Below are 53,777 nucleotides of genomic sequence, written 5' to 3' on the forward strand. Positions count from 1 at the left end.
CTGGCGACGGGGGCGGAGAGCGTGGTGCGGCCCTGGGCGGCGGAGTGGATCGCGGCGAACAGCTCCTCCGGGCGTTCCGCCTTCAGGAGGTAGCCCGTGGCGCCCGCGCCGATGGCCCGGGTGATGTCCGCGTCGGTGTCGTACGTGGTCAGGACCAGGACGTGCGGGGGGTTCTCGGAGGCGGTCGTGATGCGGCGGGTGGCTTCCACGCCGTCGATGCCCTCGCCGAGCTGGAGGTCCATCAGGACCACGTCGGGGCGGAGTTTGGCCGCGAGCGCGACCGCCTCCTCGCCGCTGCCCGCCTCGCCGAGCACCTCGATGTCCGGCTCGCTGCCGAGCAGGGCGAGCAGGCCGGCGCGGACCACGACGTGGTCGTCGCAGAGGAGGATCGTGGTCATGGGGTGTTCTCCAAGGGGATCGACAGGGGGATCGACGCCGACAGGACCGTGCCCTCGCCCGCGGTGGATTCGATGGTCAGGGTGCCGCCGAGCTGGCGGACGCGGGCGCGCATCGCGGGCAGGCCGTGGCCGCGTTCCCCGGCGGCGGCGCGGAGCTGGGTGAAGCCGTGGCCGTCGTCGGCTATGTCCAGGACGACCTGGTCTCCCAGGAAGCTGAGGGTGAGGGCCGCCGTACGGGCCCCCGCGTGCTCCCGTACGTTCGCCAGCGCGCCCTGCGCGATGCGCAGCAGCGCCTGCTCCGCGCGGTCGGGGAGGGGGACCGGCGCGCCCTCCAGGTGGAAGCGGACCTCGATGTCCGGGCCCGCGTCCAGCGCGCGCAGGGCGTCCGGGAGGCCGGCGCCGCCGGCGAGCTCGCGCGGCGCGAGGTCGTGCACCAGGCGGCGGGCCTCGGCGAGGCCGCGCGCGGTGATGTCGGTGGCGGTACGGACGTGCGCGCGGGCGGTGCCAGGGTCCGTGTCCCAGGTGCGTTCGGCGGCCTGGAGGAGCATCTGCTGGCTGGACAGGTGCTGGGCCAGGGTGTCGTGGATCTCCATCGAGAGGCGCTGGCGTTCGGCGAGGGTGCCGGCGCGGCGTTCGGTGGCGGCCAGTTCCCGGCGGGTGCGGATCAGGTCGTCGATCAGGGTGCGCTGGGCCGCCGCCTGGCGCTCCATGTGGATGAACACGGCGGTGGCGAGGGCGGCGACGGCGGGCGGGGCGAGGAGGAGGTTGGGGTCGAAGGGCTCGCCCGGGTCCGAGGCCTGGGCGAGGCGGAGCTGCGCCGCCACGACGAACACGGTGAGCAGGGCGACGAGGACGACGGCCGCACGGGGCGGGAGGGTGCGCAGGGCCGTGTAGAAGAGCGGTACGGCGCACCAGGCGAAGCTCGGGGCGAGGACGACGAGGACCACCCAGACGGCGACGACCAGGCCGAGCCAGAGGAGGCGGCGCACGGTGGGGGCGGCGCCGAGGGCGGGGCCGAGCACGTAGAGCAGGGCCAGGGTGATGCCGAGGGCGATGATCCACGGGGTGCGGGGTTCGTCGGGGTGGCGGAGGAGGAAGCGGGCCACGGAGGCGCCGAGGAGGAGGAAGAACGCGGTGTGCATGACCGTGGCGAGGGCGCGGGTGTCTTGGGGGGGTGGGGTGGTCGGCGGGGTCGCCGGGGGCGGCGGGGCCGATGGGGGCGGTGGGGGCGCGCTGGTCACGGGGTGCTCCTGGGGTGGTGCCGGTCGTTCCATGGTGCCGGGTCGTCTTGTGGTGCGGGTGGGTGCGGCTGCGCGGGGCGTGTCCCCTACCCGCCCTTCGCCCGTTCCCCGGGCTCTGCCCGGACCCGGTCCTCAAGCGCCGGACGGGCTGGGAAGGGGTACCGGGCTGCGCCCGGACCCCTCGGGGCTCCGCCCCGGACCCCGGTCCTCAAGCGCCGGACGGCTGGGACGCCCCCCGGGACGGCGGGGAAGCCCCCCGGGGCGGTTGGGAAGGGCCCCCGGGGGGTGGGAAGGGGCGGGTCGGAGGTTTAGGTAAGCCGCCGTCGGGACCGTCGCGCATCAGCCGATCGGTTGACCCCGGGGTCAACCGGTGGGGGTCGGCTTCGGAGCCGGTACGGGGACGGGGTGGCGGGGGTGGCGGGGAGAGGCTTGGAGCAACGGCAGGACAGCCCGCCGTGCCGACGTTCACAGGAGCAGCAGACATGAAGACCCGCACCCGCGTTCTCACCGGTACCGCCGTCGCCGTCGCCCTCGGCGCGGGAGCCCTCGGCGCGGTCAGCGCCAACGCCGCCCCGGCTTCCGCTCCGGCCGCCGCCCCCGCCGCCGTCGCGAAGAAGGACGGCGACAAGAAGAACTTCACCACCACCACGCACCTCACCATCGACGCCGCCACCCGCGCCGCCCAGGCCGCGCTGGACGCCGCCGAGCAGGAGAACCAGAAGGTGACCGTCGCCGTCGTCGACCGCAACGGCAACACCATCGTCACGCTCCGCGGCGACGGCGCGGGCCCGCAGTCCTACGAGTCGGCGCAGCGCAAGGCCTACACCGCCGTGTCCTGGAACGCCCCGACCTCGGTGCTGGCCGGCCGCCTCGCGCAGGCCCCGAACCTGAAGGACATCCCCGGCACCCTCTTCCTCGGCGGCGGCACCCCCGTCCAGGCCGACGGCGCCCCGGTCGCGGGTGTCGGCGTGGCCGGCGCCCCGAGCGGTGACCTGGACGAGAAGTTCGCCAAGGCCGGCGTGGACGCCCTCGCCAAGTAACTCGCCGGGCAACCTCGCCGGGCAACCTCGCCGGGCGACCTCGCCACGGAGCGAGGACCAGCGCCGCGGGACGTAGTCTCGAACGCGTGGATCACCGCGTTCTCTCCCGCCTGGCCGCCCCTGCCGTCGCCGCCCTGCTCGCCCTCACCACGGGCTGTACGGGGGAGACCGTGCAGGGGCGGCCGGGTGCGTCGGGGGTGCGCGACCCGTTCTTCCCCAAGGCCGGCAACGGCGGTTACCAGGTCGAGCACTACTCCCTGGACCTCGACTACGACCCGGCGGACGGGCAGCTGCACGCCACCGCCGTGATCACCGCCCGTGCCGAGCAGGGGCTCAGCTCCTTCAACCTCGATCTCAGCGGTCTCGAGGTGGAGGGCGTGAGCGTGCAGGGCGAGGGGGCCCGCTTCAACCGCACCGGCAACGAGCTGACGGTGCGCCCCGCCGAGGACCTGGAGCGGGGGGAGGTCTTCCGTACGGAGGTCGACTACTCCGGCCGGCCCAAGGCCGTCACCGACCCCGACGGGTCCGAGGAGGGGTGGATCGTCACCCCCGGCGGCAAGGGCGCGGTGGGCGTCGGCGAACCCGTCGGGTCGATGGCCTGGTTCCCGGGGAACCACCACCCGAGCGACAAGGCCACGTACGACATCACGGTGACCGTCCCCCGGGGGTACGAGGCCGTGTCCAACGGTGAGCTGCGCTCCCGTACGGAGGAGGGCGACGGGCGGACCGCGTTCGCCTGGCACTCCGCGGAGCCGATGGCGAGCTACCTGGCGACCGTGGCCGTCGGGAAGTTCGAGGTGACGACCGGGCGGACCGCCTCCGGGATCCCCGTCTACACGGCGGTCTCGCCCGGGGAGGCGGCGGCGAGCGAGCCGGTGCTCGCGCGGCTGCCCGAGATGGTGGAGTGGGGCATCGGGCGGTTCGGCCCGTACCCCTTCTCCGCGACGGGCGCGATCGTGCTGCCCGCGCACAGCCTCGGCTACGCGCTGGAGACGCAGACCCGGCCGGTGTTCCCCGGGGCGCCGGGCAGCGAGGAGCTGGTGCTGCACGAGCTGGCGCACCAGTGGTTCGGGGACTCGGTGTCGCCGAAGTCCTGGAAGGACATGTGGCTCAACGAGGGCTTCGCCACCTACGCCGAGTGGCTGTGGTCCGAGGACCACGGCGGCCCGAGCGCGCAGCAGCACTTCGACGCCTACGTCGCCGGGGACACCCGCGTCGACGGCGAGGCGGGCTCGGACTGGGGCGCCTTCCCGCCGGCCGCCCCGCGCAACCCGAAGGAGATCTCCGCTTCCCCGGTGTACGGGCGCGGGGCGATGGTCCTGCAACGGGTCCGGCAGGAGGTCGGCGACGCGAAGTTCTTCGCCCTGGTACGCGGCTGGGCGGCCGACCACCGGCACGGGAACGCGAGCACGGCCGACTTCACCGCCTACGCGGAGGAGAAGACGGGCCGTGACCTCACGGAGGTCTGGGACGTGTGGCTGTACGGGAAGGACCGCCCCAAGGCCCCGAAGGCCCCCAAGGACGCGAAGGCGTCGGCGGCGCCGTAGCCCCGCCTACAGCGCCTTGCGCAGGACCGTGCAGGGGCGGCCCATCTCGCGGTCGGCGGCCCCCCGGCGCAGGGTGACGTAGCCCTGGGACTGCCAGAAGGCGAGGGCCTTCTCGTTGGCGTCGAGCACGGCGATCCGTACGCCCGACCGTCCCGCGGCGCGGAAGCGGTCCTCGACCAGGGCGGCCACGGTGCGGCCGTATCCCTCGCGGTGCGCGGTGGCGTCGATGAGCAGCAGGCCGATCCACGGATCGGGGTCCTCGGACGCCGGATCCGGGTGTCGGGCGAGGGTGGCGGCCAGGCCTACGAGGCGTCCGGCGGAGCGGGCGAGGAGGACCTCGGCGCCCTCGTGGGAGAGCTCGTCGGCGAGGGCGGCGGCGACCTGCTCGACCGTGATGCGGCCGGGGTCGGGGAAATCGCCGCTGAGTTCGAAGAACGCGTGGTTGGTCGCGTAGAGCGTGGCGATTTCGGTGAGGACCGGGCCCGGCAGGGCACCGTCCTCGACGGGGGCGAGCGGCAGGAGGATCACGTACCGAACGGTAGCGAAGCCCCCTCCCCGGACGGCCGGGAGGGGGCTCCAGCTGAGACGCGTCCTGGGACGCGGGCGCTCAGGGTCAGACGTTGACGCCGAAGTCCTGGGCGATGCCGGTCAGGCCGGAGGCGTAACCCTGGCCCACGGCGCGGAACTTCCACTCGGCGCCGTTGCGGTAGAGCTCGCCGAAGACCATGGCGGTCTCGGTCGCCGCGTCCTCGGAGAGGTCGTAGCGGGCGATCTCGGTGCCGCCGGCCTGGTTCACGACGCGGATGTACGCGTTGCGGACCTGGCCGAAGTTCTGGCTGCGGGTCTCGGCGTCGTAGATGGAGACCGGGAAGACGATCTTGTCCACGTCGGCGGGCAGGCCGGCGAGGTTGACGTTGATGGCCTCGTCGTCGCCCGCGCCCTCGCCGGTGCGGTTGTCACCGGTGTGGACGATGGTCTGGTCCGGGGTGGACTTGTTGTTGAAGAAGACGAAGTGGCCGTCGGAGACGACCTTGCCCTGCGCGTTGACCGCGATGGCCGAGGCGTCCAGGTCGAAGTCGACACCGGTGGTCGTGCGGGTGTCCCAGCCGAGGCCGACCGTGACGGCCGCGAGGCCCGGGGCCTCCTTGCTGAGCGAGACGTTTCCGCCCTTGGAGAGGCTTACTGCCATGGTGACTGGTGTCCCTTCCTAGTCTCACTTGGTCTCACTTGTCGTATCGACCGTGAGGCTGCCCAAGTTACCGCTGACCTCCATAACGCGGGGAGGGGGGCGCGAGGTTCCGCATTCGGGGAAATGTCCGTGGTCCGGTCCGTGGTCCGGTCCCAGTACCGGTCGGCGTACCGGTCCGGGAAATGCGGGTGACGGGGTCCCGGCGGGCACGGATCATAGGGGGCATGCCTGGTCCCTATGTCATCCGCGGTTCGGTCGTGCTCCCCGAGGGCGAGCTCGCCTGGCGCTTTTCGCGGTCTTCGGGGCCGGGCGGCCAGCACGTGAACACCTCGGACTCGCGCGTGGAGCTGCTCTTCGACGTCGCGGCGACGAAGTCGCTGCCCGACGTGTGGAAGGAGCGGGCGCTGGAGCGCCTCGCGTCCCGGCTGGTCGACGGGGTGGTGACGGTACGGGCCTCCGAGCACCGCTCGCAGTTCCGCAACCGGGAGATGGCGCTGGTCCGGCTGGCCGCGCTGCTGGCCGAGGCCACGGCGCCGCCGCCGAAGGCGCGCCGGGCGACGAAGATCCCCCGGGGGATCAACGAGCGGCGACTGCGCGAGAAGAAGGCCCGCGGCGAGACCAAGCGGGGCCGCAACGCGCGGGACTGGTAGCGCAGGGCCGGGTGGCCGACCGGGACCGGGCCGGGGATCGGGGGACTGCCCCCGGCTCAGGGCGCCAGGTGCCGGTAGCGCCCCCGGAAGTACGTCAGCGGCGGGGAGTCCGGCGCAGGCTGGGCGGCGGTGAGGACGTGGCCGACGACCAGGGTGTGGTCGCCCGCCTCGACGCGGTTCTCAGTACGGCACTCCAGGGTGGCCAGCGCCCCCGACAGCAGCGGGGCGCCGGAGACGCCGCCGCGGGTGTGGGGCAGGTCCGCGAAGAGCAGCCGGTCGCTGATGCGGTTCTTCATCGAGAACCGGCTCGCGATCTGGAGCTGGTGGTCGGCGAGCACCGATACCGCCCACAGCGGCTGCTCGGCCAGCAGGTCGTCCATCCGGGAGCCCTCGCGCACGCTGACGAGGACCAGCGGTGGTTCCAGGGACACGGACATGAAGGCGGTCGCCGTCATGCCGACGTCCTCGCCGCGCGGACCGCCGGCCGACAGGGGCGGCTCCTGCGCGGTGATCAGGCACACGCCCGCCGCCAGTCGGGACATCGCGGCCCGGAACTCGTCGTTGCTCACCCCCTCAGCATGGGGTGCGGGTACGGAAAGTGGTGTCACGGGGGTCGTAGGGGGCACGGTCGGGACGCTACTGTCACCCCTCGCGCGGCGCATCGGGCGGAAGTCCGAGCAGCGCCCCCGCCCGTCGGCCTAGGCCGCCCCGGACCGCCGCGGATCCCGGCATATCGTTTGCTACCGGGAACAGATCGGACGAACTGGCTGGAATGAACCCGAGTGGGGCGGGGCGGCGGCCACTCTTATTCATCTCATGTGACTTGAGTCACAGAGAGCAAGATTTGTTGACCCTGTGTACCTGCCGCACAGCTCACTGTGATTCAGTGGACGGGACACCGCAACGAAGCGCCGATGACAAACCTGGAGTTGCTGTCGAGGTCTCGGGGAGAGCGAGCAATGGAGACCGAGTCGGAGCCGTACGTCCGTCTTGCGACCCTGCGGCAGCTGCACCGGGTGGTGGCCGAGCTCAATACGGCCCGGAGCCTGGCGGACACCCTGCAGACCGTCGTCGACGGCATCGTCCTCGGCCTCGGCTACGAACTCGCCTGCGTCAACCTCGTTCGCCCCGACGGTGATCTGGTCGTCGCCGCCTTCGCCGGAGACCCCGCCGCAGAAGCCCTGATCACCGGCCGCGTCGGCTCACGCGCCTCCTGGGAACGCCGCCTGACGATGGGCGAGAACTGGGACGGCCTGCGCTTCATCCCGCACACCGAGGGCTGGGTCCTCGTCGAGGACGACGTCCCGCAGTGGCACACCGAGGGCCCCGACCCGCGGTTCGAGGACGAGTGGCACCCCGAGGACCGGCTCTACGCCCCCATGTACGCCTCCGGCGGCGAACTGCTCGGCGTGGTCTCCGTCGACCGCCCGCGCAACGGACGCCGGCCCGGCGCCTGGGGCCGCGAAGCCCTCCAGATGTACGCCTTCCAGGCCGCGATTGCCATCAGCAACGCACGGCTCCGCGCCAACATGCAGCGGGCCCTGGTCCGCCTGGAGCGCGAACAGCAGGCCCTGCGCGCCAGTGAAGAGTCGTTCCGCCAGGCCTTCGAGTACGCGCCGAGCGGCATGGCCATCGCCGAGATGGGCGGCGACCAGCACGGCCGCCTGCTGCGCACCAACGACGCGCTGTGCCGGCTGCTGGGACGGCCCGCCTCCGTGCTGCGCCGGTACTCCTTCTCCGACCTCGTGCACCCCGAGGACATCGGCACCCTGCTGCGCACCTCCGCCGAGGGCGGCCGCGCCGAGCTGAGGCTGGGGCGGCGCGACGGTACGTACGTCTGGGTCTCGCTGCGCAACTCCGTCGTGGCCGACGCCGCCGACGGGCCGCGCTTCCTGCTCACCCACGTCGAGGACATCGAGGAGCGCAAGCGGCACGAGCTGCAGCTCGCCCACCGGGCCAGCCACGACTCGCTGACCGGCCTGCCCAACAGCGCCGAGCTCCGCTCCCGGCTCGGGGCCCGGCTCTGCCGCCGCCCGCAGTCCGTGCGCGCCACCGCCGTGGAGGCGCTGGACGCCGCCTTCGAGACGCGGCCCTCGGTGGAGGGGCCCGGCGGGCACGGGTCGCACGGCGAGCACGCAGCGCACGGCGAGCACGGGTTCCGGCCCGACGGCTTTCCGGAGCCCTTCGAGTTCCCCGGCGGCGCTGGCGGCGGCTCGGCCGCGGTGGGCCCGTACGACCACCACGTGCACACGGTCGCGCCGGCGACGGACATCGACGACGGTACGAAGGGGCTCGCGGTGCTCTTCTGCGACCTCGACGGGTTCAAGTCGATCAACGACCGGTTCGGTCACCACACCGGCGACGCGGTCCTGATCGAGGTGGCCCGGCGGCTGACGACCGGTGTCCGCGACGGGGACACGGTGGCCCGGCTGGGTGGTGACGAGTTCGTCGTCCTCGCCGACGGGCTGGGCGCCGCCGACGCCGCCGACCTCGCCGTGCGGCTGCGCAACGCCATCATCCCGCCGATCCGGGTCGACGGCCGCGCGGTCCGCGTGGGAGCCAGTTTCGGCATCGGCTGGGCGAGCTGCGGCATGTCGGCCGACGAGGTGCTGCGCTCCGCCGACCAGCGCATGTACATCGAGAAGCGTTCCCGTTCGAAGGCGCACCGCAGGGCCGGGTAAACTCTCGGGCCGCCCGTGGGCGCACCTGTTCGGGGTAGGCTCCCCGGGGTCGAAAGGAGTGACCTGCGATGACGACGCCCGCGAACCACGGCCCGAACAACGGGGCGAACCAGCCCGAGGATGACGACCCGTTCGGCTACCTCTACGAGGACGGCCAGGCCGCGGGGGCCACCCCGCCCGGGCAGGGCGGCGGGTACGGCTACCCGGGACCGGCCGGCGGCCAGCCGGGCGTGCCCCGGACCTCGTACAACCAGGTCCGCACCGTCGGTGACCGGCCCCAGCGCGGTCAGCGCGGGCCCGTTCCCTATCAGCAGGGCCCGCAGCAGCCCCCGGCCTACCAGGCGCAGTACCAGGCCCCCGAGGCGCTCCAGGCGGGCGGCTACGGCGTTCCGCCGCAGCAGCAGCCCCCGCAGTACACCCAGTCCGTCCCACTGCCGGGCTCCGGCGGCGGCCACGGTGGCGGCGGCTCCAGCCGCAAGGGCATGCTCATCGCGGCCGTCGCGGTGGTCGCCGCGGTGGCGATCGGCATCGGCGCGGCGGTGATCTTCGGCAAGAAGGACGACGCCGACAAGAACAAGAACACGGCGAACACGGGCCAGAGCCCGTCGGCCCCCGCCCCGAACACCCCGTCGGGCCAGCCGAGCGGCTCCGCCCCGGTGGACGCCCCGCTCCCCAAGGGCGACGCGGGCGGCTCGGGCATGGTGATCAGCGGGGGCGCTGCGCTGGAGAGCGCGGTGCCGGGCGCCAAGAGCGCGGGCGGCCAGTACGTCGGCGGCTTCACCCAGCAGGGTGCCGCCGTCACCTGGACGCTGGAGGTCCCCAAGGCAGCCGAGTACACGTTCCGGATGTACTACGGCGTGCCCGGCAAGGACGCCAGCATGACGCTGACGATCAACGGCCAACCGCAGAGCCGTGCGATCAACATGAAGAACTTCGCGAAGGCCGGCGAGGGTGACTGGGCCAAGGGCTGGACCAACACCTACTCGTACGTGAACCTCAAGCAGGGCACGAACACCATCAAGATCTCCTGCGAGTCGGGCAACTCCTGCGAGGCGGTCATCGACCAGTTCATCCTCGAGAAGCGCTGAGTCCCCACACGGTCGGGGCCCGTCCGGGCCTGCGGGAGCGGCCGGAGCTACGCGTCCTCCGTGACCTTGACCGACCCCCGTACCTCCTCGTAGGTGCGGGGGTCGAAGTCTCCCGCCGTGGGGGACGTGACCGTGGCTGCCGAGAGGGCTACCGCTCGGGTCAGGCGGTCCGGCCAGGGCAGGCCTTCGGTGAGGGCCGAGAGGAGGCCCGCGACCGCGGAGTCGCCGGCGCCGGTGGGGTTGCCCGTCAGGGTGCGGGGCGGGGCCGCCCGCCAGGTGCCCAGGGCGGTGGCGGCGAGGAGTCCGGCCGGGCCGAGCGAGGTGACCACCGCGTGGGCCCCGCGGCGGCGGGCGTCGCGGGTGGCGGGGAGCGGGTCGCGGGACCCGGTCAGCTCGGCGAGCTCGGCGGCGTTCGGTTTGATCACGTCGGGGCGGGCGGCGACCCCGCGGCGCAGGGCCTCGCCGCTGGTGTCGAGGAGGACGGGCACGCCGGCCGCGCGGGCCGCCCGTACGAGGGTGGCGTAGGCCCCCACGGGCACGCCCGGGGGCAGGCTGCCGCACAGGGCCACCGCGCGGGCGCCGCCCGTCAGCAGGGCCTCGTAGCGGGAGAGGAACCCGGACCACTCGGCGGCGGTGATCAGCGGGCCGGGTTCGTTGAACTGCGTGGTGTCCCCGGAGGCCTCGTCGACGACGGCCAGGGTGCGCCGGGTGGTGCCCGCGCAGGGGACCAGCTCGTCGCGGACGCCGGGGGAGGAGGTGGCGAGCCGTTCGCGTACGAGGTGGCCCGTGGGGCCGCCCGCGAAGCCGGTCGCGGTGACCTCGTGGCCGATCGCGGCGAGCACGCGGGCCACGTTCAGGCCCTTGCCGCCGGGGCGTTCGGTGACCTCGGTGACGCGGTGGGAGGCGTGCGCGAGCAGGCGCGGTACGCGGTAGGTGACGTCGAGTGCGGTGTTGAGCGTCACGGTCAGGATCATGGCGGGCCCCGGGGTTTGGTGGTGCGGGGATCATGCCAAATGGGGGAGCGGTCGGCCCAGTACCCCGGGCCGACCGCTTTTCCGGCTCGTAGCGGCTCGTCTCCGGCCCGTGTCAGTTGCCCGCGCCCGGGTCGACGATCCATTCGCCGCGCCGCATGACGCCGCGGACGTCGAAGGCGGAGTCGAGGACGACGAGGTCCGCGTACTTTCCGGGCTCCAGCGAGCCGACCCGGTCGTAGACCCCGATCAGCTTGGCCGGGTTGGCGGAGATCGCCTGGACCACGGACTCGACGGGGAGCTTGTCGAGGGTGACCGACCGCTTGAAGGCGGTGTCCAGGGTGAGGGTGGAGCCCGCGATGGAGCCGCCCTCGACGAGGCGGGCGACGCCCTCCTTGACCTCCACTTCGAGCGGCCCGAGGTGGTAGGTCCCGTCGCCGAAGCCGGCCGCGTCCATCGCGTCGGTGATCAGCGCCACCCGGTGCGCGCCGGCGTGGTGGAAGGCCAGTTCCAGCATGGCGGGGTGCAGGTGGACACCGTCGTTGATGAGCTCGACGGTGACCCGCTCGTCCTCCAACAGGGCCGCGATGGGGCCCGGGGCGCGGTGCTCCAGGCCCGGCATCGCGTTGTAGAGGTGGGTGGCCACGGTCGCGCCCGCCCCGATGGCTTCGAGCGTCTGCTCGTAGGTGGAGTCCGTGTGGCCGATCGCCGCGATGACCCCGTGCTCGGCGAGCAGCCGTACGGAGTCCAGGCCGCCGGGGAGCTCGGTGGCGAGGGTGAACATGCGGGCGGCGCCGTGCGAGGCGTCGATCAGCTTGCGGACCTCGGCCGGGTCGGGGTCGCGCAGCAGGTCTTCCTTGTGCGCGCCCTTGCGGCAGGGGTTGATGAAGGGGCCCTCGAAGTGGATGCCCGCGATGTCGCCCTGCTGGGTCAGCTCGGCGAGCAGTCCGGCGCGGCGGGCGAGCTCGTCCAGGTCACCGGTGACGGTGGAGGCGACCAGGGTGGTGGTGCCGTGCTCGCGGTGGGTCCGTACGCCCTTGAGCACCTCCTCGGCGGTGCCGGAGGTGAAGGAGGCACCGCCGCCGCCGTGGTTGTGCATGTCGACGAAGCCGGGAACGATCCAGTGGCCGGTCAGGTCGACGACGGCCGCGTCCTCGTGGGCGCTGCCGGCGATGCGGTCGCCGTCGACGATGAGGCGCCCGCCCTTGACGACGCCCGTGGGCAGCACCACGTCGGCGCCGGAGAGAACGGTGCTGCGGCCCACATGTGCGCTTCCGGACATCAGGCAGGTACCTCCGTGGCGAGTAGATCCCAGGCGAGCAGCCCTGCACCCAGGCATCCGGCGGTGTCCCCGAGGGCCGCCGGAACGATGTGGGGCAGCCGCTGGAACGTCACGCGTTCCTCGACGGCCGTCCGTAGTGGTGTGAACAAGGTTTCCCCGGCCTCGGCCAGTCCGCCACCGATGATCAGCGTGCGCGGGTCCAGCAGGGTGATCGCGGTGACCAGCCCGTCGGCCAGGGCGCCGATGGCGGCGAGCCAGACCTCCAGGGCGCGCTCGTCGCCGGACTCCACGGCCTTGGCGCAGTCCGCGGCGTCCGCCTCGGGGTCGCCGGAGGCGGCCGCCCAGGCGCGGCTGACGGCGGAGGCGGAGGCGAGGGTCTCCAGGCAGCCGCTCTGGCCGCAGCCGCAGGCGGGGCCGCCGGGGCGGACCACGATGTGGCCGATCTCGCCCGCGTACCCGTGCGCGCCGGCCTCGATGCGGCCGGCGATGCCGATGGCTCCGGCGATGCCGGTGCCGAGGGGGACGAACAGGAAGCGGTCGGCGCCGCGGCCCGCGCCGATGCGGCCCTCGGCGAGTCCGCCCGTGCGGACGTCGTGGCCGAGGGCGACCGGGATGCCGCCGAGGCGTCTGCCGAGCAGTTCGCGCATGGGGACGTCGCGCCAGCCCAGGTTCGCCGCGTAGACGGCGATCCCGTTCTCGGCGTCGACGATGCCGGGTACGGCCACGCCGGCCGCGGAGGCGGCGGTGCCGAAGCGTTCCCGGCCGAGGTCGAGGAGCTCGGCGGCGAAGTCCTGGATCGTCTCGACGACGGCTTCGGCGCCCCGCTCACGGCCGGTGGCGCGGCGCGCCTCGTGGAGCAGGGTGCCGTCGGCGGCGACGAGGGCGGCCTTCATCCCAGTGCCGCCCACATCGAGGGCGATGACGTGTTTCACGGGTTTCACGGGTGACAGTCTCGCGTGATTGGAGTGCAAAGGTCTAGTCCACTGAGAGGGATTGTTGAGTGGCCATACAAATTCGGGACCTTCGTCGGTGAGCGACGTCCGTACGTGCGTCTGTACGTGCGTGCGTACGTGCGTGCGCGTGCAGGCCGTGTGCACGTTTGGTCCCGGATGTTGACCAGGCTCAAAAGTGGTGTAGACCTTTACGCGAATCGTACGGAACAACCTGGGGTGGAACGAGAACTGTGAAGGCCCGAACTGTCCAGGCCAGAAAGCTGAACCTCGCCGCGTCCGGCCTCGTACTGTGCCTGACCACCGTGACGCTGACCGGCTGCGGCGCCGTGTCGGGTCTCGCAGGGGACAACGAGGTCACCCTCAAGGTCGTGGCGGCCGACTACGGGGACAAACCGGAAAACTCCTCCAAGCCGTACTGGAAGGAGCTCGCCGCGTCCTTCGAGAAGAAGCACCCCGGCATCAAGGTCCAGGTCGACGTCTACTCCTGGACCGACGTCGACGCCAAGGTCGCCGAGATGGTCAAGGCCGGCGAGGCCCCCGACATAGCCCAGATCGGCGCCTACGCCGACTACGCCGCCGAGGGCAAGCTGTACTCCGCCGACGAGCTGCTCTCGGTCACCACCGAAGCCGACTTCCTCGCGCCGCTCGCCGACGCGGGCAAGGTCAGGCGCAACCAGTACGGCCTGCCCTTCGTGGCCAGCACCCGGCTGATGTTCTACAACGAGAAGCTCTTCGCCGACGCCGGCATCATCCCCAAGGACGGCAAGACCCCCTGGCAGCCCAAGAGCTGGGCCGAGCTGGAGGCCGCCGCCAAGAAGCTCAAGGCGGCCGGCGTCCCGACCCCCCTCGCGCTGCCCCTGGGCCGCGAGGAGGCGCAAGCCGAGACCATGCAGTGGCTGCTCGCGGGAGGCGGAGGCTACGCCGACAACGAAGAGAACTACTCGATCGACTCCGCGGACAACGTCAACACCCTGAAGTTCCTGCGCGACAAGCTCGTCGGCGCGGGCCTGACCGGCCCCGTCGAACCGGCCAAGCTCAACCGCCAGGACGCCTTCGACTCCTTCTCGCGCGGCGAGGTCGGCATGCTCAACGGGCACCCGACCCTGCTCAAGCAGGCCGCCGCGAAGGGCGTGAAGTACGGCATGACCCCCATGCCGACCGCCGACGGGGCCGGCCACCCGACGATGGGCGTCGCCGACTGGGTGATGGCCTTCAAGACCGGCCACCAGACGCAGTCGGGGAAGTTCCTGGACTTCCTTTACGAGGCGAACAACGTGACGGCCTTCACCGAGAAGTACGACCTGCTCCCGGTCACCACCAGCGGCTCCCGGGCGATGGAGGCCGCGACGGGAGCCTCCTCGGCGGAGCTGAAGACCTTCCTGCACGCGCTGCCCAACGCGCGGCTCTACCCGGTGGGCAAGAAGTCCTGGGCGGCCGTGAGCGAGGACGTCAAGAAGAACATCGGCACGGCCGTGCAGCCCGGCGGACAGCCCGAGAAGGTCCTCGGGGACCTCGCGGAGATGGCGCGCAAGGCGGAGCCCCGCTGATCGGGCCCGGTCGGCGCTGATCGGCACCGATCGGCGCCGACCGGGGGCTGTCGGAGGGCGGAGTTAATCTGGCCGTATGACGGACGCGGACGAGAGGCCGCCGGCCGGGCTGAGCGCCGACGAAGCGGCCGTACTGGCCTACGAAGGCCGCACCTGGCCCGGGCCGGGCGCCAAGGAACGGGCCATAAGGGAAGGACTGGGGATGCCCCCGGTCCGGTACTACCAGCTGCTCAACGCGCTGATGGACGATCCCAGGGCGCTGGAGCACGCACCGGGCACCGTGAACCGCCTGCGGCGCATCCGGGAGGCCCAGCGGGCGAGGCGGTAGCGGCCGTGGCCCGTGCCACAGCGGTCGCCCGCGCCACGGCCGTGGCTCGCGCCATAGCCGTGGCCCGGCAGGGCCGTTAGGGTCGTGCGTATGGGGAGCCATCCGCACGATCTGCCGATGCCCGTCACCACCGCCGGACGCGAGGGACTCGAAGCCCTCCTCCGCACACCGCGCCGCTCCGTCGTCGCCCTCGACTTCGACGGCACCCTCGCCGACATCGTCCCCGACCCCGACCAGGCGCGGGCCCACCCCGGAGCCGTCCCCGCGCTGGCGGCCCTCGCCCCCGAGGTCGGCTCCATCGCGGTCGTCACCGGCCGGCCGGCCGGGGTCGCCGTCCGCTACGGGGGCTTCGCCGGGGTCCCCGGACTCGAGCACCTGGTCGTGCTCGGGCACTACGGAGCCGAGCGCTGGGACGCCGTGAGCGGCATCGTGCACGCTCCGGCCGAGCATCCGGGGGTGGCGGCGGTCCGGGCGGAGCTGCCCGGGTTCCTGGACGCGATCGGCGCGTGGCGCGGGACCTGGATCGAGGAGAAGGGCCAGGCGCTGGCCGTCCACACCCGCCGTGCGGCCGACCCCGAAGCGGCCTTCGCGGCCCTGCGCGAGCCCCTGGCGGGGCTTGCGGCCCGGCACGGCCTGATGGTCGAACCGGGGCGGGCCGTACTGGAGCTGCGGCCGCCCGGGATGGACAAGGGCGTCGCCCTCACGGAGTACCTCGCGGAGGTGGGCGCGGAGGCCGTGCTCTACGCCGGGGACGACCTGGGGGACCTCGCGGCGTACTCGGCGGTGGAGAAGCTGCGGGCCGGGGGGATGCCGGGGCTGCTGCTGTGCAGCGGCTCGGCGGAGGTCCCGGAACTCGCCGCCCGCGCGGACCTGACCCTGTCCGGGCCGTCTCAGGTCGTCACCTTCCTGTCCGCACTGGCCGCGGCGCTGCGCACGCCTACTCCTCTTTAACGCGCCGCTCGCACCGCTGCGCGGGCTTCGCGTCGCTGCGCCGGACTCCGTCCGGCGGTGGCCGGTCGGGGCTGTCGCCCCTGCCGTCCCGGCGTGGGGTCCGGTGGGCGGGTGCGGCTGGGTGGGCCCTGCGGGGCGAGTTCCCCTACCCGCCCTTCGCCCGTTCCCCGGGCTCTGCCCGGACCCGCGCCTCAAACGCCGGAGGGGCTGGATTTTCGCCGGCGTCGGCCAAAATCAGCCTCGCCGGCGTTTGAGGCGCGGGGTCTGGGGCGGAGCCCCAGGGGGTCCGGGCGCAGCCCGGGGCCCTGCTTTCAGCCCGTCCGGCGTTTGAGGACCGGGTCCGGGCGGCGCCCGGGGAACGGTGGAAGGGCGGGTCGGGGACTTTGCCCCGCGCAGCGGGGAGCGCTCGGGGCCGGGAGGGTCAGGTGCGGAGGGCGTCCAGTTGGGACGTGAGCCACTGGGTCGGGGGGAGGGCCGTGGCGGCCACCGCGAGCCGCTTGGTGCGGTCCGCCCGCTCCGCCGCCGGCATGGTGAGCGCGGTGTGCAACGCCTCCGCCGTGGCCGTCACGTCGTACGGGTTCACCGTCAGCGCGTCCGCGCGGAGTTCCTCGTACGCCCCCGCCCCGGTGGACAGCACCAGCACGCACCCCGCCTCCGAGACCACCGGGATCTCCTTCGCGACGAGGTTCATGCCGTCCCGCACGGGATTGACCAGCGCCACGTCCGCCAGCCGGTACGCCGCCAGCGACCGCGCGAAGTCGTCCTCGACGGAGACGAGCACCGGCTGCCAGTCGCCCGTGCCGAACTCCGCGTTGATCGCCGCCGCCAGCTCCCGCACCGACTCGGTGTACTCCCGGTAGACGGTCAGGTCCTGCCGGGAGGGGTACGCGGAGGCCAGGTGGACCACCCGCTCCCGCCATTCGGGGTGGACCGTGAGCAGCTCCCGGTAGGCGAGGAGTCCGCGGAGGATGTTCTTCGACAGTTCCGTGCGGTCGACGCGGACGATCGTCTTCAGGTCGCCGACCTCCGCCCGCAGCGCCGCCAGCTTGTCGTCCACCTCCGGCCGGTGCGCGAGCGCGCGCAGTTCGTCCGCGTCCACGCCGAGGGGATACGGGGTCACGTGCGTGAACCGGTCCTGGTGCCGCACCCCGCGCTCGGGACCGGCCGGGACCGAGCCCTGCGTCGCGCCGCTGATGAAGTTGTCCGCCCACTCCTGGGTGTGGAAGCCGAGGCGGTCCGCCCCGAGCATCCCCCAGAGCAACTGGCTCCGGATGTCGTCCGGGAGCATGCGCAGGAAGTCCCACGAGGCCCACGGCGTGTGCGTGAAGTGGCCGATGCGCAGGTCGGGGCGCAGCTCGCGGAGCATTCCGGGGGCGAGGGCCAGGTGGTAGTCCTGGATCAGGACTACCGCACCCTCGGCCGCCTCCTCCGCGAGCGCTGCCGCGAAGGTCTCGTTGTACGTGACGTACGAGCCCCAGCGCCGCCGGAACTCCGCGTCGAAGACCGGCTCGCGCGGGATCTCGTACAGGTGGTGGTGGAGGAACCACAGCACCGAGTTCGCGATGCCGTTGTACGCGCCGTCGTAGACCTCCGGGTCGATCGGCAGCATCCGTACGCCCGGTTCGGCGACCCCCCGCCGTACCGCCTCCCGGTCCGCGTCCGACAGTGCCGCGCAGATCCACAGCGCCCCGGGCTGCTCGGCGAGGGCGGTGGAGAGGCCGGAGACGAGGCCGCCCCCGCCGCGGCGGGCACTGAGCGTGCCGTCCGCGGCGAGGGCGTACGAGAGGGGGCCGCGATTCGCGGCGACGAGCACCTGGGAAGCCATGCGGCGAACCTAGCCCGCCTCGCCTCCGGTCAAACGTCAGCGCCTGCGCGTCCGCCGGACCGAGAGGAAGACCACACCGCCGAGTGCCGTGAGCGTGGCGGCCGCCGTGCCCATCAGCCACAGCTGCCGACCGTCAGAGCCGGTGGTGGCCAGGTTTCCGCCCGGAGATCCCGGAGATCCCGGGGAGCCCGGTGAGTCGTCCCCCGGGTCCACCGGCAGCGGCCGCGGCTGCTGCGTGGTGGTGGACGGCGTGGGTGAGGGGGAGGAGGTGGGTGTCGCCGAGGCGGAGGTCGACGGGGACGGGGAGGCTGAGGCCGAAGTCGACGGTGACGGCGACGGGTCCGGCGGCGTGATCACCGGCGGGGCCGGAGCGCATGCCGGGTCCTTCGAGCCGTCCTCGCAGTTCGTGCGGCCGCTCTCCGCGACCACGTGGTTCGTCAGTTTGCCGTCGCCGGTCAGGGGGTCGTTGACCTTCACCTTGTAGGTGATCGTCGCCGTCTTCCCCTGCGGGACGTCGCCCGTCCAGGACAGCTTCGGCGCCGTGTACGAGGCCGTGCCGAGGTCCGTGGTCACCACCCCGTCGAAGACCGCGTCGTCCAGCAGCTCCGTCAGGTCGTCCGTCAGCTTGGCGTTCGGGTAGTCCAGGCTGCTGATGTTCTTCGCGGTGATCGTGTACGTCACCGTGTCACCGGGCGCGACCGACTTCGCGGGCGAGGCCGTCTTCTTCACCTCCAGGTCCGGCACCGGCACGGCCAGCGCGAACTGCGAGATGACGTACGTGTCCCCGCGCGTGCGGAACGTCAGGTCGGCGGAGGTGGCACCGGCCGGCAGCGCCGCCGCCGGGACGTCGAAGGACTTCGCGTCGATGCTGAGGTTGTTGACGTGGCGCGGTTCCAGCGAGCCGTCGGCCGAGCTGGTGAAGAAGTTGTCGGTCGCCCCGTTCACGGGGTTGGTGATGTTCGCGCCGTTGACCCGGAACTGGTCGCCCTTGGTGTTCCAGTCGCCCTCGTACGCCGTCGCGCTGGCCCGGACCGGGCCGTCGCCGGTGCGGTAGAAGCCCTTGACCTCGACCGTGGTGTCGGGGTCGGCCGAGCGCTGGAGCACGTGGCCGCCGTAGACGTAGACGTTGCGCCGCTCCGGCGCGTGCTCGTTCGGGCCGGGGTACTCGTACACGACCGTCAGGGACCAGCCGGCGACGCAGCCGCGCCCCTGCGGGGCCCAGATGTTGCCGACGGCGACGGTCACCGGGGAGCCGGTGGGCACGTCGGCGAAGGCGGCGGTGACGTCGGACTCGCCCGTGTAGTAGTGCGGGCCGCCCGTCTGCGCCGGGTCCTCGACCATGTCGGAGAGGGTCACCGGGCGGGCGGCGCCCGTGCCGACCTTGACGACCGGGCGGGTGGTCAGCGGCTCCCCGGGGCCGGGGACCGCGTCCTCGCCGGAGACGTCGCAGCGCTTGATGACGTTCGAGCCGAGCTTGTAGGTGCCGTTGTTGCCGCCCCAGAAGAGCCGCGCGTACGCCACCTCCGCGCCCGGGGGCACGGTGAGCCGGGTGCTGCTGGAGGTGCCCGCGGGCGTGGCGAGTCCGGCGGCGTCCACCGGGCGGGCGACGAAGTCGTTGTTGTTCTTCGTGCCCCCGCCCCGCTGGACCTCGGCGCACTCGGCGGCCTCGGCGGGCGGCGCCTGGGGGCATCCCATCACCGTGTTGCCGATCGTGACGAAGTCCCCGTAGAGGGCCTCGTCGTACCGCTTCTCGAAGGGGGAGACCACCTCCGCGACGGCCGGCGCGCTCAGCGAGCCGAACAGCAGCGCCGCGCCCCCGGCCACCGCGAGGGCGGATCCCCATACATGTCTGGCACGTCTGGCATGTCTGAAACGTATAAACCCCATGGGGGGAAATTAGCCCGATAGGGAATGAATCGGGCGTTACGCCACGCGACGGTGCGCGTACTCCTCGATGTCCCGCATCGGCGGCCGCTCCTCGGTGTCCACGGCGTAGGTGTGCGGTACGAAGCCCTCCGGGCCGCGCTCGAACTGCGTCAGCTCGGGGCGTACGAGGTGCCCGCGCGAGAGCCGCACCTGCGCCGTGCGGTAGATCGCGGCGGCCATCCGGCCCAGGGCCTGGCCGTCCTGGTGCCGGTGCAGCCGTACGCCCACGTCCACCTGGGCCAGCGCGTCCAGCCCGGCCGTGTGCAGGGCGTCCACCAGCAGGCCCAGCTCGACCCCGTAGCCGACGGGGAACGGCAGCCGCTCCAGCAGCTCGCGGCGCACGGCGTACTCGCCGCCGAGCGGCTGGACGAAGCCGGCCAGCTGCGGCCAGTGGAGGTTGAGCAGGGGGCGGGCCACCAGCTCCGTGACCCGGCCGCCCTGGCCGTGGGCCTTGGTGGAGGCCGGGCCGGTCGAGTCGCTGAACTCGGTGCCGAGCGGCCGGTCGTACATCGCCTTGACGAACCGCACGTCCGGATCGGTCAGCAGCGGGCCGACGATCCCCGAGACGAAGGTGGCCGAGAAATCGCGCAGGTCGGCGTCGACGAAGCAGACGATGTCACCGGTGGTGGCCAGCAGCGAGCGCCACAGCACCTCGCCCTTGCCGGGCACCGCCGGTATCCGCGGCAGGACCTCGTCGCGGTGCACCACCCGGGCCCCGGCCTTGGCCGCGACCTCCGCGGTGCGGTCCGTGGAGCCCGAGTCGATCACGACGAGCTCGTCGACCAGGGGCACCGGCAGGCCCTCGATCAGATCGCGCCGGATCACCTCGACGATCCGGCCGACCGTCGCCTCCTCGTTCAGCGCCGGCAACACCACGCTCACCGTGGTCCCCGCTGCCCGCTTGGCGGAAACCAGCTGGCCGAGCGGTCGGTCGGCGGCTGACCAGGAGCGGTCTGCCAACCAGCGCTCCACCTCTTCCAGCACCTTCAGCACTCCCTGGTTCTTCACTGGTCGTTCACTGGTTTGGACCGAAATGTGATCCATCTCGCGGTTCGGACGGCTGTCTCAACCACCCGGGCCTTCGGTTACAGTCTTGAACAACGCGATGGTCCACCGCATGCCGGGGGGCCCGCGTACAAACGCACCGGCGCGCCATAGAGCGCGTGTGCCGGTGCCATACCGCTCATCCAGAGGGGCAGAGGGACACGGCCCGTTGAAGCCCCGGCAACCCTCCAGTCGGTTCTCGCGATCGCGCATTCCAGCGCCGCCAGCGAGGTCCCCGGCTAGGGAAGGTGCCAATTCCGTCTCATGGCGAAGTGCGCCATGGGGAAGATGAGGAGAAAGGGCCTCGCCATCATGGCTGCACAGTCTGTCGCAACCTCTGCCGAAACCGTCGAAATCAACGGATCCGGCACCTCTGTCGATCTCGGTCCCGCCACCGGCCTTTCGTGTCGCGAGTGCGGTACCCGCTTCGAGCTCGGCCCGATCTTCGCCTGCGCCGAGTGCTTCGGACCGCTCGAAGTCGCCTACGAGCTGCCCCTGGGCGACCCGGAAGCCCTGCGCGCCGCCATCGAGGCCGGCCCGAACAACATCTGGCGCTACGCGCCGCTGCTGCCCGTCCCGGCGGACGTGGCCTCCAAGCCGAGCCTGAACCCCGGCTTCACCAAGCTCGTGGACGCGGCCAACCTGGCCAAGGAGTTCGGCGTCACCGGCAAGCTGTACGTCAAGGACGACTCCGGCAACCCGACGCACTCCTTCAAGGACCGCGTCGTGGCCATCGCCGTCGAGGCCGCCCGCGCCTTCGGCTTCACCACCCTCTCCTGCTCCTCCACCGGCAACCTGGCCGGCGCCGTCGGCGCCGCGGCCGCCCGCGCCGGCTTCCGCTCCTGCGTGTTCATCCCGCACGACCTGGAGCAGGGCAAGGTCGTCATGGCCGGTGTCTACGGTGGCGACCTGGTCGGCATCGAGGGCAACTACGACGACGTCAACCGCTTCTGCTCCGAGCTCATCGGCGACCCGCTGGGCGAGGGCTGGGGCTTCGTCAACGTCAACCTGCGCCCGTACTACGGCGAGGGTTCCAAGACCCTGGCGTACGAGATCTGCGAGCAGCTCGGCTGGCAGCTGCCCGACCAGATCGTCATCCCGATCGCGTCCGGCTCGCAGCTCACGAAGATCGACAAGGGTCTGCAGGAGCTGATCAAGCTCGGCCTCGTCGAGGACAAGCCGTACAAGATCTTCGGCGCCCAGGCCGAGGGCTGCTCGCCCGTCTCGACCGCCTTCAAGGCCGGTCACGAGGTGGTCCGCCCGCAGAAGCCGAACACCATCGCCAAGTCGCTGGCCATCGGCAACCCGGCGGACGGCCCGTACGTCCTGGACATCGCGCGCCGCACCGGCGGCTTCGTCGAGGACGTCAACGACGAGCAGGTCGTCGAGGCCATCAAGATCCTCGCCCAGACCGAGGGCATCTTCGCCGAGACCGCGGGCGGCGTGACCGTCGGCGTGACGAAGAAGCTCATCGAGGACGGGCACCTCGACCCCACGCTGACCACCGTGATCCTGAACACCGGTGACGGCCTCAAGACCCTGGAGGCGGTGGCCGAAGGTGGTGGCCAGACCGCCACCATCCGCCCCAGCCTGGACGCGTTCCGCGCCGCCAACCTGGCCTGATCTCTCTCCCTGCACACCGGAAAGGCAGTAGCGCCATGAGCGTCAACGTCCGCATCCCCACCATCCTGCGCACCTACACCGGCGGCCAGGCCGAGGTCTCCGCCGAGGGCGCGACCCTCGAAGAGGTCATCCAGTCCCTGGAGGCCAGCCACCCCGGCATCGCCGCGCGCGTCCTGGACGACCAGGGCAAGCTGCGCCGCTTCGTCAACGTCTACGTGAACGACGACGACGTGCGCTTCGAGGGCGGGCTGCAGACGTCCACTCCGGACGGCGCCGGCGTTTCGATCATCCCCGCCGTCGCGGGCGGCTGCTGAGGCGCCTACCGCCTCCGTAGGGCTGCGTAAGACTCCGCAGAAACTGAATTGCCCCCTCCGTTACTAAACGGAGGGGGCAATTCTGCCTGGTTGGGCGCGGTAGAGTTGGGGAAGTCCCCTCCGCTGTTCTTGCCCGCCGCATATGAGCGGGTCGCGTGAGGGTTGACATTGAGTCAACATGCAAGTGCGCTATGGGTCGTTGGCGGCGTTTGTCCGGCCCGAGTTGCCCTGGAATATTCCTGGTTTTCACCCTATTTCAATCTTTTGCCGTGTCCAGAATTCTCGTCGGAATGACCTGTTGCAGACAGCAGCGGTGCGGATACATTCAGCCCCGGTCGAGGCGTTCCGGCGCAAGTTCTGACCCGGGACCGCGAAGTGCGGTCCTGCGCAAGGGCCAGTAATAGGGGAGTTAGGCATGGCTCAGGGCACCGTCAAGTGGTTCAACGCGGAGAAGGGCTACGGCTTCATCGCGGTCGACGGTGGTGCGGATGTGTTCGTCCACTACAGCGCCATCCAGATGGACGGGTACCGCACCCTTGAAGAGGGTCAGCGGGTCGAATTCGAGATCTCGCAGGGCCAGAAGGGTCCGCAGGCGGACATGGTCAAGCTCGCCGCCGGCTAGTCCGACCGCGATCGACCACCGACACGTACGGGGCCGCGCACAGTGGCCGCGCACGACGGCACAACGGCATGTGTACGAGGGGCCCACATCCTGGACACGGGATGCGGGCCCCTCGTGCGTGGCGGCTCCGGCGCCCTTGCGGCGTCTGGGTGTTCATCCCGGGTTGCCCGAAGCCGCTTGCACTCGGGGGGGTCGAGTGCTAATCATTGGCGTTAGCACTCTCCGGGTGAGAGTGCTACTAAACGAGGACCGGGTCGGTGAGGCCCGCAGGGTCCGGTGGGAAGGAACCGCCGGGCACGCAGGCCGTCCGTCGCGGGCGCGGGCGCGGTCCGGGAGCAATCCACCGCTGTCCGGGAGGACCACTTCAGATGGCCAAGATCATTGCGTTCGACGAGGAGGCCCGTCGCGGCCTCGAGCGTGGGATGAACCAGCTCGCCGACGCCGTCAAGGTCACCCTTGGCCCCAAGGGTCGCAACGTCGTCCTTGAGAAGAAGTGGGGCGCCCCCACGATCACCAACGATGGTGTCTCCATCGCCAAGGAGATCGAGCTCGAGGACCCGTACGAGAAGATCGGCGCCGAGCTGGTCAAGGAAGTCGCCAAGAAGACGGACGACGTCGCCGGCGACGGTACGACCACCGCCACCGTTCTCGCCCAGGCGCTCGTCCGCGAGGGCCTGCGCAACGTGGCCGCCGGTGCGAACCCGATGGCCCTCAAGCGCGGCATCGAGAAGGCCGTCGAGGCCGTCTCCGCCGCCCTGCTGGCGCAGGCCAAGGACGTCGAGACCAAGGAGCAGATCGCTTCGACGGCCTCCATCTCCGCCGCCGACACCCAGATCGGCGAGCTCATCGCCGAGGCCATGGACAAGGTCGGCAAGGAAGGCGTCATCACGGTCGAGGAGTCGCAGACCTTCGGCCTGGAGCTCGAGCTCACCGAGGGCATGCGCTTCGACAAGGGCTACATCTCGGCGTACTTCGCCACCGACATGGAGCGCATGGAGTCGTCCCTCGACGACCCGTACATCCTGATCGTCAACTCCAAGATCGGCTCGGTCAAGGACCTGCTGCCGCTCCTGGAGAAGGTCATGCAGTCCGGCAAGCCGCTGCTGATCATCGCCGAGGACGTCGAGGGCGAGGCGCTCTCCACCCTCGTCGTCAACAAGATCCGCGGCACCTTCAAGTCCGTTGCCGTCAAGGCCCCGGGCTTCGGTGACCGTCGCAAGGCCATGCTCGGCGACATCGCCATCCTCACGGGCGGCACGGTCATCTCCGAGGAGGTCGGCCTCAAGCTCGAGAACGCCGGTCTCGACCTGCTCGGCCGCGCCCGCAAGGTCGTCATCACCAAGGACGAGACCACCATCGTCGACGGTGCCGGTGACAGCGACCAGGTCCAGGGTCGCGTCAACCAGATCCGCGCCGAGATCGAGAACTCCGACTCGGACTACGACCGCGAGAAGCTGCAGGAGCGCCTGGCGAAGCTCGCCGGCGGTGTTGCGGTCATCAAGGCCGGCGCCGCGACCGAGGTCGAGCTCAAGGAGCGCAAGCACCGCATCGAGGACGCCGTTCGCAACGCGAAGGCGGCCGTCGAAGAGGGCATCGTCGCCGGTGGCGGCGTGGCCCTGCTGCAGGCCTCCTCGGTCTTCGAGAAGCTCGAGCTCACCGGCGACGAGGCGACCGGCGCCAACGCCGTCAAGCTCGCGCTGGAGGCCCCGCTCAAGCAGATCGCCGTCAACGGTGGTCTCGAGGGTGGCGTCGTCGTGGAGAAGGTCCGCAACCTGCAGATCGGTTGGGGCCTGAACGCCGCGACCGGCGAGTACGTCGACATGATCGCGTCGGGCATCATCGACCCGGCGAAGGTCACCCGCTCTGCCCTGCAGAACGCGGCGTCGATCGCGGCCCTCTTCCTCACCACCGAGGCCGTCATCGCCGACAAGCCCGAGAAGGCCGGCGCCGCTGCCGGCGGCGGCATGCCGGGCGGCGACATGGACTTCTGATCCACCCCCGGGCTCCGGCCCGAAGGTAGATCGGCTGTTCTTCACGTACCGAGGGCGGCACCCCTTCCTGACGGAGGGGGTGCCGCCCTCGGGCGTTTCCGCGGTCCTTGGGGGTCGGCGGCGCTTGGGGTCAGCGCCGGTTGGGTGCGGCGCCGCTCGGGCTCAGCGGTCCTTGCCGAGGGCGCCGAGCGCTCCCAGCAGGGCCGCGAACCCGACCGCGACGAGGACCGCGGAGCGCAGCCCCCAGGCGTGGAGGTCCGTGGCCCGCTCCGACTGCACCCGGCCCCGCGGGTCGTAGACCAGCCGCAGCTCCTCCCCGGCCTTCGCGATCTCCCGCTCCCTGGTCAGCAGGGCGGGACCGCCCGGCGGGCAGTCGAGCCGGTGGTCGTACACGGTGGTGCGGGTCACGCTCTGGCCCTCGGGTTGGAAGGCGGAATCCGTCTCGACCCGGGAGGTCACCTCCCTGACCACGCACACGACCTCGACTCCCCGCTCCCGCAGCACCAGGTCGTCCACGCCCATCAGGGCGATGAACACGCCGACGGCCGCGGGGACCCCGGCCAGGACGGCGAGGGCCGAGCCCCGGCGCTCGGCCAGGGTGTAGGTGTGCAGGGCGAGGCCGGACAGGGGTACGAAGAGCCCGAAGAGGGCGACCCACGCGTCCCCCAGCCATCCGTCGCCCAGCCACCCGGTCGCTCCGGCCCAGCCGACCGCGAGTGCCACCCCGGCGGCGAGCGCGGGCGCCACCGCCGCGGCGACGACCCACCCCAGGGACCGCCACCACCCGTCCCGCGACGGCCTCTCCGCGTCACCCGTACCCGTATCCGTGCCCGTGCCCGTCCCCATCCCCATCCCCATCCCCCCTCGTTCCCGTCCCCTGCTTCCGGTACGTACACGCAGGGGAGTGCCCGGATGGTTGAGCAGGTTGGGCACGCGCTCGCCCGCGATGCGGGACTGTCCTCCGGAGCCCGCGCCCGAACTGATTGACTGCCGCCATGAGTGACGTGAGCGACGTGTTCATCAAGATCTGCGGGCTGCGGACCGCCCACGACGTCGAGGTGGCCGTGGCCGCCGGAGCCGATGCCGTCGGCTTCGTCTTCGCGCCCGGGAGCCCGCGTACGGTCGATGCCGCCACGGCGCGGGCGCTGGCCTCGGGGGTGCCGGACGGGGTGCTGACCGTGGGGGTGTTCCGGGGGCAGTCCGTCGCCGAGGTGCGGCGGTTCGCGGAGGAGAGCGGCGTACGGGGCGTGCAGCTGCACGGCGAGGAGGGCCCGGAGGACTTCGCGGCGCTGCGCGCCGAGGGGCGCACCCTGCTGCGGGCGACGGCGCAGCACGTGGAGCGCTGCGGGGAGTACGGGGAGGATCTGCTGCTCCTCGACGCCCCGGATCCCGGCTCCGGCAAGCCGTGGAACTGGGGCTCGCCGGAGTTCACCGCGCCCGCGGGCCGCTGGCTCCTGGCGGGTGGGCTGACGCCGGCCAACGTCGGGGAGGCCCTCGCGGTCACCGGGGCGTGGGGCGTGGACGTGTCCAGCGGCGTGGAGAGCGAGCGCGGGATCAAGTCCCCGGACCTCATCCGTGCCTTCATCGCGGCCGCCCGCAACGCGGGACTCCGCCGGGGCTGAGAGCCGCGGGAGCGGGGGGTGCGGCAGGGGCTGTGGGGAGGGGCCGGTTGCCGAGCCGGTTGCTCCGAGGGGTGAGGAGGGGGCGAAGGGCGGGCAGTGCGGGTCTTCCGTCCCTCCGGCGACGGACGTAGGTCCCTGTCCGTGGGCCTTCCGCCCCGGGGAGACTTCGCATCATGGACACTCTGGATTCGGTGATCGTCAACGTCAACGATCACCTCTGGACCTACCTGCTGATTCCGCTGGTGGTCGGTGCGGGCCTGTACTTCACGGTCCGCTCCCGGGGTGTGCAGCTGCGCCTGCTTCCCGAGATGTTCCGGGTGCTGAAGGAGAAGACCCCGCCGCGCGCCGACGGCCGCAAGCAGGTCTCGTCCTTCGGCGCCTTCACGATCTCGGCCGCCGCGCGCGTCGGTACCGGCAACATCGCCGGTGTCGCGGCCGCCATCACCCTGGGCGGCGCGGGCGCCGTCTTCTGGATGTGGATGATGGCGCTGATCGGCGCGGCCTCCGCCTTCGTGGAATCGGCCCTCGCCCAGCTCTACAAGGTGCGCAATGCCGACGGCGCCTACCGGGGCGGCCCCGCGTACTACATGCAGCGGGCGCTCGGTAAACGCTGGCTCGGGGTGCTCTTCGCCGTGACGATCACCGTCACTTTCGGCTTCGTCTTCAACGCCGTACAGGCCAACACCATCACCGCCGTGGCTTCGGGTTCCCTCGCCGACGCGGACGGGTCGAACTGGTTCGGCCCCTCCCTCGGCGTGCTGCTGGCCGCCCTGCTGGGCCTGGCCGTCTTCGGCGGGGTCAAGCGGATCTCGTCCGTCACCACGGTCCTGGTCCCGGTCATGGCGATCGTCTACCTGCTGCTCGGCGCGGCGGTGGTCCTCCTCAACATCACCGAGTTCCCCCGGGTCATCGCGGACATCGTCGGCGGGGCCTTCGGCTTCCGCGAGCTGGCGGCCGGCGGCATCGGCGCGGCGATCCAGCAGGGCATCCGGCGCGGCATGTTCTCCAACGAGGCGGGCCTCGGCTCCGCCCCGAACGCGGGCGCCGCCGCCGAGGTCTCGCACCCGGTCAAGCAGGGCCTCGTACAGTCCCTCGGCGTCTTCTTCGACACCCTCCTCGTCTGCACGATGACGGCCTTCATCGTCCTCGTCTCCAACCCGGAGCTGTCGGGCCGCCAGGGCGCGGACCTGACGCAGACCGCGCTCAGCGACACGCTGGGAGGGTGGGCCGGCCACCTCCTGACCGGGGTGGTCTTCATGCTCGCCTTCAGCAGCATGATCGGGAACTACTACTACGGCGAGACCAACATCCAGTTCATCACCCGCAAGCGGTGGGTCCTGCCCGGGTACCGGGTGCTGGTCCTGTCGGCGGTCGTCCTGGGCTCGCTGGGCTCGGTGTCGGTCGTCTGGAACCTGGCGGACGTGTTCATGGGCCTCATGGCCCTGATCAACCTCGCCGCGATCATCCCGCTGTCGGCCATCGCCTTCCGCCTCCTGGACGACTACCTCGCCCAGCGCCGGGCGGGCCTGGAGCCGGTCTTCACCCGCGACCGCATGCCGGACCTGAAGGGCGTCCAGTGCTGGGACCCGATCCGCACGACGGTCCCGTCGGCACAGGCCCCGGAACGGGTGTAGCGGGGGCTTCCGCCACCCTGGTCGATGACGTGGACCCCGAGGTTTCCGACCCGGTGGACGCCGCCGAGGCGCTGCTCGTCGTGGAGGCCGGCCACGCAGCGCGGGTCAGGCGGGATCCGGAAGGGACTGCTCTGCGGCCGACCGGCTCACGGGTCGCCGCTCCCGGGACGCCCGCTCGTCGGCATCCGCCAGCCAGAACCAGACCGGCGGGAAGACCAGCTCGATCACGGTCAGCGCCACCTGGAACGGATGCGGCCACCCGTGCACCGCCAGGGACAACAGCCGCCCCAAGCCGCCCAGCAGGAACACCGCCGCGAGCAGGCGCACCGGCTTCGCCGGGACGGGGTCTTGCCTGGCGGCCCACAGCCAGGCAAGCCCGTACCCGGCGAAGATCGCGCCGAAGAACCGGCCCAGGCTGTCCAGAGTGGGTCCGGCGTCGGCCTCGCCCGGAATCGCGGCATTGCCGCCCAGGACGTGGAACAGCCCGATCGCCGTGCAGGCGAGGCCCATCACCCATGCGGACACCCGGAGTGCCTTGGCCATGGCTCCATCCCCCTTAGTTGACGTGCGTCTACTTAGCTCGAGGGTAGCCCTCCTTAGTAGACGCATGTCAAGTAGTAATGTGGGTTCATGCCGCCCCGCCGACGCCTGACCCCTGCCGACCGCCGCGCCCAACTGCTCGCCGTCGGCACCCGGCTCTTCTCCGCCGAGCCCTACGACGACGTGCTGATGGAGGACGTCGCCCAGCAGGCCGGTGTGTCCCGCGCCCTGCTCTACCAGCACTTCCCGAGCAAGCACGCCCTCTTCGCGGCGGTCTACCAGCAGGCGAGCGACCGGTTGCTGGAGGTGACCACGTTCGACCCCCGGGCCACGCTCGTCGAGCAGCTCACCCAAGGCCTGGATGCCCACCTCGACTACTTCATCCCCAACCGTCACGCCGTCCTGGCCGCGAACCGGGTGCTGGCGGGCGACCCCGTCATCCAGACGATCATGACCAACGAACTCGACGCCCTGCGCTCACGCCTGCTCGGCGTGCTCCCGCTCGCCGACGAGCGCACGCACGCCGCCGTCTCCGCCGCACTGAAGGCCTGGCTCGTGTTCGTCCAGGTGCTGTGCGTGGACTGGCTCACGCACGAGACCTGCACCCGCACCGAGCTGCGGGACACCTGCATCGGCGCGGCGGTCGGCGCCCTGCGCCCCCTGCTCTCGGAGGACCCCGCCCCGAACTGGCCGCCGGCCCTGCCCTAGACGGCCGGGCCCGAGACGGCGACCGGGCCGTCCGGTTCGACCGAGGTCACGACCGCCGTCGAGCGCAGGGACTCGACCTGGTCGGGGGAGAGGCGGGCGCTGAAGCCGTTCAGGGCGTGGCGGTAGACGTGGACCGGGGTGATCCCGTAGGCGTCCGCGACGGCTGCCGGGTCCAGGCCGCGGTGCACGGTGACGATGTACGTCGGCCACTCGGCCGGGGCCGTACGGGACGCGGGGGAAGGGGAGGCCGCGGGTCCGGTGGTGGGGGAGAGCGGGGCGGCGTGCGCGGGCAGGGTGGCCGAGGCGGCCAGGGCGAGGGCGGCGAGGGTCGTCGGCAGGGTCCAGTTCGTACGAGTACGCATGTCGCGAGGCCACCACGGAGGGGCGGTCCGGTCAACGACCCCGCGCGGCGCGGCGGTGGCGGGCGGTGGTGAACCGCGGGAGCCGCGCGTGCGCCCCTCCCCGGATGCGCGCGCGGTGCCTTCCGTACGGGTGAACCTGCCGGCCCGCGCCGCACCGGCGCGAGGTCGGGCGCGCGGGCCGGGAGGGTCGCGAGAACAGCGGACCGAATCCTTTCTTCAGCCGGTACGGGCATCAGCCCGCGGCGGGCTGCGCAGGCCCCGCGGCGCGGCCGTACGGCCGGTGCGGTCCGGTCAAGGGCCGTGGCCGGCCCGCCGATGAAGGGGAGGGTCGCACTCCGGGACGGGTTCCGCATCGGTGTTCCCACCGAGGTTCCCGTCGAACGGAGGCGGCTTCGCATGCCGCCCTCCACCCTTCGGGAGTTCCCTCGATGTCCATGCGCCTGCTCGCCCGCGCCGCCACCGCCGCCCTGCTCGCCGTCACCCCGGTGGCAGTCGGTTCCGCGTCCGCCGACGTCGCGCCCGAGCCCACGCCGGTGCCGCTGACCATCTCCGCCAACGCCATCCCCGGCCAGTACATCGTGACGCTGGAGCCGGGCTATGACCCGGCCAAGGTGGCGGAGCGGCTGGGCCTCAAGCCGAAGTTCCTCTACACCAAGGCCATGAATGGGTTCTCCGTCCCCATGACCAAGCTCCAGCTGGAGATCGCCCGCGTCAGCCTGGGCGTGAAGTCGGTGGCAGCGGACGCCAAGGTCTCGGCCCCGTCGAGCGTGCCGGCGACGGCCGCCGCCCTGCGCGGGCCGTCCGCCTCCTGGGGCCTGGACCGGATCGACCAGAAGGAGCTGCCGCTCGACAACACCTTCACCACCCAGGGCAACGGCGCCGGGGTGACCGCGTACGTCCTGGACACGGGCATCGACTTCGCGCACGAGGAGTTCGGCGGACGGGCCACCTTCGGATTCGACGCGATCGGCGACGGCCGCAACGGCCAGGACTGCAACGGCCACGGCACGCACGTCGCGGGCACGATCGCCGGCAAGACGTACGGAGTGGCGCGCAAGGCGAACGTGGTCAGCGTCCGGGTCCTCAACTGCGAGGGCGAGGGCGACTTCTCGGGGCTCGTCGCGGGCCTGGACTGGGTGGCCAAGAACGCCAAGCAGCCCGCGGTCCTCAACGGCTCCCTGGGCGGGGACAAGTCCGAGGTCCTGAACGAGGCGGCGGAGGCCGTGACGGCGGCGGGCGTCCTGCCGGTCATCGCGGCGGGCAACTCCTCGAAGGACGCGTGCTTCGTCTCGCCCGCGTCGGCCGGCAAGGTCGTGACGGTTGCGGCCAGCAACCGGTACGACGAGGAGACCAGCTTCTCCAACTTCGGTTCGTGCGTGACCCTGTACGCACCCGGCGAGGAGATCGTCTCCGCGAAGCTGGGCGGCGGCAGCATCGCCGAGAACGGCACGTCCATGGCCGCGCCGCACGTCACCGGCGTGGCCGTCCTCTACAAGCAGGCGAATCCGGCCGCGACTCCGGAGAGCATTGCCGAGTACCTGGAGAGCGAATCCACGAAGGACGTCCTGACGAACATCAGCAAGAGCAGCCCGAACGCGCTGCTGTTCACCAACGGCCTCTGACCCCGCGCGCGACGGCGTCGGCTCACACCGGGGCGCGGTTCCACCGCATCCGCGCCCACGGCAGGGCCAGCTCGCTCCGGTCCGTCACCTCGCGCGGGGCGAGGGTCGCGATCGGAGCGGCCTCGCGGTGCCTCGCGTAGACGGTGTCGACGTAGCGGTGGCCGGTGTCGGGGGCGATGAAGAGGACCGTGCGGTGGGGTGAGCGCTCGCGTTCGTGCCGGGCGGCGAGGTAGCCGGCGCCCGTGGACAGCCCGGCGAAGACCGCGTGCCGGCGCAGCAGGTCGACGCTGCCGGCGAGGGCGGCTTCGAAGGAGACCCAGTGCAGGGTGTCGTACAGCTCGTGCGAGACGTTGCCGAAGGGGATCGAGCTGCCGATCCCCGCGATGATCATCTCGGTGTCGGTGACGTGTTCGGAGCCGAAGGTGACGCTGCCGTACGGCTGGACGCCGACGAGTTCGACATCGGCCGGAACGTCCGTCCCCTCGCGGAGGTAGCGGGTCAAGGCGCCGGTGGAGGCGCCCGAGCCGACCCCGCCGACGACGGTGAGGCCGTCCGCCGTGCCGGTGGCCTCGCGGATCCGGTCGGCGATCGCGCGGTAGCCGAGGTAGTGGACGTCGTCGTGGTACTGGCGCATCCAGTGGTACTCGGGATGTGCGGCGAGGATCTCGTGGATCCGCTCGACGCGCCGCTTCTGGTCGAGCTTCAGGTCGCTGCACGGCTCCATCTGCTCCAGCGTCGCCCCGAGGACGGCCAGTTGGGTCCGCAGCGTGTGGTCCACCGTGGCCGAGCCGACGATGTGGCAGTGCAGGCCGTACCGGTGACAGGTCAGGGCCAGGGCGTACGCGTAGATGCCGCTGGAGCTGTCCAGCAGGGTGTCCCCGCGGCGTACGACGCCGGTGTCGAGCAGGTGGCGCACCGCCGCGAGGGCGGAGACCACCTTCATCGTTTCAAAGCGCAGGCAGACGAGCCGGTCGTCGAGGCGTATCAGGTCCGGCCGGCCGATCGACTCCGCGATGTGCTGGTCCATGCTGTGCTGGTCCATGGTGGGGGATCTCCTTGGGCAGGGGGTGGGGGTCCGTGGTTCCGTCGAAGGTCGTGAAGGTGCGGGTGGCGGGGATGCCGTGGGCGTCCAGGGCGCGCAGGCAGCCGCGGACACGGCGGCGCAGCCCGGGTGCGGCCGCGTCGAAGAGCACGCCCGCCACCGCACCGCTGTGCGCGATCTGCACGCCGACCGCCCCGGCCCGGCGGGCGAGGACGGTCAGGTCTTCGAACTCCGGGTGCCCCAAGACCTGTTGGCCGCGCCGTGCGCTGGCGGTGGCGACCGCGCCGAGCAGCTCCGCGCTGCCCGTGGCCACGGCCCGGCGCAGCAGCGCGCGCAGCCGCTCGTAGGCCCGTACGTCGCCGTCGTCCGCGTCGGCCGCATCGGCCGTCGGCAGGGACAGGGTGTCTACGGGTTTGCCCCCGCCGAGGGCGCAGCCCACCACGACCAGCGGCGGCAGGGCCGGGCCGAGGACCTCCAGGACCCGGCCCTCCCGCTGGGCGAACAGCACCGGGCGGCCGCCCAGCATCAGCGGATCGGAGGCGAGTTCGGCGCGTACGGCCAGCCCTGCGACCGTCGAGGGCTCCAGCCGCAGCCCGTACGAGTCCGCGACCGCGTGCACGGCTGCGATCACGTCGCTGCTGGAGCTGCCCATGCCCAGGCCCACCGGTATCTCGCCGGTGAGACGCAGCTCCCCGCCGCAGGGCGGCTGCCCGGTCCGCCGCGCGCACTCCGCGACCGCGAGGACCGCGGCCCGCGCCGCCTTCGTGCGGTCGGCGGGTGCGACGGTGAGCGCCTCGGGCTCCGCGCCGGGTCGGCGGACGAACGCGGCGCTGCTGCCGGGACCCGACATGGGGAGGGTGACCAGTCCGGCGCACCGGCGCCCGGCGGCGTCGAGGAAGACGCCCTGGAGGATCTCGCCGTGGTGGCAGGGGGCCTGCCCGGCACCGGACGGGGCCGGGAGGGCGGTGGCGCCGGGAGCGCCGGGGATCACGCGCCGCCCGCCGTCCGGTAGCGGTACAGGACCGTCTCCTCGGCGCTGAACTGGGAGAAGGGGAAGGGCTCCGCGGACAGGGCGGTGACCCCGGAGCCGAGGAAGGCGCGGGCGACGGCGCTGCCGGTCTGGGCGTAGACGACCAGCGGGATGCCGCGGGAGCGGCAGCGCTCCAGGATGGTGTCGAAGGTGCCGTTGCTCAGGGTCATGCCGGTGGCGACGACGGCCTGCGCGCGCTCCAGCACCTCGTGCATGTCGGCGGTGACGGGGTCGCCCCACTGGGTGGCCTTGAGGTTGAGGTCGCACGGCAGCGGCCGGCCGCCGCGCGCGCGGATCGCCGCGACGAGCGGGTTGACGACGCCGATGAGGCCGACCTCGGCGCCCTCCTCGATGTCCAGCAGTCCGGCGATGGCCGCGTCGCGGGCCGTGGCGCGGAGCTCGGGGGTGCCGGCGGGGAGGGCGACGGGTTCGGCGTCGCCGGCCTCGGCGGCCGCGCGGTGCGGGCGGGTCTCGGAGAGGTAGGCGTCGAGGGCGGCGATGCGCAGGGGGCGCGGGGCCTCGCGCAGGAGGGCGTCGAGCGGGGTGCCGGAGGAGTCGCGGCAGATCGACGGGTCGATCTCGCCGGCCTCGAACGCGCAGCCGCCGAAGGAGCCGCCGAGGCGGACCAGGACGTACTGGTTGAGGTAGGTGGTGACGCCGCCGGCCAGGCGGGTGCCGTGGTGGATCCAGAAGACGCTGGTCGCGACGAGCGAGGAGGGCAGCGGGCCGTGCTCGCCGGCCAGTACGGCCTCGATGAGCGCGTCGACCGAGGTCGCGGGGGCGGTGGTCGTGGTCGGGGTCGGGGTCGGGGTCATGGGATTCCCTTTCACAGAGCGGGTGTAGGTGTGGGTCTGGACGTCGCGGCCGGGGCGCCGAGCGGTCCGCGGTAGCTGACCTGCGGGTGCCCGAGGGCGTCGGTGGTGAGTTCGGCGTCCACCTCGAAGACCTCCGCGAGCCGCTGCGCCGTCAGGACGGCGGCGGGCGGGCCGGAGGCGATCAGGCGGCCGTGGTGCAGGAGCAGCAGCCGGTCGCAGTACCGGGCGGCGAGGGACAGGTCGTGCAGGGCGACCAGGACCGTCTGCCCGGTGCCGGACAGCAGCTCCATCAGTTCCAGCTGGTGTTTGACGTCGAGGTGGTTGGTGGGCTCGTCGAGCAGCAGCCCGGACGGCTGCTGGGCCAGTGCGCGGGCGATGTGGGTGCGTTGCCGCTCCCCGCCCGACAGCGCCTTCCAGGGGCGGCCGGCGAGTGCGGTGAGTCCTACGCGTTCCAGCGCGGCGGCGACCACGGCCCGGTCGGCGGCGTCCGGCCCGCGCCAGCGGTCGCGGAACGGGGTCCGCCCCAGGCCGACGATGTCGGCGACCGGCAGATCGCTGTCCGCGCCCGCGTCCTGTGCGACGAAGGCGACGTGCCGGGCGATCCTGCGCGCACTCCAGCCGCGGACGGACTCCCCGTCGTACCGGACCGCGCCCGCGTCGGGAGCCCGCAGCCCGGCGAGGCAGCGCAGCAGCGAGGACTTGCCCGAGCCGTTGGGGCCGAGCAGCCCGACGGTCTCGCCGGGGGCGATGTCCGCGCCGACCTCGCGCACGACGGGCGTGCCCGCCACCGACCAGCTCACCGCGTCGGCGGTGATCCGCACAGCCTTCACCGCACTCACAGCTCCCCCCGCTTGCGCAGGACCAGGAGGAAGATCGGTACGCCGAGCAGTGCGGTGATCACGCCGACGGGCACCTCGCGGGGCCCGAAGGCGACCCGTGCCAGTGCGTCCGTCCACACCAGGAACACCGCGCCCGCCAGGGCCGCGTACGGGAGCAGCACCCGGTGCAGCGGCCCGACGAGGAACCGCACCCCGTGGGGGACGATCAGGCCGACGAAGCCGATGGCGCCGACGGTGGCCACCGCCACCGCGGTGAGCACGGCGGTGACCACGAGCAGCAGCATCCGCGTGTGCCGTACGTCGATCCCGAGGGAGGCGGCGGTGTCGGTGCCGAAGGCGAGCCCGTCGAGGGCGTTCGAGCAGAGCCAGGCCGCCGCGAGCCCCAGCGGGGTGACGACCGCGCAGACCGCGACCGTGTTCCAGCGGGCCGGTGCCATCGAGCCCAGGAGCCAGTGGGTGACGGCCCGCGTGGTGTCCGCGTCCGCCGAGGCCATCAGCACGAGCGAGGTCAGCGCGGTGAAGAGCTGCCCGATGACCACGCCGGTGAGGACGATGCGCACGGAGTCCAGTCCGGTGCGCCGCAGGAGCAGCAGGAGCAGCCCGAAGGAGAGCAGTGCTCCGGCGAGCGCTCCGCCGGTCACGCCGAGGGTGCTCGCGCCGATCCCGAGGACGACCACGGTGACGGCTCCGGCGGAGGCGCCCGAGGAGACGCCGAGCAGGTAGGGGTCGGCGAGGGCGTTGCGGGTCACTGCCTGGAGCACCGCTCCGCACACGGCGAGCGAGGCGCCGACGAGGGCGGCCATCAGCACGCGCGGCAGCCGCAGGTCCCAGACGAGCGAGTCGAGCAAGGGGGGCAACGGCTCGACGTCCAGGCCGAGTCGGGTACCGAAGACGCGGGCGAGGCCGGTCCAGCCCACGTCGGCGGCGCCGATGCGCACGGCTGCCGCGACCGAAGCCGCCAGGATGGCCGCGGCGAGGAGGAAGAGCCCTGCCCCGGCCACGGCGGACCGGCGGGGCGCCGGACCCGGCCCCCTCGGAGCCACCGGGTCGGCGGCCGCCGTGTCGGTGGCCGCCGTGTCAGCGGACATACCCGAGGTCCTTCATGCCGGCCGCCAGCAGTCCCAGGGCGTGGACGGAGCGCACCGAGGGGTCCAGTTCGATGCCGGGCACTTCGAGGATCTTGGCGTCGCGGACCGCGGCCAGCTTGGAGACGACAGGGTGCTGGGCCATGACGGCGCGCTTCTCGGCGGCGCTGTCGCCGGGCCGGCCGCGCTCGGACAGGTCGCCGATCACGATGAAGTCGGGGTCGCGCTTGGCGACTTCCTCCCAGGAGACCTCCGGCCAGTCCTCGTCGACGTCGTCGAAGGCGTTCTTCGCGCCGACGATCCGGCTCATCTCGCTGGGCAGGCCGGTCTTGCCCGCCACGTACGGCATGCCGTTGAAGACGGAGTAGAGGTAGACCACGGTCGGCTGCTCGGTGCCCCCGGTGCCCCCGGTGCCCCCGGTGAGCTTCGAGGCGTTCTCCCCGGCCTTGGCGACGGCGGTGCGCTGGTCGGCGGCGAGCTTGGCGGCCCGTTCCTCGGCGCCGAAGACCTTGCCGAGGTTCTCGTAGTCGGAGAAGAGGAGCTCGAAGGGGGTCCGGCCGGCCGGGTTCTGCCCGGGGCAGTCCACGGCGCTGACGAAGGTCGGGACCTTGAGGGCGTCGAGCTCCTCGCGGGTGCCCGCCCGGTCCTTGGTGAAGAGGTCGGCGGAGCCGCCGATGACGAAGTCGGGGTTGGCGGCGCGCAGTTGCTCGCCGGTGGCGATCTTCGGGGCGATGACGGGGACCTTGGCGTACGCGGCCTCGTAGGCGGCGGGGATCTTCGTCTTGAGGTTGGCGGTGCCCGCCATCGAGTCCTGGAGTCCCAGTTCGAGCAGGGTCTCGGTCGAGGTCTGGTCCAGGGCGACGGCCCGCTTCGGCGGCGCGGCGAAGGAGGCCTGGCGGCCGCAGCTCGTGAGGGAGCTGCTGCGGGAGGAAGCCTGGGCGGCGGGCTCGGCTCCGGCTTTCGAGCCGTCGGTGGCGGGTGCGGCGCAGGCCGCGGTGGCGAGGGCGAGGGCCAGGGCGATGCCGAGGCGAGCGGGGTGGCGCATGGGTTCTCCGGTCTGGGCAGGGCGGGGGAGGGCGTTGTCGTGCACTGGGCAAGACCGCCGCGTTCGAAGGGTACTGTAATGGAATTCATTTTCATTAAGAACCCAGGGAGTACCCACACCGTGGCGACCACACCCGCGCCCTCGTCGGCCAAGACCGCTGACGGGCCCGCGCGTTCGATCCTCCTCGACGTCCCGTTCCTGCGCCTGTGGGCGGGCACCACCGCCTCCGGACTCGCGACCTGGGCCCTGCCCTTCGTGCTCGGGCTCGCCGTCCTCCACCGCGACCTGAGCGCCGCCGGCCTCGGCCTGGTCCTCGCCGCGCGCACGGTCGGATTCCTCGCCGCCGTCACCGTCGGCGGGGTCCTGGCCGACCGGCACTCACGCCGCGCGGTCGTCCTCTGGTCGGCCCTGGCGGCAGCGGTCGCCGCACCCCTCCTCGCCGCCGGACTGGGCCGCTCGCTCCTGCTCATGACGGCCGCCGCCGCCCTCGCCGGTGCCGGGCAGGGCGCCTGCCGCCCGGCGTTCCAGGCACTCACCGCCGAGACCGTCGACCCCGGACGCCGCCAGCAGGCCAACGCCGCCATGACCATGGCCGTCCGCGGATCCACCCTCGCCGGACCCGCCCTGACCGCGCTGCTCGCGGCCTTCCTCGACGTCTGGACCCTGCTGCTCGGCATCGGCCTGCTTTGGCTGGTCGCCGCGCTGGTCCCGGGCAAGGGCCGGGGTGCCGTCACCGCGGCGGACCCCGAGGCCGCCGGGCCCGCGCCGCGTGCGAGCTTCCGCGCCGAGTTCGTGGACGGCGTACGGGAGGCACGCCGCCACCCCTGGTTCCTCGCCGGACTGGCCGCCCTCGTCGCGGTCATCGCCCTCGGCTACTCCGCCACCAGCGTCGCCCTGCCCCTGATCAGCCGGGACCGCTACGCCAGCGAATGGGTGCTCGCGGCGGCCATGACCGCGTACATAGTGGGCGCGCTCGGCGGAGCCCTGGTCATCGCCCGCTGGCGGCCGCGCTCGCAGGGCTGGGCCGCCTTCGCGGGACTGGCGGCGTACGGGTGCGCCCCGCTGAGCCTGATGCTGCCCGTGCACCCGGGCGTGGTCGTCGCCGCCTACGCCGTCGCCGGGATCGGGATCGAGCTGTTCAACGTGCCCTGGTTCACCGCCACCCAGCGCGAGGTCGCCCCGGACCGGCTGGCCCGCGTCTCCTCGCTGGACTTCCTCGTCTCCTACGGCCTGGCCCCGGTCGGCCTGGCCCTGATCGCCCCGGCCATCGACACCTTCGGCGTCACGCCCGTCCTCGGCGCCTGCGCGGCCGCCTGCTTCCTCGTACCGGCGGCGGCCGCCCTGGTCCCGACCGCCCGTCACTTCGCACGGACGGCGCCGGAGGAGCGGGCGGATGCGTGCTAGGGGTCAGCCGTCCCGGCCCTGCCAGGTGGTGATGCAGACCTCGTTGTCCTCCAGGTCGGCGAGCACCCAGAACGCGGGAGCCCTGGTCGCGGACAGGAGCCGGCCCCCGGCCGCCAGCGCGGCCTCGATGCGCCGGGGCGCCTCGTCGTGCGGAACGCAGACGTCGAAGTGGATGCGGTTGCGCTGCGGGCGCGCCCGGTCCATCTGCTGGAACCAGACGGCCGGTGCCTGCCCGACGGGGTCGACGAGCGGATCCTCCGGTCCGTCGGCGCCCGGCTCGTCCGTGTAGCCCAGTACCGCCTTCCAGAACGGACGGATCGCGGCGATGTCCAGTGCGTCTACGGCGATCTCCAGGATCTGGACGGACCGCGGAGCCCCGCTTCCGATCTCGGGCTCTGTCGTGAGCCCGGCCTCGGCCGCGACGGCGGTGATCCGCCGCGCGAGTTCGACGTCCCGGGTGGTCACCGCGGCGCGGTCCGAGGTCTGCAGGGTGAAGACGACCCGCTCGGGGCGGACGTCGACCTTAAGGTGCCGGTCGGCTTCGTCTCCGCACACCGAGACGGCCTTCGCCGCCAAGACGATCGCCCGGCCCATCGACAGGACCGGGACCGACGTGAGCAACGCGCCCAGCAGGAAGCGCCATCCGTGGTCCTGGACCGCTTCCGACGCTTCCTGCCGACTCAGGATCTGTTCCATGACCCCATCCCTACCAGGGGCGGGCGTCGGGCGTGGGGAGCGGGCGCAGCTTCGGCCAGCGGGCGAGGAGGCGGTCGGCCAGGGCAGAGCTGAGGTGGCCGACGGCGTGCAGGTGGTCGTGGTCGCGGGTCGTGTCCGCGACCACGCCCAGGCGGTGGACGAGCCGCTCGCGGGCGGTGACGTAGCCCCACTCGAAGTCCTCGACGGGCACCCGGGCGAGCTGGTCGACCGTCCCGCGGTGGGCCCGCTCCACGAGCGCGTCGCCCTGGATCAGCCAGCCCGCGCACGCGTCGGCGAGGTCGCCCGGCACGTCCTTTCCGGTGAGGCCGCGCCAGGTGGACCGGTAGACGTCCTCGACCTCGGCGAGGGGGGCCGCGGTGACCGACAGGGCGCACCAGCAGGTGGGGAAGGCGATGCGGAAGTAGGCCAGTTCGGTCAGGCCGTTGCCGAGCGAGGCCCGCTCGAAGTCGACGAAGCGGATGCCGTCGGCGGTGCGCAGGTCGTTGCCCGGGCAGGGGTCGCCGTGCAGCAGCGCGTGGTGCGGGGTGGGGTCCAACCGGTCGATCAGCCCGGCGAGTTCCCCGTGCACCGCGGCCGGTACGGGCACGTCGAGCGCCCTGGCCAGGGCGAGGAAGGACTCCGCGTCCGCAGCCGTCGGCCCCGGCTCGACCGGGAGCGTGCCCGCGTCGGCGGGCCCGGTCAGGGAGTGCAGCCGGGCGAGCGACTCGGCGTAGGCCGGCATCCAGTCGCCCGTCTCGCCGAGGTCCTCCACGTACTCCAGGACGACCACCCGCGAGGACGGGTCCGTGGCCAGCACCGCGGGGGCCACGGCGGGCCCGGAGGCCCGCCCCGCCAGGCGCAACCCGGTGAGCTCCCGCGCGAAGCGGGTGTCCGCGTCGGCGGCCGTGTCCCCGACGTCGGTGATCTGCTTGACGATCACCGGCTGCCCGTGGGCGGGCTGCACCCACCACACCCGTGACCGCGGACTGCTGTCGAGGAGCTTGCTCTCCTTGGGGGTGCCCACGGTGGAGAGCAGCGCCTCGCTGAACGGAAGCCTGTTCGACATGCCGACGAGCGTAGCCCCAGGGGCCTCAGTTGAGGGCGGAGACAAAGGCGGCCCAGGCGGGGGCGCCGAAGGTGAGGTGGGGGCCGTCGGGGACCTTGGAATCGCGGACGGGGACGATTCCGGGGTGGCCGTCAGCGACTTCGAGGCAGTCACCGCCGGTGCCGTCGCTGTAGGTCGACTTGCGCCAGGTGGCCATCTCCAGGCAGTCGCCGCCGTCACCGCCGCTGTAGCTGGATTTGTGCCATGTGGCAGTCGAGATGTCGTACTCAGGCCTGCTCGTCATGTGCGTAATCCTCCGCCACCGATTCGATCAAGGCCAGTGATTCACGTGGTGCCAGCGCACTGGCGGTGAGGAGATCGTAGGTCAGGAAATGGCGTGCCACCGTGGCTGGATCGTCTAGGAGAAGCCCTGTTGTGTGGCCTGCGAGATAGGCGAGCGGGGGTGCGTCTTCGAACGACATCAGCTTGAGCGGGCCGTCCATGGTCGCGTGAGCGCCCGCACTGAACGGGAGTACCTGGACGATGATCCGATGCGACCGGATCAGGTCCGCAAGGTGCCGCAACGCCTCGGCCATCACCGACCGGCTCCCGATGACCCGGCGCAGTACCGCCTCGTCGAGCACGCACCACAACAACGGGGTTGTTGGATCTGCGAGGAGGGCCGCGCGGGCGAGCCGGGCTTCGACCAGGGCGTCGATGGCCGCCTCCGTCGCCGTCGGCTGGTAGGCGCGGAAGACGGCCCGGGCGTAGGCCTCCTTCTGGAGGAGGCCCGGGATCAGCAGGGGCGCGTACTCCCGGATGGCCTTCGCCAGGCCCTCGGCTTCGGCGGCCTCCGTGAAGTGGTCGGGGTACTTGAACTTCGTCACGGCTTGGCAGTTGCGGGTGAAGAAGTCGTCTGTACCGAGGATGGTGTCTATCTGGCGGCCCAGTTCCACCGTCATCCGGCGCGTACCCGCTTCGAGTTGGCCGATGAAGGAGCCGCTGACGAAGAGCGGCTCGCCGAGTTTGTCCTGACTGAGGCCGGCCCTTTTGCGGGCCACGCGCAGTTCGGCGCCGAGCATGGTGCGAGGTGAGGAGAACGGGTCGACGTCTCCGGAATCGGGCACGGCAACTCCCCTGACAACAGGTGCGGGTGTTGGAGTCTGGCCCTTGAAGGCTAGCCAGCCCGTCGCCACTCTGAGTACTGAACTCGACTACTCAGAGCGAAAGGTGACATTGCAAATGGTGCTCACGCCGAAGGAACGGATGCTGGCGGCCGAGGAGGCCGTGGGGCAGTTGAAGGCCGCGCTGACGGACGTCGGGGTGGTGTTCCCCTCGCTCGGGGTGGACGGGGTGTCCGCGGCGGGGTCGTACGGGCTGCCGCTGGTCGATCTGGGGCGCTGCAACCTGGACACCGCGCTACGGCTGGCTGCCGTACTGCACGAGCGGGCCCATCCCTGAGGGATCGCCGAGGCGGACGGTCAGACGCGGGAGGAACCAGCCGACCAGGGGGCCCGTGCCCAGGGCGACCAGGACGGTGCCGAGGCCGAGGGTGCCGCCGAGGAGCCAGCCGAGGCCGGCCACGGACACCTCGATGCCGGTGCGCACCGCCGCGACGGGCAGCCGGGTGAGCCGGACGAGGCCCGTCATGATGCCGTCGCGCGGGCCCGAGCCGTACTGCGCGCCGAGGTAGAGCGCGTCGAAGAAGCCGAGGGCGACCAGGCCGAGGGCGAGGTACGCGAGTGCGGCGGCGGTTCCCCCGGGGGCGGGGAGTACGGCGGCGGTGGCGTCGGCGGCGAAGCCCACGATCGCGACGTTGAGGACGGTGCCGAGCCCGGGGAGCTCGCGCAGCGGGATCCAGGCGAGGAGCACCAGGAGCGAGATCAGGTTGGTGGCCCAGCCGAAGGAGATGCCGAGGGTCTTCGCCGCGCCGTCCGTGAGCACGCTCCAGCTGGCCGTGCCGAGGCCGGACTCGACGAGCACCATGACGGCGGCGCCGTAGCCGGCCAGACCGAGCAGGAGTTGGGGGACGCGGCGCGCGGTACGGCCCGCCCGGAGCTGGGCGAAGGCGTTCATGCGGGGCGGGTGGGTGGCGGGTGCGGGGGCGGGGTGGGGCATGGGCTCAGGCTCGCCGCCATCTGGACCCTGATTCCATAGCCAGATTGATTAGCCTGGTCCCATGAAGATCAGCGCGCACGCCGTCGGACGCATGCTGGGGACCTGGCAGGAAGGGCCGGGGCCCGCGCACCAGCGGCTCTCCGACCGGCTGAGGCTGCTGATCCTGGACGGGCGGCTCTGTCTCGGGGCGGCGCTGCCGGGTGAACGCGACCTGGCCACCGCGCTCGGTACGAGCAGGACCACGGTGGGGGCCGCGTACCGCACGCTGGTGGATCACGGCTACCTGGAGACGCGGGAGCGCGCGCGGGCGACCGTACGGCTCCCGCACGGGGACGCGCCCGCCGGGCGGCGGGCCGGTGGGACGGACGGGGAGACCATCGACCTGTCCTTCGCCGCTCCGCCCGCACCTCCCGAGGTCCTCCACGCCGCTTTCGCGACGGCCCTGGAGCGGCTGCCGCTCCACTTCGAACGGCACGGGTACGACCGGTACGGCACTGCGGAGCTGCGCGAGGCGGTCGCCGGGTGGTACGGGCGCAGGGGGCTGCCGACCTCGCCCGATCACGTCATGATCACCAGCGGTGCGCAGCACGCGATCGGTCTGCTGGTGCGCACGCTGCTGTCGCCGCGGGACAAGGTGCTGTTCGACCACCCCACCTATCCGCATGCGATCAGGGCGTTCACCGATGCCCGCGCCCGGCTCCTGCCGGTGGCGGTGGGCCCGTCCGGCTGGGACGTGCCGCAGCTCCTAGCGGCGGCGAGGTCGGCGCAACTGGCTTACTTGATCCCGGACTTCCACAACCCGACCGGGATGTACATGCCCGCGAGCGTGCGCCGGAGCCTGCGGCCGGCCTGCCCCACGGTCATCGACGAGACCCTGGCCGACCTGGGGCTGGAGGCGACGGGCCCGGATCCGACGGCGGAACCCTTCGCCGTGACGCACCCCACCGCCATCAGCGTCGGCTCGGTGTCCAAGAGCATCTGGGGCGGCCTGCGCATCGGCTGGATCCGTGCCGTGCCCGCGCTGCTGGAGCGCGTGGCGGCGGCCCGCCCGGCGACGGATCTCGGTACCCCGGTGGTGGAACAGCTTGCGACGGCCGTGCTCCTGAATGCCGGTCAGACCCGGCGCCCCGAGGCGCTGCGGCAACTGCGGGCGCAGCAGGACGCCTTGCTGGGGGCGCTGGCCGAGCACCTCCCGGAGGTGCACGCGCCGCGGGCGGCCGGTGGCGTGACGCTCTGGGCGCGGTTCCCGGAGCCGGTCGGTTCGCGGCTGGCGGCGATCGCGCCGGACCACGGGGTGACGATCGCTGCGGGGCCGCAGTTCGGGGTCGGCGGGGCCTTCGAACGCCACGTCCGGCTGCCGTACACGCTCCCGCCGCCCCGGCTCACCGAGGCCGTCCGCCGCCTGGCCGCTGCCCACCGGGCCCTCACGGCGGGCGGCGCCGGGATCCACACGCCGGCGCCGGTGGCCTGAGCGTGGTGGGCCCGTTGGGCCGTGGCGGTGGCCTTCCCCGGCCGTTCGGGGGAACGGCCGCGATCCGTTCCGCCCCTTCGGCCGCCCGGCGTGGGCATCGTCGACGAAACGAAAGAAGGTGGACGCGATGCCGCTGTATCTGTCGAGGTTCAGCTACACGCCGGAGACCTGGGCGAGGCTGATGGCCCACCCCGAGGACCGCGCGCAGGCCGCCCGGTCGTACATCGAGTCCGTCGGCGGGAAGCTGCACGGCTTCTGGTACGCCTTCGGCGCGCACGACGGCTACAACCTCTGGGAGGCCCCGGACGACGTGTCGATGGCTGCGGTGGCCCTGGCGATCAGCGGGGGCGGCGCGCTGAGCTCGTTCGAGACGACGGTCCTGCTGAGCGTCGAGGACACGCTGGACGCCCTGCGCAAGGCCGAACAGATCCGGTACCGGCCTCCGGGCGCGTCCTAGACCTTCACGGCGGCGAGGCGGGTGCCGCACAGCGCGGTGAGGTCCTCGGGGTCGGAGGTGAGGACGGTGACCGGGCCGGGCGCCGCGAGTGCGGTGGCGGCGAGCATCGCGTCGATGGCGTGCTTGTGCCCGTGCAGGTTGGCCTCGCGGAGCAGGGTGGTTGCGGCGTGGGCGATCTCCTCGGTGACGGGCTCGACCACCACCCTGGACAGCGCCCACATGAGAGCCGGCATGTTGATCTTCGGGTGGATCACCTCGACGAGGGTGGCCGTACTGGTGATGACCCGCATGTCGTCCGCGAGGGCGAGGGCGAGCCACCGGGTGATCGCGCGATCCCGAAGCACGGCCTTTGCGAGTCCCTCGCTGTCCAGCACGAGGGTGCCTCCAGGTTTGGTCGGCTTCGGCGTCATGCGACGTCCTTCTGTTCGGTGTTGCTGTCGGGCTGCCCTGCGTGGGCGCGGCGGAATTCCTCCCGGGTCGCGTCGATCTCCTCCGCGGTGATCGGCCCGTGCTCCGCCTCCGCCACGGCGATGAGCTCCGCGAGGTTGTCCCGTTCGATCTGGCGGGCCACGGCGGCGGTGACGTAGGCGGAGAGGCCGGAGGGGCCGCTGCGGGCGCGAGCGGCCTCGGCGATGTCGCGGGGCATCGAGATGGAGTACTTCTGGGTGGCATCGCTCATGCCACTCATGCTACTTCCGATGCCACCGCCGAGCTCGGCGTGTGGAGCTCCTCAGTCCGTGCTCAGGCGGGCGTGGAGGTGTTCGTCGTGCCAGCCGTCCGCGTGGAGGAGGGCGCCGCGCATGGTGCCCTCCAGGGCGTAGCCGGACTTCAGGGCGACGCGGCAGGAGGCCGGGTTGGCCGTGGAGTGGGTGATGCGCAGGCGGTGCAGGCCGAGGTCCTCGAAGGCCCAGCGGGTCAGGACGGTCAGGCCTTCGGTGGTGGCTCCGGCGCCGCGGCCGGCGGGGAGCAGCCAGTACATGAACTCCCCGCTGCCGCCGCGCAGGTCGAGGTCGGCGAGGCCGATCAGGCCGACCGCGCAGCCTCCGTCCGCGGGGGCGAGGGCCCAGACCACCGAGCGTTCGGCCTGCCGGCGTTCGTGCCAGCGGGCGATGCGGGTGACGGCCCGGTCCTCGGTGAGGGGGTCCGGGCGGTTCCAGTGGCGGATGTCCGGATCGGCGTACGCGGCCACGAGCGCGGGGGCGTCGTAGGACTCCCAGGGGCGCAGGTGCAGCCCGCAGGGGAGGACGTACGAGGGCTGGGCGAGCGCGGCCAGCCGGCCCGACGGGACCACGGGCGGTATCGGGGGGATCGGGGCGAGTGGCGTGATCGAGTCGGTCATCCGGTCATCATCCGGGACGTCCTCCGGTCGCCGGTGTTATGGGCACGGCGTTGCCCCCGTGCCCGTAACAACCGGCGAACACTTGGTGACGGTAAGTGACAGTTCGTCCCTTTCTTCCTAGTCTCACGTCCCGGGGTACCGAGCGAATGGACGATGAGATGAGACGACGGCTTTCCGCGATCGCCGCAGCCGGTGTGGCCGCGATCCTCGCGCTGGGCGGCGGGGCGACTGCGAACGCGACCTCCGGTTCGGGCGCGAATCCGGACGGCGGGAAGGGCGGAAAGGGGCTCTGCGCCCCGGGCGTTCCGGTCGGGCCGGAGGGCGAGAAGTTCTACGATCCGCCGTCGCCGCTGCCCGAGGGGGAGCACGGAGACCTGATCTGGGCCCGCCGCGTCGATGCCCCCGACGGTGCGCGCGCCTGCCGGATCCTGTACCTCTCGACCCTGCAGACCGGTACCCGCGTTGCCGTCTCGGGCATCGTGGCCTGGCCCGACGCCCCCGCGCCGCGCAGCGGCCGCAACGTGGTGGCCTGGGCGCACGGGACCGTGGGCGGCCCGCGCCAGTGCGCGCCCTCCGCGGTGCCGAACCCGGCGACCGACCTCGTCGGCTACTACACCTACGACAGCCCGTGGGGCATCGACGTCGGTGTGCCGGCGCTGACGCAGTTCCTCGACTCGGGCGACGTCGTGGTCGGTACGGACTACCAGGGTCTGGGCACCCCGGGCGTGCACCAGTACACGGTGGCCGTCACGGAGACGAACAACGTCCTGGACTCCGTCCGCGCGGCCCGCCAGATCACCGACACCCACGCGAACCACAAGGCGGCCGTCCTGGGCTGGTCGCAGGGCGGCGGCGCGGCGGCGTTCATCGCCCAGAACTACAAGGCGTACACCCCGGAGACCAACCTGGTCGGCATCGCGGCGCTGGCACCCGCCGCCAACCTGGGGCCGGACTTCCGCGGCCTGGTGCTGCCCGGCCCGACGTCCCCCACCTCGCCCTCCCACAACGCGGCGCTGCGCGTCAACGTCTACCGGGGCTTCCTCGCGGCCTACCCGGAGCTGAAGGCCGAGGACGTGCTGAAGCCGGCCGGGCTGGAGGCCCTGCGCGGTGACGGGGTGATGTGCATCGAGCACCTCGCCGACGTGATCCAGAACAACGTGGGCAACGTCGGGCAGTTGGACACGCTGTTCCAGCCGCTGACCGTGGTGCCGGAGGTCTGGCACCAGCGGTTCCGCGAGAACACCGCGGGGCTGGTCACCTCGGTGGCGCCGATCTTGGTCATGCAGGGCACGGCGGACACGGTCATCAACCCGAACTCCACGGACGAGTACGTGAAGCGGGCCTGCCGGTTCGGCAAGCCGGTCGAGTACACGAAGTACCAGGGGGCGACGCACCAGACGATCCCCAACGTCGCGGAGCCGGAGTACCTGGGCTGGATCGCGGACCGCTTCGCGGGCAGGCCGGCGCCGTCCAACTGCGCCTGAGGCGAGCCGTTGCAGCGCATGACCCGATGAAGCAGTGAAGGCTCCCGGCCGGTGGACCACACCGGCCGGGAGCCTTCGTACGTGGGGGACTGCCGTCGTGGGGCCTGCCGTCAGCGGCCCACGGGGACGGGCGCCGCCGCGTCCGGCGCGGGCTCGGTGGCCGCCGGCGGCGTCGGCGCGGCCTCCGGGGCCGTGTCCGCGTCCGGGCCCGTGTTGAACTCGGTCAGCATCTGCCGGGTGAAGCCGAAGAAGTAGGTGGCGGCGAAGCCCACGAGGTAACCGACGGCCAGGCCGCCCGCGTAGATCGCGATGGTCATCCCCATGCCCGACTTGCCGTCCAGCAGCGGGAACAGCGCCCAGCCCGAGGGGCCGATGGCGGTGGAACCGAAGGCGGTGCCCAGCTGGTTGAAGAGGCCGACGAAGGCTCCGCCCGCGGCGCCGCCGATGCAGGCGGTGATGAAGGGGCGGCCCAGGGGGAGGGAGACGCCGTAGATGAGGGGCTCGCCCACGCCCAGGAAGCCGGCCGGGAGGGCGGACTTGATGGTGGCGCGGATCGAGCGGTTGCGCGGGAGCTTGTAGTAGACGGCGATGGCCGCGCCGACCTGGCCCGCGCCCGCCATGGCGAGGATGGGGAGCAGGACGGTGTAGCCGGTCTGCTCGATCAGGGTGGTGTGGATGGGGATCAGGGCCTGGTGCAGGCCCAGCATGACCAGCGGGAGGAAGAGCCCGCCGAGGACCAGCCCCGCGAAGGCCCCGCCGGTGGCGAGCAGCCAGGTGGCGAAGGTGCCGATGGCGCTGGAGACCTCACCGGCGACGAACATCAGGCCGAAGAGGGTGACGAGGCCGGAGATCAGCACCGTGAGGGTGGGGGTGACCAGGACGTCGAGCGCCTCCGGGACCCACTTGCGGCACCACTTCTCCACCTGGACGGCGAGCAGTGCGGCCGCCAGTGCGCCGAGTACGCCGCCCTGGCCGGGGGAGAGCTGCTGGCCGAAGGCGTCGATCTTCGCGACGCCGGGGAAGACGATGATCGCGGCGACCGCGCCTCCGAGGATGGCCGTGCCGCCGAACTCCTTGGCCGTGTTGTAGCCGACGAAGACGGCGATCAGGGACATGAAGCCGCTCGCCATCGCGGCGAGGGCGGGGACCGCGGCCGGCACCCAGTGCATGTTGGTGAGGAACCCGCCCAGCCCGGCGATGATGCCGCAGCCGATCAGGGCCGGGATCAGCGGGACGAAGATGTTCGCGATGCGGCGCAGGAACAGCTTGAAGGGGGTGGAGTTCTTCGCCTTCTGGGCGTTCTTGATGGCCGCGCCCTGGGCGGCGAGTTCGTCGGCCGTCACGGCGTGGGTGTCCGCCGGGGCCGCCGGCGCGGCCGAGCGGCCTTCCGCGACCAGGGCCTCGAACTCGGGAGTGACGCGGGCGACGGTGCCCGGTCCCAGCACGATCTGGTACGTGTCGTCCTCGACGACGCCCATCACGGCGGGCAGGGCCTTGAGGGCCTCGTCCTGGACCAGGGAGCGGTCGCGCAGGGTGATCCGCAGGCGGGTCATGCAGTGCGCGATGGAGACGATGTTGTCCGGGCCGCCGACCAGAGGAAGGATCGCGGCGGCTGTGGCGCGGTTCTTGTCAGTGGACATCTTGGTGTTCGCCTTGCTGCTGGGGGTCAGCGGGGGAGTGGGCGGCGCGGGTTAGCGCGGGGTGTGGGTGAGGGCGGCCCGGAGGTGGCCCCGGGAGGCGGTGAGCAGGTCGGCGGCCGTGGGGCCGTCGACTCCGCCGAGGATGACGAGGATGGCCTGCTTGACCTCGCCGTCGGATGCGGTGAGGGCGGCCTCGATCTCGGCGTCGGGGGCGCCGGTGGCCAGCGAGACGATGCGGCGGGCGCGGGCGCGCAGCTTCTCGTTGGAGGAGCGCATGTCGACCATGAGGTTTCCGTAGGTCTTGCCGAGCCGGATCATCGTGAGGGTCGAGATGAGGTTGAGGACGAGCTTCTGCGCGGTGCCGGCCTTCAGTCGGGTGGACCCGGTGAGGAGTTCGGGGCCGACGACCACCTCGATGCCGTGGTCGGCGGCCGCGGCGAGCGCGGAGCCGGCGTTGCAGGACAGGCCGACGGTGAGGGCTCCGCGGTCGCGGGCGAACTCGACGGCGCCGATCGCGTACGGGGTGCGGCCGGAGGCGGAGATCCCGATGACTGTGTCGTCGGCGGTCAGGGCCAGCGCGGTCAGGTCCTCGGCGGCCAGTTCCTTGGAGTCCTCGGCGCCCTCGACGGCCTTGACCATGGCGGAGGGGCCGCCCGCGATCAGGCCGACGACCTCGGAGGGGTCGGTGTTGAAGGTGGGCGGGCACTCGCTGGCGTCCAGTACGCCCATCCGGCCGGCGGTGCCGGCGCCCGCGTAGATCAGGCGCCCGCCGCGGGCCATCCGCTCGGCGATCCCGTCGATGGCGGCGGCGATCGTCTCCAGCTCGCCGGCGACGGCGGCCGGGACGGTGGCGTCCTCGGCGTTCATCAGGCGGGCGATCTCGAGGGTGGAGAGCCGGTCGATCTCGGCCAGTTCGGGGCGGAAGGCCTCGGTGGTCAAGGTGGCGAGCTGGGCGCGGAGTTCGGCGTACGCGGTCATGAGTGGGGGGCTCCTGAACTGCTAGCGGGTGGTGCTGGTGCGCTTGGCGGTGGGCACGGGGGTGTGGTGGCGGGGCGCGAGCGCCTCGTACGAGGCTGCGAGCGCGGGCGCCGCCGTCTCGTAGGTCTGCTGGGCGACGCCCACGAACAGGCAGTCCACGACGAGGAGCTGGCTGGTCCGGCTCGACATGGCCGCCGGGCGCAGCTGGGTCTCGCGGGCGGCGGAGGTGGCCAGCACGAGGTCGGCGTAGTGGACGACGGGGGAGTTGGCGCGGGCCGTGAGCGCCAGGGTGGTGGCCCCGTGCTCGAAGGCGGTCCGCAGGGGCTCGATGACGTCGCCGGTGCCGCCGGAGTGGGTGATGGCGACGGCCACGTCGCCGGGGCGCAGCAGCACGGCGGTGGTGACGGCCAGGTGCGGGTCGTTGTGGGCGTGGGCGATCAGGCCGATGCGCGACAGCTTCTGCGCGAGGTCCTGGGCGACGAGGCCGGAGGCGCCGACGCCGTAGATCTCGATGCGGCGGGCGCCCGCGAGGGCGGCGACGGCCGAGCCGAGGGCGGCGACGTCGAGTCCGGCGGCGGTGTCGGTGAGGGTCTGCGCCTCCTCCTGGGCCAGCTTGGCGACCACGTCCGCGAGGGAGTCGTCGACGGCTATGTCCACGGTGACGGCGGGGGCCGCGCCGGACTCCTGCTGGGCGGCGAGTGCGGCGAGCGCGAGGCGCAGGTCGCGGTAGCCGGGGTAGCCGAGGAGGCGGGCGGTGCGGACGACGGTGGCCTCGCTGGTGCCGGTGCGGGCGGCGAGGTCGCTGACGGTGAGCGCGGCACAGCCGGCGGGGTCCTCGGCTACGGCCTCGGCGACGGCCTGCATGGAGCGGGTCATCGAGGGGCCGAGGCTGCGGACGCGGGCCCGCAGGGCGGCGGGGGCCGGGACGGGGACGGGGGTCGGGGCGGTCGCCGGGGCGGTCGCGTCCGCGCCTCCGCTGAAGGTTTCTTTCATGTTCTCGCTCACCCTTGAAACTTATTTTCAGAGGGTGGGAACGTCAAGACGCCATAAGTCACGGGAGAAAGAGGACCTTCGCCACGGGGCCGGTCCGGGTCCACAATGTGTCCATGGACCACGCGACCCCCCCACCCCCCCTTGAACAGGCGCTGCACGCCGCACGCGCCCTGGTGCTCGCCGATCTCGTCGCGGGCGAGGTCGCCGAAGCCGATGTCGTCTCCCTCGTCGAGGACGCGGTCACCCACCGCCGCTGGTGGGTGGAGGAGTGGCCGGAGGGTGTCGACTACCTCGCCGGACTCGTCGCCCAGGACGTGAAGGACGCGCTGCTGGAGAAGTACGGGCGCTGGCCGCTGTGCCCGGTCTGCGGTCACGGCGAGCCGCACGCGCTGGACGTGGAGCCCGAGCTCGGGCCGGACCCGATGTGGGTGTGCTCGGAGGCCGGCGTGCGGGTGGCGCCGGTGGGCGGCCTCGGACCGGTGCTCGGCGGCTCCGGCGGCGGCTTCGGCTCCGGCTTCGGCGAATGAGCCGCCGGTGACGGTGTACATCGACCCGCCCGACTGGCCGGGTCACGGCCGCATGTGGTCGCACCTGGTCAGCGACACCTCCTTCGAGGAGCTGCACGCCTTCGCGGCGTCGATCGGCTGCCCGCCGAAGGCCTTCGAACGCGACCACTACGACGTCCCGGAGCAGCGGTACGCGGACGCGGTGGCCGCGGGCGCGGTGGAGATCGGCAGCAAGGAGCTGGTCCGGAGACTGACGGCGGCGGGGCTGCGGCGACCCAAGGGACGGCCGGCGTAGGTCAGGCGCCCCGGACCTTCTCGGGCGCCTCCGACCGGGACGGGGGCGAGCCGGCCACCACGCGGGTCGGGTGGGCCGCGCGGGGCCCCGTACGGCGGTCCAGGCGGAGGGCCGCGAGGCCCAGGGCGATGGCGGTGACGGTCATCGCGCCGCCCGCCCAGGCGGTGGCGGAGTAGCCGTACCCGGCGTCGATGACGGTGCCGCCGAGCCAGGGGCCGCCGGTGTTGCCGAGGTTGAAGGCGGCCGTGGTGGTCGCGCCGGCCAGGGTCGGGGCGGCGCCCGCGACGTTGAACATGCGGGCGTTGAGCGCCGGGGCCGTGAAGAACGCCGAGAAGCCGATCAGGAACGCGAGGGCGATCGCGGCCGCCGCGGTGGAGGCCAGCAGGGCCAGGGCGGCGAGGAAGACGGTGGAGGCGGTGATGCCCCACAGCATCACCCCGAACAGGTGCGCGTCGGCGATCCGCCCGCCGACGGTGGTGCCGGCCAGCGCGCCGATGCCGAACAGGCCGAGGATCCACGGGACCCACTGCGAGTCCAGCCCGGCCACGTCCGTGAGCAGCGGGGACAGGTAGCTGAAGGCGCAGAAGACCCCGCCCGCGGCGAGCGCCGTGATGCCGATGGACAGCCACACCTGGCGGTCGCGGTAGATGCGCAGCTCGCGCGCGAGCGTCGGCTTCTCGGCGGGCAGCGGGATCTTGGGGATCAGCGCGAGGATGCCGGCCAGCGCGATGGCGGAGGCGGCGCCCACCGCCCAGAACGCGGACCGCCAGCCCAGGTGCTCACCGAGGAACGCGCCGGCCGGGACGCCGAGGACGTTGGCGATGGAGAGGCCGCCGATCATGACGGCCATCGCGCGGGCCCGCTGGTGCTGCTCGACCATGGCGATGGCCACGGCGGCGCCGACCGCCCAGAAGCCGGCGCAGGCGAGCGCGGAGACGATGCGGGAGGCGAAGAGCAGCTCGTAGGAGGGGGCCAGCGCGCCCGCGACCTGCCCGAGGCCGAAGAGGGTGATCAGCGAGAGCAAGGTGGTGCGCCGGGGCAGCCGCAGCGTGGCCACGGCGAGCAGGGGCGCGCCGACGACCATGCCGATCGCGAAGGCGGATATGAGCAGGCCCGCCTGGGGGATGGTGACGCCCATGTCCTCGGCGATGGGTGGCAGGAGCCCGGAGAGCATGAACTCGCTGGTCCCGAGTGCGAAGACCGAGAGGCCGAGGACGTAGACGGCGACGGGCATGCGGGTGCGTTCGGCTTCTGCGGCTTCTACGGGCATGAACTACCTCAACCGCGACGAACGGGATCGCATTCCCTGGGCTATAAGGCTCCAAGGCTCTACGCGGAGGCCTCGCCGGGCTCGGCCAGCTCGGCCAGCTCGGCGGTCAGGTTCGCGCGGGCCGGGGCCTCCCAGTGCGCAGCCCCGTAGGCGGTGCGGAAGAGGCGGGGCAGCTCCAGGAGCTGGCGCAGCACGGCGGCCCGGCCCGCGCGGAAGGCCTCGTCGGGGACGAAGCCGTACTCGGAGCGGACGGCTGCCGCGTAGGCGGCGTACTCCTCGGTCGTGCCCGCCAGGACGCCCAGGTCGGCGTCGCAGAGCAGCTCGCCGTTGGCGTCGCCGGGGGCGGGGTCGTGGGTGACGGTGAGGCGGACGAGGCGGGCCACCTCGGCGGTGCGGGCCCCGTCGATGCCGAGCTCGGGCAGGGCGCGCTCGGCGAGGGCGGCGCTGCGTTCCTCGTTCTCGGAGCGGTCGGGCCGGTAGACGGCGTCGTGGAACCAGGCGGCGAGCTCGACGGCGGCGCGGTCGG

At 72.5% G+C, this 53,777-nt stretch carries 56 protein-coding genes and 1 riboswitch (2 of these 57 cut by a window edge); of the genes, 23 read left to right on the forward strand and 33 right to left on the reverse strand.

Annotated features, from left to right (window positions below):
* Both ACE1OC_RS22525 and ACE1OC_RS22530 read right to left on the reverse strand, forming a co-directional pair.
* Positions 1-398, reverse strand: the 5' portion of a protein-coding gene (locus ACE1OC_RS22525) for a response regulator (protein ID WP_274548300.1). It extends 226 nt beyond the left edge of the window; the window shows 398 of its 624 coding nt (coding positions 1-398); its start codon is at positions 396-398; the stop codon falls past the left edge of the window.
* Positions 395-1,540 (reverse strand): sensor histidine kinase, encoded by a 1,146-nt coding sequence (locus tag ACE1OC_RS22530; protein ID WP_407841641.1) that lies wholly within the window; start codon positions 1,538-1,540, stop codon positions 395-397. Before ACE1OC_RS22530 ends, ACE1OC_RS22525 begins: the two co-directional genes overlap by 4 nt.
* A gap of 581 nt (positions 1,541-2,121) precedes the next feature.
* Between ACE1OC_RS22530 and ACE1OC_RS22535 the strand changes: the two genes are divergently transcribed.
* Together ACE1OC_RS22535 and ACE1OC_RS22540 are read left to right on the forward strand one after the other, a co-directional pair.
* Positions 2,122-2,679, forward strand: a complete 558-nt coding sequence (locus ACE1OC_RS22535) for a GlcG/HbpS family heme-binding protein (RefSeq protein WP_407838511.1) — start codon at positions 2,122-2,124, stop codon at positions 2,677-2,679.
* An 86-nt stretch (positions 2,680-2,765) separates the two neighbouring features.
* A complete protein-coding gene (locus ACE1OC_RS22540) occupies positions 2,766-4,226 on the forward strand; it encodes a M1 family metallopeptidase (RefSeq protein ID WP_407838512.1) in 1,461 nt (486 codons plus the stop codon).
* A gap of 6 nt (positions 4,227-4,232) precedes the next feature.
* Here ACE1OC_RS22540 and ACE1OC_RS22545 read toward each other — a convergent pair whose 3' ends face one another.
* On the reverse strand, positions 4,233-4,754 hold the full coding sequence (locus ACE1OC_RS22545) for a GNAT family N-acetyltransferase (RefSeq protein WP_407838513.1): 522 nt from the start codon (positions 4,752-4,754) through the stop codon (positions 4,233-4,235).
* Positions 4,755-4,839: 85 nt separating this feature from the next.
* Positions 4,840-5,415 carry a TerD family protein gene (locus ACE1OC_RS22550; RefSeq protein ID WP_356508417.1) on the reverse strand — a complete coding sequence of 192 codons (576 nt, stop codon included), beginning with the start codon at positions 5,413-5,415 and terminating at the stop codon, positions 4,840-4,842.
* A gap of 224 nt (positions 5,416-5,639) precedes the next feature.
* Here ACE1OC_RS22550 and arfB point away from each other — a divergent pair, with 224 nt between their 5' ends.
* Positions 5,640-6,065 (forward strand): alternative ribosome rescue aminoacyl-tRNA hydrolase ArfB, encoded by a 426-nt coding sequence (gene arfB / locus ACE1OC_RS22555; protein WP_250744548.1) that lies wholly within the window; start codon positions 5,640-5,642, stop codon positions 6,063-6,065.
* A gap of 56 nt (positions 6,066-6,121) precedes the next feature.
* Here arfB and ACE1OC_RS22560 read toward each other — a convergent pair whose 3' ends face one another.
* On the reverse strand, positions 6,122-6,727 hold the full coding sequence (locus tag ACE1OC_RS22560; RefSeq protein WP_407838514.1) for a flavin reductase family protein: 606 nt from the start codon (positions 6,725-6,727) through the stop codon (positions 6,122-6,124).
* Between the two features lie 297 nt (positions 6,728-7,024).
* Here ACE1OC_RS22560 and cdgB point away from each other — a divergent pair, with 297 nt between their 5' ends.
* Together cdgB and ACE1OC_RS22570 are read left to right on the forward strand one after the other, a co-directional pair.
* The gene (gene cdgB, locus ACE1OC_RS22565) at positions 7,025-8,746 is read left to right on the forward strand and encodes a diguanylate cyclase CdgB (protein ID WP_407838515.1); all 1,722 of its coding nucleotides are present in this window, start codon (positions 7,025-7,027) and stop codon (positions 8,744-8,746) included.
* A 68-nt stretch (positions 8,747-8,814) separates the two neighbouring features.
* Positions 8,815-9,834 carry a carbohydrate-binding protein gene (locus tag ACE1OC_RS22570; protein WP_407838516.1) on the forward strand — a complete coding sequence of 340 codons (1,020 nt, stop codon included), beginning with the start codon at positions 8,815-8,817 and terminating at the stop codon, positions 9,832-9,834.
* Between the two features lie 47 nt (positions 9,835-9,881).
* On the opposite strand, the gene ACE1OC_RS22575 is transcribed toward ACE1OC_RS22570, so the two are convergent.
* From ACE1OC_RS22575 to ACE1OC_RS22585, 3 genes are all read right to left on the reverse strand, one after another.
* Positions 9,882-10,808 carry a 1-phosphofructokinase family hexose kinase gene (locus ACE1OC_RS22575; RefSeq protein WP_407838517.1) on the reverse strand — a complete coding sequence of 309 codons (927 nt, stop codon included), beginning with the start codon at positions 10,806-10,808 and terminating at the stop codon, positions 9,882-9,884.
* Positions 10,809-10,920: 112 nt separating this feature from the next.
* Positions 10,921-12,087: an N-acetylglucosamine-6-phosphate deacetylase gene (gene nagA, locus ACE1OC_RS22580; protein ID WP_407838518.1), complete on the reverse strand. Its 1,167-nt coding sequence runs from the start codon at positions 12,085-12,087 to the stop codon at positions 10,921-10,923.
* Positions 12,087-12,980, reverse strand: coding sequence for an ROK family protein (locus tag ACE1OC_RS22585; protein ID WP_407841642.1), 894 nt, complete (start codon positions 12,978-12,980; stop codon positions 12,087-12,089). The genes nagA and ACE1OC_RS22585 overlap by 1 nt, the downstream gene beginning before the upstream one ends.
* A gap of 320 nt (positions 12,981-13,300) precedes the next feature.
* Between ACE1OC_RS22585 and ACE1OC_RS22590 the strand changes: the two genes are divergently transcribed.
* From ACE1OC_RS22590 to otsB, 3 genes are all read left to right on the forward strand, one after another.
* Positions 13,301-14,587, forward strand: a complete 1,287-nt coding sequence (locus ACE1OC_RS22590; protein ID WP_407841643.1) for an extracellular solute-binding protein — start codon at positions 13,301-13,303, stop codon at positions 14,585-14,587.
* Positions 14,588-14,663: 76 nt separating this feature from the next.
* The gene (locus ACE1OC_RS22595) at positions 14,664-14,915 is read left to right on the forward strand and encodes a DUF3263 domain-containing protein (RefSeq protein ID WP_250744542.1); all 252 of its coding nucleotides are present in this window, start codon (positions 14,664-14,666) and stop codon (positions 14,913-14,915) included.
* Positions 14,916-15,005: 90 nt separating this feature from the next.
* Positions 15,006-15,866 (forward strand): trehalose-phosphatase, encoded by an 861-nt coding sequence (otsB, locus tag ACE1OC_RS22600; protein WP_407838519.1) that lies wholly within the window; start codon positions 15,006-15,008, stop codon positions 15,864-15,866.
* Between the two features lie 421 nt (positions 15,867-16,287).
* On the opposite strand, the gene ACE1OC_RS22605 is transcribed toward otsB, so the two are convergent.
* The 3 genes from ACE1OC_RS22605 to ACE1OC_RS22615 all read right to left on the reverse strand — a co-directional run bounded on the left by ACE1OC_RS22605 (position 16,288) and on the right by ACE1OC_RS22615 (position 20,601).
* Positions 16,288-17,691, reverse strand: a complete 1,404-nt coding sequence (locus tag ACE1OC_RS22605) for an alpha,alpha-trehalose-phosphate synthase (UDP-forming) (RefSeq protein WP_407838520.1) — start codon at positions 17,689-17,691, stop codon at positions 16,288-16,290.
* Positions 17,692-17,727: 36 nt separating this feature from the next.
* On the reverse strand, positions 17,728-19,515 hold the full coding sequence (locus tag ACE1OC_RS22610) for a hypothetical protein (protein WP_407838521.1): 1,788 nt from the start codon (positions 19,513-19,515) through the stop codon (positions 17,728-17,730).
* 99 nt (positions 19,516-19,614) lie between these two features.
* Entirely contained in the window at positions 19,615-20,601 is a 987-nt protein-coding gene (locus ACE1OC_RS22615) for a glucosyl-3-phosphoglycerate synthase (protein ID WP_407841644.1), read from the reverse strand.
* A gap of 196 nt (positions 20,602-20,797) precedes the next feature.
* Positions 20,798-20,956, forward strand: a riboswitch (SAM riboswitch).
* Between the two features lie 17 nt (positions 20,957-20,973).
* Here ACE1OC_RS22615 and thrC point away from each other — a divergent pair.
* The 4 genes from thrC (at position 20,974) to groL (ending at position 25,211) form a co-directional block, all read left to right on the forward strand.
* Positions 20,974-22,284 (forward strand): threonine synthase, encoded by a 1,311-nt coding sequence (gene thrC, locus ACE1OC_RS22620; RefSeq protein WP_407838522.1) that lies wholly within the window; start codon positions 20,974-20,976, stop codon positions 22,282-22,284.
* Positions 22,285-22,319: 35 nt separating this feature from the next.
* Positions 22,320-22,598 (forward strand): ubiquitin-like small modifier protein 1, encoded by a 279-nt coding sequence (locus ACE1OC_RS22625; protein WP_250744537.1) that lies wholly within the window; start codon positions 22,320-22,322, stop codon positions 22,596-22,598.
* A 415-nt stretch (positions 22,599-23,013) separates the two neighbouring features.
* Positions 23,014-23,220 carry a cold-shock protein gene (locus tag ACE1OC_RS22630; protein WP_008743607.1) on the forward strand — a complete coding sequence of 69 codons (207 nt, stop codon included), beginning with the start codon at positions 23,014-23,016 and terminating at the stop codon, positions 23,218-23,220.
* 368 nt (positions 23,221-23,588) lie between these two features.
* Positions 23,589-25,211, forward strand: a complete 1,623-nt coding sequence (gene groL / locus ACE1OC_RS22635) for a chaperonin GroEL (protein ID WP_254386656.1) — start codon at positions 23,589-23,591, stop codon at positions 25,209-25,211.
* Between the two features lie 162 nt (positions 25,212-25,373).
* On the opposite strand, the gene ACE1OC_RS22640 is transcribed toward groL, so the two are convergent.
* Positions 25,374-26,057, reverse strand: coding sequence for a hypothetical protein (locus ACE1OC_RS22640; protein WP_407838523.1), 684 nt, complete (start codon positions 26,055-26,057; stop codon positions 25,374-25,376).
* 149 nt (positions 26,058-26,206) lie between these two features.
* On the opposite strand from ACE1OC_RS22640, the gene ACE1OC_RS22645 reads away from it, so the two are divergent.
* Positions 26,207-26,833 carry a phosphoribosylanthranilate isomerase gene (locus ACE1OC_RS22645; RefSeq protein ID WP_407838524.1) on the forward strand — a complete coding sequence of 209 codons (627 nt, stop codon included), beginning with the start codon at positions 26,207-26,209 and terminating at the stop codon, positions 26,831-26,833.
* A gap of 173 nt (positions 26,834-27,006) precedes the next feature.
* A complete protein-coding gene (locus ACE1OC_RS22650; protein ID WP_407838525.1) occupies positions 27,007-28,467 on the forward strand; it encodes an alanine/glycine:cation symporter family protein in 1,461 nt (486 codons plus the stop codon).
* Between the two features lie 105 nt (positions 28,468-28,572).
* Here the strand turns inward: ACE1OC_RS22650 and ACE1OC_RS22655 are convergent, their stop codons facing one another.
* Positions 28,573-29,010: a DUF4345 domain-containing protein gene (locus tag ACE1OC_RS22655; RefSeq protein WP_407838526.1), complete on the reverse strand. Its 438-nt coding sequence runs from the start codon at positions 29,008-29,010 to the stop codon at positions 28,573-28,575.
* Positions 29,011-29,097: 87 nt separating this feature from the next.
* Here ACE1OC_RS22655 and ACE1OC_RS22660 point away from each other — a divergent pair, with 87 nt between their 5' ends.
* Positions 29,098-29,715: a TetR/AcrR family transcriptional regulator gene (locus tag ACE1OC_RS22660; protein WP_407838527.1), complete on the forward strand. Its 618-nt coding sequence runs from the start codon at positions 29,098-29,100 to the stop codon at positions 29,713-29,715.
* On the opposite strand, the gene ACE1OC_RS22665 is transcribed toward ACE1OC_RS22660, so the two are convergent.
* The gene (locus tag ACE1OC_RS22665) at positions 29,712-30,077 is read right to left on the reverse strand and encodes a protease inhibitor I9 family protein (RefSeq protein ID WP_407838528.1); all 366 of its coding nucleotides are present in this window, start codon (positions 30,075-30,077) and stop codon (positions 29,712-29,714) included. The genes ACE1OC_RS22660 and ACE1OC_RS22665 overlap by 4 nt on opposite strands.
* 434 nt (positions 30,078-30,511) lie before the next feature.
* Between ACE1OC_RS22665 and ACE1OC_RS22670 the strand changes: the two genes are divergently transcribed.
* Positions 30,512-31,699, forward strand: a complete 1,188-nt coding sequence (locus ACE1OC_RS22670) for a S8 family peptidase (RefSeq protein WP_407841645.1) — start codon at positions 30,512-30,514, stop codon at positions 31,697-31,699.
* Positions 31,700-31,721: 22 nt separating this feature from the next.
* On the opposite strand, the gene ACE1OC_RS22675 is transcribed toward ACE1OC_RS22670, so the two are convergent.
* From ACE1OC_RS22675 to ACE1OC_RS22700, 6 genes are read right to left on the reverse strand one after another with little or no spacing between them, the layout of a single operon-like run.
* On the reverse strand, positions 31,722-32,726 hold the full coding sequence (locus ACE1OC_RS22675) for a pyridoxal-phosphate dependent enzyme (RefSeq protein ID WP_407841646.1): 1,005 nt from the start codon (positions 32,724-32,726) through the stop codon (positions 31,722-31,724).
* Positions 32,647-33,732 carry a GHMP kinase gene (locus ACE1OC_RS22680; protein ID WP_407838529.1) on the reverse strand — a complete coding sequence of 362 codons (1,086 nt, stop codon included), beginning with the start codon at positions 33,730-33,732 and terminating at the stop codon, positions 32,647-32,649. The genes ACE1OC_RS22675 and ACE1OC_RS22680 overlap by 80 nt, the downstream gene beginning before the upstream one ends.
* Positions 33,729-34,586, reverse strand: coding sequence for a Rossmann-like domain-containing protein (locus tag ACE1OC_RS22685; protein ID WP_407838530.1), 858 nt, complete (start codon positions 34,584-34,586; stop codon positions 33,729-33,731). The genes ACE1OC_RS22680 and ACE1OC_RS22685 overlap by 4 nt, the downstream gene beginning before the upstream one ends.
* A gap of 11 nt (positions 34,587-34,597) precedes the next feature.
* Complete coding sequence (locus ACE1OC_RS22690) at positions 34,598-35,407, reverse strand: ABC transporter ATP-binding protein (protein WP_407841647.1); 810 nt, start codon at positions 35,405-35,407, stop codon at positions 34,598-34,600.
* A gap of 14 nt (positions 35,408-35,421) precedes the next feature.
* Positions 35,422-36,513 (reverse strand): FecCD family ABC transporter permease, encoded by a 1,092-nt coding sequence (locus ACE1OC_RS22695; RefSeq protein WP_407838531.1) that lies wholly within the window; start codon positions 36,511-36,513, stop codon positions 35,422-35,424.
* Positions 36,503-37,555 (reverse strand): ABC transporter substrate-binding protein, encoded by a 1,053-nt coding sequence (locus tag ACE1OC_RS22700; protein WP_407838532.1) that lies wholly within the window; start codon positions 37,553-37,555, stop codon positions 36,503-36,505. The genes ACE1OC_RS22695 and ACE1OC_RS22700 overlap by 11 nt, the downstream gene beginning before the upstream one ends.
* Before the next feature lie 120 nt (positions 37,556-37,675).
* Here ACE1OC_RS22700 and ACE1OC_RS22705 point away from each other — a divergent pair, with 120 nt between their 5' ends.
* Complete coding sequence (locus ACE1OC_RS22705) at positions 37,676-38,959, forward strand: MFS transporter (RefSeq protein ID WP_407838533.1); 1,284 nt, start codon at positions 37,676-37,678, stop codon at positions 38,957-38,959.
* 3 nt (positions 38,960-38,962) lie between these two features.
* Here the strand turns inward: ACE1OC_RS22705 and ACE1OC_RS22710 are convergent, their stop codons facing one another.
* From ACE1OC_RS22710 to ACE1OC_RS22725, 4 genes are read right to left on the reverse strand one after another with little or no spacing between them, the layout of a single operon-like run.
* Complete coding sequence (locus ACE1OC_RS22710) at positions 38,963-39,655, reverse strand: VOC family protein (RefSeq protein WP_407838534.1); 693 nt, start codon at positions 39,653-39,655, stop codon at positions 38,963-38,965.
* A gap of 10 nt (positions 39,656-39,665) precedes the next feature.
* The gene (locus tag ACE1OC_RS22715; RefSeq protein WP_407838535.1) at positions 39,666-40,721 is read right to left on the reverse strand and encodes a phosphotransferase family protein; all 1,056 of its coding nucleotides are present in this window, start codon (positions 40,719-40,721) and stop codon (positions 39,666-39,668) included.
* A gap of 25 nt (positions 40,722-40,746) precedes the next feature.
* On the reverse strand, positions 40,747-41,004 hold the full coding sequence (locus ACE1OC_RS22720) for a DUF397 domain-containing protein (RefSeq protein ID WP_407838536.1): 258 nt from the start codon (positions 41,002-41,004) through the stop codon (positions 40,747-40,749).
* The gene (locus ACE1OC_RS22725; protein WP_407838537.1) at positions 40,988-41,782 is read right to left on the reverse strand and encodes a helix-turn-helix domain-containing protein; all 795 of its coding nucleotides are present in this window, start codon (positions 41,780-41,782) and stop codon (positions 40,988-40,990) included. The genes ACE1OC_RS22720 and ACE1OC_RS22725 overlap by 17 nt, the downstream gene beginning before the upstream one ends.
* A 160-nt stretch (positions 41,783-41,942) precedes the next feature.
* Here ACE1OC_RS22725 and ACE1OC_RS22730 point away from each other — a divergent pair, with 160 nt between their 5' ends.
* Positions 41,943-42,161, forward strand: coding sequence for a hypothetical protein (locus ACE1OC_RS22730; RefSeq protein ID WP_356508471.1), 219 nt, complete (start codon positions 41,943-41,945; stop codon positions 42,159-42,161).
* Here ACE1OC_RS22730 and ACE1OC_RS22735 read toward each other — a convergent pair.
* Entirely contained in the window at positions 42,120-42,818 is a 699-nt protein-coding gene (locus ACE1OC_RS22735; RefSeq protein WP_407838538.1) for a YczE/YyaS/YitT family protein, read from the reverse strand. The two genes, ACE1OC_RS22730 and ACE1OC_RS22735, sit on opposite strands and share 42 nt — an antisense overlap.
* 61 nt (positions 42,819-42,879) lie before the next feature.
* Between ACE1OC_RS22735 and ACE1OC_RS22740 the strand changes: the two genes are divergently transcribed.
* A complete protein-coding gene (locus tag ACE1OC_RS22740) occupies positions 42,880-44,289 on the forward strand; it encodes a PLP-dependent aminotransferase family protein (RefSeq protein ID WP_407838539.1) in 1,410 nt (469 codons plus the stop codon).
* A 127-nt stretch (positions 44,290-44,416) separates the two neighbouring features.
* Positions 44,417-44,746, forward strand: coding sequence for a GYD domain-containing protein (locus ACE1OC_RS22745; RefSeq protein ID WP_407838540.1), 330 nt, complete (start codon positions 44,417-44,419; stop codon positions 44,744-44,746).
* Here the strand turns inward: ACE1OC_RS22745 and ACE1OC_RS22750 are convergent.
* From ACE1OC_RS22750 to ACE1OC_RS22760, 3 genes are read right to left on the reverse strand one after another with little or no spacing between them, the layout of a single operon-like run.
* Entirely contained in the window at positions 44,743-45,156 is a 414-nt protein-coding gene (locus tag ACE1OC_RS22750) for a PIN domain-containing protein (protein ID WP_407838541.1), read from the reverse strand. The two genes, ACE1OC_RS22745 and ACE1OC_RS22750, sit on opposite strands and share 4 nt — an antisense overlap.
* Positions 45,153-45,425: a CopG family transcriptional regulator gene (locus ACE1OC_RS22755; RefSeq protein WP_407838542.1), complete on the reverse strand. Its 273-nt coding sequence runs from the start codon at positions 45,423-45,425 to the stop codon at positions 45,153-45,155. Before ACE1OC_RS22755 ends, ACE1OC_RS22750 begins: the two co-directional genes overlap by 4 nt.
* A gap of 51 nt (positions 45,426-45,476) precedes the next feature.
* Positions 45,477-46,085 (reverse strand): GNAT family N-acetyltransferase, encoded by a 609-nt coding sequence (locus tag ACE1OC_RS22760; RefSeq protein WP_407838543.1) that lies wholly within the window; start codon positions 46,083-46,085, stop codon positions 45,477-45,479.
* Between the two features lie 158 nt (positions 46,086-46,243).
* Between ACE1OC_RS22760 and ACE1OC_RS22765 the strand changes: the two genes are divergently transcribed.
* Positions 46,244-47,569 (forward strand): lipase family protein, encoded by a 1,326-nt coding sequence (locus ACE1OC_RS22765; protein WP_407838544.1) that lies wholly within the window; start codon positions 46,244-46,246, stop codon positions 47,567-47,569.
* Positions 47,570-47,679: 110 nt separating this feature from the next.
* Here the strand turns inward: ACE1OC_RS22765 and ACE1OC_RS22770 are convergent, their stop codons facing one another.
* Genes ACE1OC_RS22770 through ACE1OC_RS22780 form a run of 3 tightly spaced genes read right to left on the reverse strand, consistent with a single transcriptional unit; the run spans position 47,680 to position 51,180 of the window.
* A complete protein-coding gene (locus ACE1OC_RS22770; RefSeq protein WP_407838545.1) occupies positions 47,680-49,209 on the reverse strand; it encodes a PTS transporter subunit EIIC in 1,530 nt (509 codons plus the stop codon).
* 51 nt (positions 49,210-49,260) lie between these two features.
* Positions 49,261-50,187 (reverse strand): N-acetylmuramic acid 6-phosphate etherase, encoded by a 927-nt coding sequence (gene murQ / locus ACE1OC_RS22775; RefSeq protein WP_407838546.1) that lies wholly within the window; start codon positions 50,185-50,187, stop codon positions 49,261-49,263.
* Positions 50,188-50,208: 21 nt separating this feature from the next.
* Positions 50,209-51,180 (reverse strand): MurR/RpiR family transcriptional regulator, encoded by a 972-nt coding sequence (locus ACE1OC_RS22780; RefSeq protein WP_407841648.1) that lies wholly within the window; start codon positions 51,178-51,180, stop codon positions 50,209-50,211.
* Positions 51,181-51,293: 113 nt separating this feature from the next.
* Here ACE1OC_RS22780 and ACE1OC_RS22785 point away from each other — a divergent pair, with 113 nt between their 5' ends.
* Positions 51,294-51,707 carry a hypothetical protein gene (locus ACE1OC_RS22785; protein WP_407838547.1) on the forward strand — a complete coding sequence of 138 codons (414 nt, stop codon included), beginning with the start codon at positions 51,294-51,296 and terminating at the stop codon, positions 51,705-51,707.
* A 7-nt stretch (positions 51,708-51,714) separates the two neighbouring features.
* Complete coding sequence (locus ACE1OC_RS22790) at positions 51,715-51,981, forward strand: DUF4031 domain-containing protein (RefSeq protein WP_407838548.1); 267 nt, start codon at positions 51,715-51,717, stop codon at positions 51,979-51,981.
* Between the two features lies 1 nt (position 51,982).
* Here the strand turns inward: ACE1OC_RS22790 and ACE1OC_RS22795 are convergent, their stop codons facing one another.
* The gene (locus tag ACE1OC_RS22795; RefSeq protein ID WP_407841649.1) at positions 51,983-53,215 is read right to left on the reverse strand and encodes a Cmx/CmrA family chloramphenicol efflux MFS transporter; all 1,233 of its coding nucleotides are present in this window, start codon (positions 53,213-53,215) and stop codon (positions 51,983-51,985) included.
* A gap of 95 nt (positions 53,216-53,310) precedes the next feature.
* Positions 53,311-53,777, reverse strand: the 3' portion of a protein-coding gene (locus ACE1OC_RS22800) for a hypothetical protein (protein WP_407838549.1). The gene runs 223 nt beyond the window's last position; the window shows 467 of its 690 coding nt (coding positions 224-690); its start codon lies beyond the right edge, outside the window; its stop codon occupies positions 53,311-53,313.

It is taken from the genome of Streptomyces stoeckheimensis (assembly GCF_045822005.1).
GTDB lineage: Bacteria > Actinomycetota > Actinomycetes > Streptomycetales > Streptomycetaceae > Streptomyces > Streptomyces stoeckheimensis.

Bases quoted from the DNA above. Each gene is read 5' to 3' on its own strand.
- ACE1OC_RS22530 (WP_407841641.1), bottom strand. From the start codon at position 1,540: ATGCACACCGCGTTCTTCCTCCTCCTCGGCGCCTCCGTGGCCCGCTTC.
- ACE1OC_RS22535 (WP_407838511.1), top strand. From the start codon at position 2,122: ATGAAGACCCGCACCCGCGTTCTCACCGGTACCGCCGTCGCCGTCGCC.
- ACE1OC_RS22550 (WP_356508417.1), bottom strand. From the start codon at position 5,415: ATGGCAGTAAGCCTCTCCAAGGGCGGAAACGTCTCGCTCAGCAAGGAG.
- arfB (WP_250744548.1), top strand. From the start codon at position 5,640: ATGCCTGGTCCCTATGTCATCCGCGGTTCGGTCGTGCTCCCCGAGGGC.
- ACE1OC_RS22560 (WP_407838514.1), bottom strand. From the start codon at position 6,727: ATGCGCCGCGCGAGGGGTGACAGTAGCGTCCCGACCGTGCCCCCTACG.
- cdgB (WP_407838515.1), top strand. From the start codon at position 7,025: ATGGAGACCGAGTCGGAGCCGTACGTCCGTCTTGCGACCCTGCGGCAG.
- ACE1OC_RS22570 (WP_407838516.1), top strand. From the start codon at position 8,815: ATGACGACGCCCGCGAACCACGGCCCGAACAACGGGGCGAACCAGCCC.
- ACE1OC_RS22575 (WP_407838517.1), bottom strand. From the start codon at position 10,808: ATGATCCTGACCGTGACGCTCAACACCGCACTCGACGTCACCTACCGC.
- nagA (WP_407838518.1), bottom strand. From the start codon at position 12,087: ATGTCCGGAAGCGCACATGTGGGCCGCAGCACCGTTCTCTCCGGCGCC.
- ACE1OC_RS22585 (WP_407841642.1), bottom strand. From the start codon at position 12,980: ATGAAGGCCGCCCTCGTCGCCGCCGACGGCACCCTGCTCCACGAGGCG.
- ACE1OC_RS22595 (WP_250744542.1), top strand. From the start codon at position 14,664: ATGACGGACGCGGACGAGAGGCCGCCGGCCGGGCTGAGCGCCGACGAA.
- otsB (WP_407838519.1), top strand. From the start codon at position 15,006: ATGGGGAGCCATCCGCACGATCTGCCGATGCCCGTCACCACCGCCGGA.
- ACE1OC_RS22605 (WP_407838520.1), bottom strand. From the start codon at position 17,691: ATGGCTTCCCAGGTGCTCGTCGCCGCGAATCGCGGCCCCCTCTCGTAC.
- thrC (WP_407838522.1), top strand. From the start codon at position 20,974: ATGGCTGCACAGTCTGTCGCAACCTCTGCCGAAACCGTCGAAATCAAC.
- ACE1OC_RS22625 (WP_250744537.1), top strand. From the start codon at position 22,320: ATGAGCGTCAACGTCCGCATCCCCACCATCCTGCGCACCTACACCGGC.
- ACE1OC_RS22630 (WP_008743607.1), top strand. From the start codon at position 23,014: ATGGCTCAGGGCACCGTCAAGTGGTTCAACGCGGAGAAGGGCTACGGC.
- groL (WP_254386656.1), top strand. From the start codon at position 23,589: ATGGCCAAGATCATTGCGTTCGACGAGGAGGCCCGTCGCGGCCTCGAG.
- ACE1OC_RS22640 (WP_407838523.1), bottom strand. From the start codon at position 26,057: ATGGGGACGGGCACGGGCACGGATACGGGTACGGGTGACGCGGAGAGG.
- ACE1OC_RS22645 (WP_407838524.1), top strand. From the start codon at position 26,207: ATGAGTGACGTGAGCGACGTGTTCATCAAGATCTGCGGGCTGCGGACC.
- ACE1OC_RS22650 (WP_407838525.1), top strand. From the start codon at position 27,007: ATGGACACTCTGGATTCGGTGATCGTCAACGTCAACGATCACCTCTGG.
- ACE1OC_RS22655 (WP_407838526.1), bottom strand. From the start codon at position 29,010: ATGGCCAAGGCACTCCGGGTGTCCGCATGGGTGATGGGCCTCGCCTGC.
- ACE1OC_RS22660 (WP_407838527.1), top strand. From the start codon at position 29,098: ATGCCGCCCCGCCGACGCCTGACCCCTGCCGACCGCCGCGCCCAACTG.
- ACE1OC_RS22665 (WP_407838528.1), bottom strand. From the start codon at position 30,077: ATGCGTACTCGTACGAACTGGACCCTGCCGACGACCCTCGCCGCCCTC.
- ACE1OC_RS22670 (WP_407841645.1), top strand. From the start codon at position 30,512: ATGCGCCTGCTCGCCCGCGCCGCCACCGCCGCCCTGCTCGCCGTCACC.
- ACE1OC_RS22675 (WP_407841646.1), bottom strand. From the start codon at position 32,726: ATGGACCAGCACATCGCGGAGTCGATCGGCCGGCCGGACCTGATACGC.
- ACE1OC_RS22685 (WP_407838530.1), bottom strand. From the start codon at position 34,586: ATGACCCCGACCCCGACCCCGACCACGACCACCGCCCCCGCGACCTCG.
- ACE1OC_RS22695 (WP_407838531.1), bottom strand. From the start codon at position 36,513: ATGTCCGCTGACACGGCGGCCACCGACACGGCGGCCGCCGACCCGGTG.
- ACE1OC_RS22700 (WP_407838532.1), bottom strand. From the start codon at position 37,555: ATGCGCCACCCCGCTCGCCTCGGCATCGCCCTGGCCCTCGCCCTCGCC.
- ACE1OC_RS22710 (WP_407838534.1), bottom strand. From the start codon at position 39,655: ATGGAACAGATCCTGAGTCGGCAGGAAGCGTCGGAAGCGGTCCAGGAC.
- ACE1OC_RS22715 (WP_407838535.1), bottom strand. From the start codon at position 40,721: ATGTCGAACAGGCTTCCGTTCAGCGAGGCGCTGCTCTCCACCGTGGGC.
- ACE1OC_RS22720 (WP_407838536.1), bottom strand. From the start codon at position 41,004: ATGACGAGCAGGCCTGAGTACGACATCTCGACTGCCACATGGCACAAA.
- ACE1OC_RS22725 (WP_407838537.1), bottom strand. From the start codon at position 41,782: ATGCTCGGCGCCGAACTGCGCGTGGCCCGCAAAAGGGCCGGCCTCAGT.
- ACE1OC_RS22730 (WP_356508471.1), top strand. From the start codon at position 41,943: ATGGTGCTCACGCCGAAGGAACGGATGCTGGCGGCCGAGGAGGCCGTG.
- ACE1OC_RS22735 (WP_407838538.1), bottom strand. From the start codon at position 42,818: ATGCCCCACCCCGCCCCCGCACCCGCCACCCACCCGCCCCGCATGAAC.
- ACE1OC_RS22740 (WP_407838539.1), top strand. From the start codon at position 42,880: ATGAAGATCAGCGCGCACGCCGTCGGACGCATGCTGGGGACCTGGCAG.
- ACE1OC_RS22745 (WP_407838540.1), top strand. From the start codon at position 44,417: ATGCCGCTGTATCTGTCGAGGTTCAGCTACACGCCGGAGACCTGGGCG.
- ACE1OC_RS22750 (WP_407838541.1), bottom strand. From the start codon at position 45,156: ATGACGCCGAAGCCGACCAAACCTGGAGGCACCCTCGTGCTGGACAGC.
- ACE1OC_RS22755 (WP_407838542.1), bottom strand. From the start codon at position 45,425: ATGAGCGATGCCACCCAGAAGTACTCCATCTCGATGCCCCGCGACATC.
- ACE1OC_RS22760 (WP_407838543.1), bottom strand. From the start codon at position 46,085: ATGACCGACTCGATCACGCCACTCGCCCCGATCCCCCCGATACCGCCC.
- ACE1OC_RS22765 (WP_407838544.1), top strand. From the start codon at position 46,244: ATGAGACGACGGCTTTCCGCGATCGCCGCAGCCGGTGTGGCCGCGATC.
- ACE1OC_RS22770 (WP_407838545.1), bottom strand. From the start codon at position 49,209: ATGTCCACTGACAAGAACCGCGCCACAGCCGCCGCGATCCTTCCTCTG.
- murQ (WP_407838546.1), bottom strand. From the start codon at position 50,187: ATGACCGCGTACGCCGAACTCCGCGCCCAGCTCGCCACCTTGACCACC.
- ACE1OC_RS22780 (WP_407841648.1), bottom strand. From the start codon at position 51,180: ATGAAAGAAACCTTCAGCGGAGGCGCGGACGCGACCGCCCCGGCGACC.
- ACE1OC_RS22785 (WP_407838547.1), top strand. From the start codon at position 51,294: ATGGACCACGCGACCCCCCCACCCCCCCTTGAACAGGCGCTGCACGCC.
- ACE1OC_RS22795 (WP_407841649.1), bottom strand. From the start codon at position 53,215: ATGCCCGTCGCCGTCTACGTCCTCGGCCTCTCGGTCTTCGCACTCGGG.